Source organism: Planomicrobium sp. CPCC 101079, assembly GCF_007859275.1.
Classification (GTDB): Bacteria; Bacillota; Bacilli; order Bacillales_A; family Planococcaceae; genus Planococcus.
The window spans coordinates 1-57,671 of the sequence record NZ_VOHC01000002.1; the positions used below are offsets into that span (position 1 = coordinate 1).

50 protein-coding genes, 1 rRNA gene and 2 riboswitches (1 of these 53 running past the window's edge) are annotated in these 57,671 nt (G+C 45.2%); of the genes, 6 read left to right on the plus strand and 45 right to left on the minus strand.

Annotated elements, in window-relative coordinates:
• The 9 genes from FQV28_RS00800 to ilvD form a co-directional block, all read right to left on the minus strand.
• Nucleotides 1-90, minus strand: a 16S ribosomal RNA gene (locus tag FQV28_RS00800); the annotation flags it as partial.
• Between the two features lie 731 nt (nucleotides 91-821).
• Entirely contained in the window at nucleotides 822-2,159 is a 1,338-nt protein-coding gene (locus tag FQV28_RS00805; RefSeq protein ID WP_146493701.1) for an NCS2 family permease, read from the minus strand.
• Nucleotides 2,160-2,277: 118 nt separating this feature from the next.
• Nucleotides 2,278-2,379, minus strand: a riboswitch (purine riboswitch).
• Between the two features lie 169 nt (nucleotides 2,380-2,548).
• On the minus strand, nucleotides 2,549-4,087 hold the full coding sequence (gene guaA, locus FQV28_RS00810) for a glutamine-hydrolyzing GMP synthase (protein WP_146493806.1): 1,539 nt from the start codon (nucleotides 4,085-4,087) through the stop codon (nucleotides 2,549-2,551).
• A 125-nt stretch (nucleotides 4,088-4,212) separates the two neighbouring features.
• Nucleotides 4,213-4,314: riboswitch (purine riboswitch) on the minus strand.
• A gap of 32 nt (nucleotides 4,315-4,346) precedes the next feature.
• Complete coding sequence (locus FQV28_RS00815) at nucleotides 4,347-6,533, minus strand: DUF4129 domain-containing transglutaminase family protein (protein WP_146493702.1); 2,187 nt, start codon at nucleotides 6,531-6,533, stop codon at nucleotides 4,347-4,349.
• Nucleotides 6,530-7,744 carry a DUF58 domain-containing protein gene (locus FQV28_RS00820; RefSeq protein ID WP_146493703.1) on the minus strand — a complete coding sequence of 405 codons (1,215 nt, stop codon included), beginning with the start codon at nucleotides 7,742-7,744 and terminating at the stop codon, nucleotides 6,530-6,532. Before FQV28_RS00820 ends, FQV28_RS00815 begins: the two co-directional genes overlap by 4 nt.
• Entirely contained in the window at nucleotides 7,741-8,691 is a 951-nt protein-coding gene (locus tag FQV28_RS00825; protein WP_146493704.1) for an AAA family ATPase, read from the minus strand. Before FQV28_RS00825 ends, FQV28_RS00820 begins: the two co-directional genes overlap by 4 nt.
• 161 nt (nucleotides 8,692-8,852) lie before the next feature.
• Nucleotides 8,853-9,680, minus strand: a complete 828-nt coding sequence (gene nadE / locus FQV28_RS00830; protein ID WP_146493705.1) for an ammonia-dependent NAD(+) synthetase — start codon at nucleotides 9,678-9,680, stop codon at nucleotides 8,853-8,855.
• 14 nt (nucleotides 9,681-9,694) lie between these two features.
• Complete coding sequence (locus tag FQV28_RS00835) at nucleotides 9,695-11,164, minus strand: nicotinate phosphoribosyltransferase (protein ID WP_146493706.1); 1,470 nt, start codon at nucleotides 11,162-11,164, stop codon at nucleotides 9,695-9,697.
• A 465-nt stretch (nucleotides 11,165-11,629) separates the two neighbouring features.
• Nucleotides 11,630-13,312 carry a dihydroxy-acid dehydratase gene (gene ilvD / locus FQV28_RS00840; protein ID WP_146493707.1) on the minus strand — a complete coding sequence of 561 codons (1,683 nt, stop codon included), beginning with the start codon at nucleotides 13,310-13,312 and terminating at the stop codon, nucleotides 11,630-11,632.
• A gap of 259 nt (nucleotides 13,313-13,571) precedes the next feature.
• Between ilvD and FQV28_RS00845 the strand changes: the two genes are divergently transcribed.
• Nucleotides 13,572-14,114 (plus strand): GNAT family N-acetyltransferase, encoded by a 543-nt coding sequence (locus FQV28_RS00845; RefSeq protein ID WP_370455096.1) that lies wholly within the window; start codon nucleotides 13,572-13,574, stop codon nucleotides 14,112-14,114.
• On the opposite strand, the gene FQV28_RS00850 is transcribed toward FQV28_RS00845, so the two are convergent.
• From FQV28_RS00850 to FQV28_RS00940, 20 genes are all read right to left on the minus strand, one after another.
• Nucleotides 14,104-14,796: a GNAT family N-acetyltransferase gene (locus FQV28_RS00850; protein WP_146493708.1), complete on the minus strand. Its 693-nt coding sequence runs from the start codon at nucleotides 14,794-14,796 to the stop codon at nucleotides 14,104-14,106. The two genes, FQV28_RS00845 and FQV28_RS00850, sit on opposite strands and share 11 nt — an antisense overlap.
• A gap of 149 nt (nucleotides 14,797-14,945) precedes the next feature.
• Nucleotides 14,946-15,116 (minus strand): hypothetical protein, encoded by a 171-nt coding sequence (locus FQV28_RS19080; protein WP_186763746.1) that lies wholly within the window; start codon nucleotides 15,114-15,116, stop codon nucleotides 14,946-14,948.
• Nucleotides 15,113-16,351 (minus strand): helix-turn-helix domain-containing protein, encoded by a 1,239-nt coding sequence (locus FQV28_RS00855; protein WP_255472750.1) that lies wholly within the window; start codon nucleotides 16,349-16,351, stop codon nucleotides 15,113-15,115. Before FQV28_RS00855 ends, FQV28_RS19080 begins: the two co-directional genes overlap by 4 nt.
• 83 nt (nucleotides 16,352-16,434) lie before the next feature.
• Nucleotides 16,435-17,706 (minus strand): S8 family peptidase, encoded by a 1,272-nt coding sequence (locus FQV28_RS00860; RefSeq protein ID WP_146493710.1) that lies wholly within the window; start codon nucleotides 17,704-17,706, stop codon nucleotides 16,435-16,437.
• A 268-nt stretch (nucleotides 17,707-17,974) separates the two neighbouring features.
• Complete coding sequence (locus FQV28_RS00865; protein ID WP_146493711.1) at nucleotides 17,975-18,397, minus strand: VOC family protein; 423 nt, start codon at nucleotides 18,395-18,397, stop codon at nucleotides 17,975-17,977.
• Between the two features lie 89 nt (nucleotides 18,398-18,486).
• Nucleotides 18,487-20,217, minus strand: coding sequence for a M28 family peptidase (locus FQV28_RS00870; RefSeq protein ID WP_146493712.1), 1,731 nt, complete (start codon nucleotides 20,215-20,217; stop codon nucleotides 18,487-18,489).
• 53 nt (nucleotides 20,218-20,270) lie between these two features.
• Nucleotides 20,271-21,539 carry a polysaccharide deacetylase family protein gene (locus FQV28_RS00875; protein ID WP_146493713.1) on the minus strand — a complete coding sequence of 423 codons (1,269 nt, stop codon included), beginning with the start codon at nucleotides 21,537-21,539 and terminating at the stop codon, nucleotides 20,271-20,273.
• The gene (locus FQV28_RS00880) at nucleotides 21,517-22,281 is read right to left on the minus strand and encodes a creatininase family protein (RefSeq protein WP_146493714.1); all 765 of its coding nucleotides are present in this window, start codon (nucleotides 22,279-22,281) and stop codon (nucleotides 21,517-21,519) included. The genes FQV28_RS00875 and FQV28_RS00880 overlap by 23 nt, the downstream gene beginning before the upstream one ends.
• A 12-nt stretch (nucleotides 22,282-22,293) precedes the next feature.
• Nucleotides 22,294-23,694, minus strand: a complete 1,401-nt coding sequence (locus FQV28_RS00885) for an amidase (RefSeq protein ID WP_146493715.1) — start codon at nucleotides 23,692-23,694, stop codon at nucleotides 22,294-22,296.
• 4 nt (nucleotides 23,695-23,698) lie between these two features.
• Nucleotides 23,699-24,649 (minus strand): M14 family metallopeptidase, encoded by a 951-nt coding sequence (locus tag FQV28_RS00890; protein WP_186763747.1) that lies wholly within the window; start codon nucleotides 24,647-24,649, stop codon nucleotides 23,699-23,701.
• A gap of 80 nt (nucleotides 24,650-24,729) precedes the next feature.
• Nucleotides 24,730-26,355 carry an ABC transporter substrate-binding protein gene (locus FQV28_RS00895; RefSeq protein WP_146493717.1) on the minus strand — a complete coding sequence of 542 codons (1,626 nt, stop codon included), beginning with the start codon at nucleotides 26,353-26,355 and terminating at the stop codon, nucleotides 24,730-24,732.
• Nucleotides 26,356-26,444: 89 nt separating this feature from the next.
• Nucleotides 26,445-27,263: a nickel transporter permease gene (gene nikC, locus FQV28_RS00900; protein WP_146493718.1), complete on the minus strand. Its 819-nt coding sequence runs from the start codon at nucleotides 27,261-27,263 to the stop codon at nucleotides 26,445-26,447.
• 12 nt (nucleotides 27,264-27,275) lie between these two features.
• Nucleotides 27,276-28,289, minus strand: a complete 1,014-nt coding sequence (locus FQV28_RS00905) for an ABC transporter permease (protein ID WP_146493719.1) — start codon at nucleotides 28,287-28,289, stop codon at nucleotides 27,276-27,278.
• A 27-nt stretch (nucleotides 28,290-28,316) separates the two neighbouring features.
• Nucleotides 28,317-29,273 carry an ABC transporter ATP-binding protein gene (locus FQV28_RS00910; protein ID WP_146493720.1) on the minus strand — a complete coding sequence of 319 codons (957 nt, stop codon included), beginning with the start codon at nucleotides 29,271-29,273 and terminating at the stop codon, nucleotides 28,317-28,319.
• Nucleotides 29,227-30,243 (minus strand): ABC transporter ATP-binding protein, encoded by a 1,017-nt coding sequence (locus FQV28_RS00915; RefSeq protein WP_146493721.1) that lies wholly within the window; start codon nucleotides 30,241-30,243, stop codon nucleotides 29,227-29,229. Before FQV28_RS00915 ends, FQV28_RS00910 begins: the two co-directional genes overlap by 47 nt.
• Before the next feature lie 19 nt (nucleotides 30,244-30,262).
• The gene (locus FQV28_RS00920; RefSeq protein ID WP_146493722.1) at nucleotides 30,263-30,913 is read right to left on the minus strand and encodes a GntR family transcriptional regulator; all 651 of its coding nucleotides are present in this window, start codon (nucleotides 30,911-30,913) and stop codon (nucleotides 30,263-30,265) included.
• Nucleotides 30,914-30,934: 21 nt separating this feature from the next.
• Complete coding sequence (locus FQV28_RS00925) at nucleotides 30,935-31,981, minus strand: ketopantoate reductase family protein (protein WP_146493723.1); 1,047 nt, start codon at nucleotides 31,979-31,981, stop codon at nucleotides 30,935-30,937.
• Nucleotides 31,982-31,992: 11 nt separating this feature from the next.
• Nucleotides 31,993-32,820, minus strand: a complete 828-nt coding sequence (locus tag FQV28_RS00930) for an SDR family NAD(P)-dependent oxidoreductase (protein WP_146493724.1) — start codon at nucleotides 32,818-32,820, stop codon at nucleotides 31,993-31,995.
• Between the two features lie 159 nt (nucleotides 32,821-32,979).
• On the minus strand, nucleotides 32,980-33,858 hold the full coding sequence (locus FQV28_RS00935) for an ROK family protein (RefSeq protein ID WP_146493725.1): 879 nt from the start codon (nucleotides 33,856-33,858) through the stop codon (nucleotides 32,980-32,982).
• Nucleotides 33,859-33,927: 69 nt separating this feature from the next.
• Nucleotides 33,928-34,887 carry an aldo/keto reductase gene (locus tag FQV28_RS00940; RefSeq protein WP_146493726.1) on the minus strand — a complete coding sequence of 320 codons (960 nt, stop codon included), beginning with the start codon at nucleotides 34,885-34,887 and terminating at the stop codon, nucleotides 33,928-33,930.
• A 144-nt stretch (nucleotides 34,888-35,031) separates the two neighbouring features.
• Here FQV28_RS00940 and FQV28_RS00945 point away from each other — a divergent pair, with 144 nt between their 5' ends.
• Nucleotides 35,032-35,748, plus strand: a complete 717-nt coding sequence (locus tag FQV28_RS00945) for an NAD-dependent deacylase (RefSeq protein ID WP_146493727.1) — start codon at nucleotides 35,032-35,034, stop codon at nucleotides 35,746-35,748.
• Nucleotides 35,749-35,962: 214 nt separating this feature from the next.
• On the opposite strand, the gene FQV28_RS00950 is transcribed toward FQV28_RS00945, so the two are convergent.
• The 3 genes from FQV28_RS00950 to FQV28_RS00960 form a co-directional block, all read right to left on the minus strand.
• Nucleotides 35,963-36,790 (minus strand): undecaprenyl-diphosphate phosphatase, encoded by an 828-nt coding sequence (locus FQV28_RS00950; RefSeq protein WP_146493728.1) that lies wholly within the window; start codon nucleotides 36,788-36,790, stop codon nucleotides 35,963-35,965.
• A gap of 233 nt (nucleotides 36,791-37,023) precedes the next feature.
• Nucleotides 37,024-39,033 carry a penicillin-binding transpeptidase domain-containing protein gene (locus tag FQV28_RS00955; protein WP_146493729.1) on the minus strand — a complete coding sequence of 670 codons (2,010 nt, stop codon included), beginning with the start codon at nucleotides 39,031-39,033 and terminating at the stop codon, nucleotides 37,024-37,026.
• A gap of 646 nt (nucleotides 39,034-39,679) precedes the next feature.
• Nucleotides 39,680-42,046: a M14 family zinc carboxypeptidase gene (locus FQV28_RS00960; protein ID WP_146493730.1), complete on the minus strand. Its 2,367-nt coding sequence runs from the start codon at nucleotides 42,044-42,046 to the stop codon at nucleotides 39,680-39,682.
• Between the two features lie 301 nt (nucleotides 42,047-42,347).
• On the opposite strand from FQV28_RS00960, the gene FQV28_RS00965 reads away from it, so the two are divergent.
• Together FQV28_RS00965 and FQV28_RS00970 are read left to right on the plus strand one after the other, a co-directional pair.
• Nucleotides 42,348-42,929, plus strand: a complete 582-nt coding sequence (locus tag FQV28_RS00965) for a biotin transporter BioY (RefSeq protein WP_146493731.1) — start codon at nucleotides 42,348-42,350, stop codon at nucleotides 42,927-42,929.
• A gap of 115 nt (nucleotides 42,930-43,044) precedes the next feature.
• On the plus strand, nucleotides 43,045-43,977 hold the full coding sequence (locus FQV28_RS00970) for a PhzF family phenazine biosynthesis protein (protein WP_146493732.1): 933 nt from the start codon (nucleotides 43,045-43,047) through the stop codon (nucleotides 43,975-43,977).
• A gap of 50 nt (nucleotides 43,978-44,027) precedes the next feature.
• Here FQV28_RS00970 and FQV28_RS00975 read toward each other — a convergent pair whose 3' ends face one another.
• On the minus strand, nucleotides 44,028-44,471 hold the full coding sequence (locus tag FQV28_RS00975) for a HEAT repeat domain-containing protein (protein WP_146493733.1): 444 nt from the start codon (nucleotides 44,469-44,471) through the stop codon (nucleotides 44,028-44,030).
• 320 nt (nucleotides 44,472-44,791) lie between these two features.
• Here FQV28_RS00975 and FQV28_RS00980 point away from each other — a divergent pair, with 320 nt between their 5' ends.
• Nucleotides 44,792-45,217, plus strand: a complete 426-nt coding sequence (locus FQV28_RS00980) for an excalibur calcium-binding domain-containing protein (RefSeq protein ID WP_146493734.1) — start codon at nucleotides 44,792-44,794, stop codon at nucleotides 45,215-45,217.
• Between the two features lie 58 nt (nucleotides 45,218-45,275).
• A complete protein-coding gene (locus FQV28_RS00985) occupies nucleotides 45,276-45,914 on the plus strand; it encodes a class D sortase (RefSeq protein WP_146493735.1) in 639 nt (212 codons plus the stop codon).
• Nucleotides 45,915-45,930: 16 nt separating this feature from the next.
• Here FQV28_RS00985 and FQV28_RS00990 read toward each other — a convergent pair whose 3' ends face one another.
• The 12 genes from FQV28_RS00990 to FQV28_RS01045 all read right to left on the minus strand — a co-directional run.
• Nucleotides 45,931-46,161 (minus strand): hypothetical protein, encoded by a 231-nt coding sequence (locus FQV28_RS00990; protein ID WP_146493736.1) that lies wholly within the window; start codon nucleotides 46,159-46,161, stop codon nucleotides 45,931-45,933.
• A 10-nt stretch (nucleotides 46,162-46,171) separates the two neighbouring features.
• Complete coding sequence (locus FQV28_RS00995) at nucleotides 46,172-47,404, minus strand: cysteine desulfurase-like protein (protein ID WP_146493737.1); 1,233 nt, start codon at nucleotides 47,402-47,404, stop codon at nucleotides 46,172-46,174.
• A 186-nt stretch (nucleotides 47,405-47,590) separates the two neighbouring features.
• Complete coding sequence (locus FQV28_RS01000; RefSeq protein ID WP_146493738.1) at nucleotides 47,591-48,355, minus strand: gamma-glutamyl-gamma-aminobutyrate hydrolase family protein; 765 nt, start codon at nucleotides 48,353-48,355, stop codon at nucleotides 47,591-47,593.
• Nucleotides 48,356-48,452: 97 nt separating this feature from the next.
• A complete protein-coding gene (locus FQV28_RS01005; protein WP_146493739.1) occupies nucleotides 48,453-50,240 on the minus strand; it encodes a S9 family peptidase in 1,788 nt (595 codons plus the stop codon).
• Between the two features lie 51 nt (nucleotides 50,241-50,291).
• The gene (locus tag FQV28_RS01010; RefSeq protein WP_146493740.1) at nucleotides 50,292-50,669 is read right to left on the minus strand and encodes a DUF3899 domain-containing protein; all 378 of its coding nucleotides are present in this window, start codon (nucleotides 50,667-50,669) and stop codon (nucleotides 50,292-50,294) included.
• 116 nt (nucleotides 50,670-50,785) lie between these two features.
• Nucleotides 50,786-52,420, minus strand: coding sequence for a peptide ABC transporter substrate-binding protein (locus tag FQV28_RS01015; RefSeq protein WP_146493741.1), 1,635 nt, complete (start codon nucleotides 52,418-52,420; stop codon nucleotides 50,786-50,788).
• A 22-nt stretch (nucleotides 52,421-52,442) separates the two neighbouring features.
• The gene (locus FQV28_RS01020; protein ID WP_146493742.1) at nucleotides 52,443-53,429 is read right to left on the minus strand and encodes an ABC transporter ATP-binding protein; all 987 of its coding nucleotides are present in this window, start codon (nucleotides 53,427-53,429) and stop codon (nucleotides 52,443-52,445) included.
• Complete coding sequence (locus tag FQV28_RS01025) at nucleotides 53,429-54,469, minus strand: ABC transporter ATP-binding protein (RefSeq protein WP_146493743.1); 1,041 nt, start codon at nucleotides 54,467-54,469, stop codon at nucleotides 53,429-53,431. The genes FQV28_RS01020 and FQV28_RS01025 overlap by 1 nt, the downstream gene beginning before the upstream one ends.
• Nucleotides 54,470-54,481: 12 nt before the next feature.
• Nucleotides 54,482-55,423: an ABC transporter permease gene (locus tag FQV28_RS01030; protein ID WP_146493744.1), complete on the minus strand. Its 942-nt coding sequence runs from the start codon at nucleotides 55,421-55,423 to the stop codon at nucleotides 54,482-54,484.
• A 3-nt stretch (nucleotides 55,424-55,426) separates the two neighbouring features.
• On the minus strand, nucleotides 55,427-56,353 hold the full coding sequence (locus FQV28_RS01035) for an ABC transporter permease (RefSeq protein ID WP_146493745.1): 927 nt from the start codon (nucleotides 56,351-56,353) through the stop codon (nucleotides 55,427-55,429).
• 32 nt (nucleotides 56,354-56,385) lie between these two features.
• Complete coding sequence (locus FQV28_RS01040; RefSeq protein ID WP_146493746.1) at nucleotides 56,386-57,234, minus strand: M55 family metallopeptidase; 849 nt, start codon at nucleotides 57,232-57,234, stop codon at nucleotides 56,386-56,388.
• A gap of 73 nt (nucleotides 57,235-57,307) precedes the next feature.
• Nucleotides 57,308-57,671, minus strand: partial view of an Lrp/AsnC family transcriptional regulator gene (locus FQV28_RS01045; RefSeq protein ID WP_146493747.1) — the 3' portion only. Its footprint extends 86 nt past the window's final position; only the last 364 of its 450 coding nucleotides appear in the window; the start codon falls outside the window, past its right edge; it ends in the stop codon at nucleotides 57,308-57,310.

Below are 57,671 nucleotides of genomic sequence, written 5' to 3' on the forward strand. Positions count from 1 at the left end.
AAAGAGCAAGCTCTTCCGGTTCCGCTCGACTTGCATGTATTAGGCACGCCGCCAGCGTTCGTCCTGAGCCAGGATCAAACTCTCCATTATAGAAGCTTGATTGCTCATGCTGGCGCTCGCCGTCCCGCAGGACGCGCGAATCGCTTGATCTGGTAAACCTGATCAGTAAGTTGTGCTCCGATTGCCCAAAGGCAACCATCGCAGAAATTTTATTGCCGCGTTCGGAACGCGCCAATAAACTATTGTTGACGTTTTGCTGTTCAGTTTTCAAGGTTCATGTTTTCTGCCATCTTTACCGACAGCTATAATAATATATCACTTGCGCTATTCGGTGTCAACTATAATTTAATTTAATAAATTCTTTCGAGTGTTTTTTCATTCCCCGACAGCTTAATTAGTATATCTCACTCATCAAGCAAAGTCAAACTAAATCTCTAAATTAAACCCATATTCTTATGGGGACACTTCCTAATATACCAGCATCACGAGTTTATGTCAATAATTTATTAAAAAATAAATTAAAGAACATAAAATTATTAAATAGATTACGAACTTAATTATAGCAGAAAATTCTGATAAAAAAATAACAAAAGTATTACAAATTTGAAAAGGAGAAACTCCTTTTCATAGAAAATCTTGAGAAATGGAATTGAACCAGATTAAATCAATCGGACTTCAAATATTTTAAGTTGTAATCGAAACTGATTGTATTTAGCATCCCTATAAAGTAAGGATGCTCATTTTGCTTTTCAATTTTCCTTCTATATATATAGATATTTCTTTGCATATAAAAAACCCGCCAAAAATGGCGGGTTGAATAATTACACTAAGAAGATGAAATACAAAATAAAAATAATGAACAAGCCGTACATGATTGGATGGACTTGCTTCCCTTTCCCTGCCGCTATCATTGTAATCGGATAAAAGATAAAACCGATAGCAATCCCAGTTGCAATGCTATAACCAAGCGGCATAGCAATCATTGTTAAGAAAGCTGGAACAGCAATTTCAAATTTCGTCCAATCAATTCTTCCTATAGCGGAAACCATAAGAACACCGACAATGATCAAGGCTGGAGCAGTCACTGCACTAGTGACTACTTCTAATAGCGGATAGAACAAAATAGAAATTAAGAATAGAACGCCAGTAACAACAGCAGCAAAACCTGAACGAGCTCCAGCTGCCACGCCGGCTGTCGACTCAATGTAAGAAGTAGTGGTTGATGTTCCAAAAATTGCTCCGCTTACAGTAGCAACCGCATCTGCCAATAACGCTTTGCCGGCTCTCGGCAATTTATCGTCTTTCATTAAGCGGGCTTGGCTTGCTACTGCCACCAAAGTTCCGGCAGTATCAAAGAAATCCACGAACAAGAACGTCAAGACAATTACAAGAAACTCAATAGTCACTAATGAACTTGGATCATGCAGAATTGGATCCAAGGCCACCCCAAAAGTCGGAGCCATGCTCGGAACATTGAAGTCGATTACCGAACTCGGTAAGTTTACAATACCAAAAATCATTCCGACAATAGCAGCAAGAATCATTCCAAAGAAGATTCCCCCTTTGATTCGGCGGACCATGAAAATAACTGTTACAACTAGCCCGAAAATCGCCAGTAATGTAGAACTGTCTGATAAGTTCCCTAAACCAACCATAGTCGCAGGATCAGCAACGATAATGCCTGCATTCTGAAAACCGATAAACGTAATATATAGCCCGATACCTGCTCCAACAGCTAGTTTTAAATCGGCCGGGATGGCGTTGATGATTGTTTCACGTATTCCTGATAACGAAAGAACAATAAATATAAGTCCGGAAAATAAAACGCCAGTTAATGCTGTTTGCCAAGGAATGCCGTACGTCAAAATAACTGTATACGCAAAAAATGCATTCAATCCCATTCCAGGAGCCAGCGCAATCGGATATTTCGCTAAAATCCCCATAATCAAGCAGCCTATTGCAGCAGCTAAAGCAGTAGCCATAAATACAGCGCCATAATCCATTCTCAATGACGCATCAAGATCGGGTACTGAATCCAGCGTCAATGTCAGTGGGTTGACCACTAAAATATACGCCATTGCCAAGAACGTTGTTAGTCCGCCAATAATTTCGCGACGATAATTTGTTCCCAGTTCATCAAATAAAAAATACTTCTTCATGTTCTTCCTCCGTGTGTTGTCGCACACTTGCCAAAATAAAAAAAGCATACAGCGGTTTGCCGTATGCGTTCGATTTAGCCTCTCATGATTCACACTTTGAAAGGTATCCAGTTCTTTTGAAAGAACGGATGAAAATCGTAGTCGAGTTATTTACGGTAACTCGGTAGAGACTTTCGGGCCATATTCCCGACGTTATACGACAACGTTATTTAATTTCTTTTGTAGAATAACATCTTTCCCACCTTAAAACAATATAAAATCCGAACGATTAAAAAATATTTCGTAGCAAAGTTCGTGAATTTTCAATATTTTACGGCAGAGTTACCTACCTATATAAAAAATTCCCTCCGAGATGCACACACATCTGGAAGGAATTTTGTTGCTTTATTTTATTCCCACTCAATTGTAGCTGGCGGCTTGCTCGTGATGTCGTAAAGAACACGGTTGATGTGTTCAACTTCGTTAACAAGACGGACACTGATTTTTTCTAATACATCCCAAGGGATACGTGCCCAATCTGAAGTCATGCCATCAATAGAAGTTACTGCACGGATGCCGATTGCGTAATCATACGTACGGGCATCTCCCATCACGCCAACGCTGCGGATGTCCGGAAGCACCGTAAAGTACTGCCAGATGTCGCGGTCAAGCCCCGCTTTTTTAATTTCATCACGCAAAATCCAATCCGATTCGCGGACAATGTTCAATTTCTCTTCAGTAATGGCCCCCATGATTCGGATGCCAAGACCAGGTCCCGGGAATGGCTGGCGCCAAACAATTTCATCCGGCATGCCAAGCTCAGTTCCAAGAGCGCGGACTTCGTCTTTGAACAATGTGTTCAAAGGTTCAATAAGCTTAAACTGCATATCTTCCGGCAAGCCTCCCACGTTGTGGTGGGATTTGATTGTCTGTGCAGTTGTTGTGCCGCTTTCAATAATATCGGTATATAGAGTTCCCTGTGCCAGGAAGTCCATGCCTTCAAGTTTAGACGCTTCGTCATCGAATACGTAAATAAATTCGTTGCCGATGATTTTGCGTTTTGTTTCAGGATCGGATACGCCTTCCAGCTTTTTCATGAAGCGTTCGCGAGCGTCAATTTTGATGACGTTCATGTGGAAGCCGTCAGCAAAAGTTTTCATGACGCTTTCCGCTTCACCTTTTCGCAAAAGTCCATGATCGACGAACATGCACGTCAGCTGATCACCAATCGCTTTATGGATCAATACAGCTACCACTGAAGAATCCACACCGCCGCTTAGTGCACAAAGAACTTTTTTGTCGCCGACTTCTTCGCGAATTTTTTCAATTTCAAGTTCAATGTAGTTTTCCATTGACCAATCTGCGCTCATGCCGCAAACGTCGAAAACAAATTGGCGCAGCAATTCGTTGCCGTAAATCGAGTGGCGCACTTCCGGGTGGAATTGAACGCCATAAAACCCACGGCTTTCATTTGCCATTGACGCAATCGGGCAGCCAGCACTCGTACCAATTACATCAAATCCTGGAGGAGCTGCAGTCACTAAGTCTCCATGGCTCATCCATACGATTTGCTCTTCTGGCAAGCCTTTAAAGAGCTTAGTTTCTTTTGTCAGTTTGAGTTCCGCTTTGCCGTACTCACGGTTTTGCGCTTTTTCAACTTTGCCGTCAAGGTGCAGCGCCATCAATTGCATGCCGTAGCAGATCCCTAAAATAGGAAGGCCCATTTCAAAAATCGCGTCATCTACCGAAAAGGCATTTTTGTCGTATACAGAATTCGGACCACCCGAGAAAATAATACCTGTCGCGTTCATTTCTTTGATTTCTTCAGCTGTTACGGTATGCGGATGCAATTCGCTGTAAACACCAATTTCACGAATGCGGCGTGTAATCAACTGGTTGTACTGACTGCCGAAATCCAGCACGACGATTTTCTTTTGCTCTTTCAACATTGGACTAACTGGCACAACTTTCACCTCTTCTATTCAACTAAGTTCCCAAAATAACAAAAGAACGCGAAAATAGTTCTCGCGTTCTTTTGCTCTACATTAAAAAAGTGAATGCGCATACCAAAAAGGCATGCGGCATCCACCTTCATAGTCAAGTCATTTCCGGGGACTTGGTAGAGACATCCGAACCATATTATCGGACATATACGAGGGCACTTGTAATTTATAATTTTCTCAATTGTACAAGCTAGTCCGCTCAAAATCAACCGCTTGTGCGATTGATTAAATTTTCCCAACTTTCCTTCAGTTCGTTCCAATTGACAGAATCGCTATTCCCGCCATAAACCGACTGTTCATAAGCGGCGGTCAATCGAGACATTTCATGTGTTCCAAAAAACGAGTCGATGTATGCTGCATAAGAACGCAAAGTCTGTCCATCGCGCCGCTTAATGCCGTACAGATCGAGCTGTTTTAAAAGTCTCAAATAAGCCTTTTCAAATGTCTGGGCACTTCCGCTGCGTGTGCGATAGTACGGAATCAGCACTTTCGGCAGCCATTTGCTGCGCATTTTAAACAAGATCGCTGCCAGTAAAGCCAAACCAATGAGTCCCCATACAATTTTCGCTTTATTTTCAGTGAAGAACTGGTTCAATCGCTCACGGAATGTCGGCCCCGTAATTCCCGTTCCTGCTGCATCCACTTCCGGTTCTTCAGGCTGAAGCGGATCCGGGCGGTCTGGCATTTCCACATCTTCCAGAGTGGTTTCTCCCGTCTCTAAATCAAAGTCGACATCTGATGAACCTGTAAAACCAATGGTCGGTTCGAAAAGCATCCAGCCGACACCTGGCATATAGGCCTCTACCCATGAATGCGCATTGTTGTTGGTAATTTCGTAAATATCTCGGCCATCAGACGAGTTGATCAGTTCCCCTTCGTTAAAACCTTTTACCCAGCGCGCCGGAATATCGAGCGACCGCAGCAGCACAACCATCGAAGTTGAGAAGTTATCACAATAACCGCGTTTCGTTTCAAATAAAAATTGGTCTACGTAATCCTGCCCTTCTTCAGGAACGGGAATGTCCTGCTGACTGTATTCGAAGTTATTATTGCTAAAGTACCGTTCGATTGCCCGCGTTTTATCATAAACACTATCGGAGCTTTCGGTTATTTCTACCGCTAAATCTCTTACACGTTGAGGCAATTCTTCAGGCAACTGGACAAAACGGTCAAACTCCGCGGGCAGTTCTTCCAAATCTTCAACTGAAGTTTCTTGCAAAGCCGTCAAACTGAACGATGGCTCCGAAAATTCCACTTCATAGAGTTCAGGTTCAAAAACCTCACCTTCAAAAAATGTATCAAACCGCTGGTCAGCAGTATCATACTCATAATCCGGCGTCTCATTCATCAAAAAAGACTTGGTGCCGTATGGATACAAGACAAACGGAAATTCTTGTTCCATTGACAATAAAGCAGTTGTTTCTTGTTCCGGATCTCCCGGCGTAAAATCAGTATCGACTTGCTCTTCATTGCCGTAGACAAATTTATCGCCGGCATTTCTCGTTACGCGCCAGCCTTTAGTTGTATAAAAATCTTTCGACTCTACTTTCCAGTACTGGCCATCCTCCACTTCCGCCCGGAATACAGGGGTATCGTCTCCGATAAATGAGCCACCCAGCTGCGAATCGTCGACGCCATAGCCGATTCTGCCGATTGTTCCTGGACCTGTGCCTGCTTCTCCCGAAAAGGAAGTGATATAAGGGACAGGATCTGGCCATATTGGACCGGCTTTTGGCAAGTACAACGCAACGGCAGTAGACGCAGCCACCATGAACAATAACGGAATAATATATACCGCAATTTTATCAATTCTGACAGGAATGCGATGGGTTTCTATCCATCGCGCCAAGTGCAAAAGACCCGCAAGCATCAAGCCGATGACCATAATACGGATAATGGCAGTGTCTCCCGTATAAGGGCTGAACGTATCCAATACCGCGATAAAAACCACAGTCAGCAAATAAAACAGAAAAATGCTCAGACGGAAACTTACCCAGTAGTGGATCAAATAAACAGCCATCCATAGCAAAGCAAAAAACAGGACGGTTCTAAAAATGTCAGTCGTTTCCGCCCAATTTTGGGAAGTCAACGCTATAAAATTCGCTGTGAAATCGGACCACAGAAAAACAATCGAGCTGTTTGAAAAGAAAGCTTGTCCTGTATAAACATATACAATAAACCATAAAATGTAGACTATTTTAACAGGGCCAGAAATCCACCACGGGACTCTTGCCAATGCCATCACTAGCCCCAATCCTATAAATATAAGAAAAAGTGATTTATGGGCAGTAGCCGTCAAAGACATCACTGGTGTTAGCCATTCGGCCAGCAATAAAAAAACCAGCACATACAAAACTGCCATAAATACTTTGTTTTTTCGAATGCTATTCAATTTCGGCTCACCTCCGTAAACACCGTTGCAAAATTCTCTGGGCCGATTCTTTTGACGATAAATCCTCTGGAGCGAGCAAACTGATGAGCAGCTTCGTCTTCAGAGGAAATTTTTTCACCTTTGTTCGTTACAACCAGGCACATGCACGTATTCAGATGTTTGACATTCCGCTGAATACTGGAAATCATATCCATTGTCAGATGGCTCGTAACATAGAGCAAACTTGAAGCTTTTACTTGAAGCAGATCCTGGGTAGCCACTTCTTCGACCGGTTTTTCCAAATCGGCCTGCACTTTAGTTAAATGGTACATGGCACGCTGCAGATGTTCTTCTGTTTGGATGACAGGAAAATAATCGTGGGTTTTGCCGATCGATAAATAAGCAACATTTGAATGGGAACGGACAATTGTTTGGAGGATCGACGCAACTAATTCGATTTGGGTTTCGAATCGATCAGATGACAAACGGTCATCAAGCAAAAATAAGTCCTGTGACTGCCGGTCTTCGAATTCTTTCGTCCGCATGGTTTGCGTACGGGCAAACGACTTCCAATGAATCCATGATACCCGGTCGCCCGGATGATAATCCCGTATACCGGCGGCTGTAGTCGTATCTTTAACTAATGTAAAAGGAGCTGCCATCGCCCCTTGGTCATACCTGGATTCCATCGGACGATAGGCTAACTCAACAGTATTTGGATAAACAAGGACAACTTGCTTTAATGGCAACAGCTTCGTTTTTTTTACCCAGCCAAAAAAATCCCCAATTTCAATTTGGATGCCTTCTAGAACATGTTCGCCACGGGGCATATTCTCAATTTCATAAGTCCATGAATAAGTTTTTCGGAATCCTGGCACCAACATGTTTTTCCGCTCATCTTCTATGAGTTCTTTCAAAGCGGTTGAGTGTGTCTTTTCATTGAGAACGGTATACAGCAAAGGAAAAGGAAAAGAACGTCGAATGTCAATCGTAGCCGAAAAATTGCCGCCTTTTCGTATTTGGGCGGTGTGGATTTTACGGGTCACTTGAATATCTTGCAGTGGGTAAAACGTCAATAGCAGAGAGTAAAGTGCAAAAGGAAGCGCCATGTAAAAGATGAACCAGCTGACAAAGCCGCCTTGGAACATGGCAAATGAAAAAGTAAGTATAAGGATGACTAGTACAAAGACCAGCCTTCCCCATAAATTAAGAAAGTTTTGGATCTGACTCATTGGCCTACATACCTTTGGACCGGTACACGGGTCTTGGCTAAAATGCGGTCTGTGATTTCTTCTGCAGTCACCCCGTCATACCGGGCTTCAGAGCGCAGCATAATGCGATGGCCAAAAACAAATTTCGCCAAATGCTGTACATCATCCGGCGTCACGTAATCGCGCCCTTTTAACATTGCATAGGCTTGGGATGCTTTCATCAAAGCGATCGAACCGCGCGGGCTGACTCCTAAATATACATAAGGTTCTGTACGAGTATGCCGAGCCAGTTCTACGATGTAACTCCGGATGGTTTCGTCTACTTTCACCAGTTTCACTTCTTCTTGAAGTCTGATCAGCTCTTCAAGCGTAATGACAGACTGCAAATCTTCAATTGGGGCGGAAATTTGCGAGCGGCTCAAAACTTCCATTTCTTCTTTCGAAGAAGGATAGCCCATTTTTATTTTTAACAGAAAACGGTCGAGCTGCGCTTCAGGCAAAGGATAAGTTCCCTCGTATTCAACTGGGTTCTGGGTTGCCATAACGAAAAATGGTTTTGGGATTTGCATCGTTACACCGTCGATTGTCACAGAAGCCTCCTCCATCGCTTCAAGCAACGAAGATTGTGTTTTCGGCGAGGTTCGGTTGATTTCATCCGCTAAGACGATATTTCCCATGATTGGGCCGGGGCGAAAGTGAAATTCCATATCTTTCGGATTATAGATAGAAACACCAATAACATCAGAAGGCAGAAGGTCTGGCGTGAATTGAATGCGCTTAAAATCAGCGCCCACCGACTTCGCCAATGCTCTGACCAGCATTGTTTTCCCGACTCCCGGAACATCTTCAAGCAAGACGTGGCCGTGTGATAACATAGCAACAATGCTCAATTCAGCAATATTCCGCTTGCCGATAATCACCTTTTCTATATTATCAATCACTTGTTCTAATCGTTCTTGTGCCTTCATCCTAGATTCCCCCAATGAGTAACTATAGCTGTTTGAAAATTGTCACATTATTATCATCTAGCATAACGAATTCCGGGACAGAACTCAACTTTCGCAACCCTTAAATCGCTTTTTTCCCAAATAAAAACAGAGCGCTATACAAGCTGCTCTGTTTCAACGGTTCATTTCCAGAAGTCATCAAAAACCGTAATCGGCAAATGGCGTTTATGCTGGGTTTTCAAGTAATAGCCTTCCAGCTTTTCCCGGGCATCTTCTGGTATTTTTTTGCCTTCTAAGTAATCATCGATCATTTCATATGTTAACCCCAAAGCCACTTCATCCGGAATGGCCGGTTTGTCTTCTTCTAAGTCCGCAGTCGGAATCTTCATATACAAATGTTCCGGACCTCCGAGTTCTTTGAGCATGGAGCGCCCTTGCCTCTTGTTGAGCCGGAATAACGGCGTTAAATCTGCTGCTCCGTCGCCAAATTTCGTGTAGAATCCAGTAATCGCTTCTGCAGCATGATCCGTGCCGAGCACGACCGCTCCATGGAAAGATGCGATTGAAAATTGAACCTTCATCCGTTCGCGGGCTTTTTCATTCCCTTTAGCAAAATCACTCAACTCTATACCTGCTGCATTCAAAGCACGGTCACTGGCATCCACTGCCTCTTTGATATTAACCGTATAGACTTTAGTTGGCCGGATAAACTCAATTGCATCCTGTGCGTCGTGTTCATCAAATTGCGTGCCGTACGGAAGGCGAACCGCATAAAAACCGTATTTGTCCTCGCCGGCTTCCTCATTAAGTTCATTGACTGCCAGCTGGGCGAGTTTGCCCATTAGCGTCGAGTCCTGTCCACCAGAAATTCCAAGTACAAAGCCTTTAATGAAAGGATGCTTTTTCGCATAGTCTTTTAAAAACGAAATGGTCCGTTCAATCTCTTCTTTCGGGTTAATAGAAGGTTGTACTTTCAGTTCCTCAATGATTTGCTGCTGCAACGTTGGCATCTGTTTTCCCCTTTCTAATCTCTTGAATATTGATGGATTGCCTCTCTGACTTCTTGTATGTTGCGCATCTTGTTGTCCCAGCATTTCTGGCTCAAATCGACCGGATATTCCTCTGGATTCAAGGAGCGCTTGTACTCATCCCATAGAAGGTTTAAGCTGCTTCGCGCATAGTCCTGCATTTCTTGTAATGGCGGATTTTCATAGATGATTTCCCCATCTTTGACCACATGCTGATGAATATCGACCGCTTCAAAATTCGTTACGAATTTTGAAACATACGTATGAACAGGATGGAACATCTTCAAACGTTCTTCAGAAGCAGGATTTTCTTCTTGCATGGTGATATAATCGCCTTCTGATTTTCCGTTTTCCCTATCTATGATGCGGTAAACTTTTTTCAATCCAGGCGTTGTCACTTTTTCCGCGTTGCCGGAAATTTTGATTGTATCTTCCATAACACCATGGTCATTTTCAATTGACACCAGTTTGTAGACCGCTCCAAGAGCAGGCTGGTCATAAGCAGTTATCAATTTTGTGCCGATGCCCCATGAATCGACGCGTGCACCTTGCGCCTTCAAGTTCAAAATGGTGTATTCATCCAAATCATTCGAAACTACAATCTTAGCGTCCGGGAATCCTGCTTCATCCAGCATTTTGCGCGCTTCTTTTGAAAGGAAAGCGATGTCCCCGCTGTCTAGGCGGATTCCTTCAAAGTTGATTTTATCTCCCAACTCTTTGGCTACTTGAATGGCAATCGGCAAACCGGATTTTAACGTGTCGTATGTGTCTACTAAAAACACGCAGTTTTTATGGCGTTTCGCATACGAATGAAAAGCTTCGTACTCATTTTTATATGCTTGGACTAGTGAGTGGGCGTGCGTTCCGGCAACTGGAATCCCAAATTTTTTCCCTGCCCGGACATTGCTGGTCGCCTCAAGGCCGCCGATAAAAGCGGCTCTGGTTCCCCAAATCGCTGCGTCCATTTCTTGGGCGCGTCTTGTCCCGAATTCCATTACACGTTCTTCTTTGACAATTTGTTTGATGCGGCTGGCTTTTGTTGCAATAAGCGTCTGGTAATTTACGATATTAAGAAGTGCCGTCTCGATCAGTTGGCCTTCTACCAAAGGCGCCTCGATGCGAATGAGCGGCTCATTCTGGAAAACCACTTCCCCTTCGACGACTGAGTAGACATTTCCTGTAAACCGGACCGTCTTTAAAAATTCAATAAAGTCTTCTTTGTATCCAACTTCCTCACGCAAATATTCAAGATCGCTGTCAGTAAACCGGAAATTCCTTAAATACTCAAGCATCCGCTCAAGTCCCGCGAAAATTGCGTAGCCATTTCCAAAAGGCAGTTTCCGGAAAAACAATTCAAACACCGCTTTTCGTTCATGCATGCCATCCGCCCAGTAGGCTTCCGCCATGTTGATTTGGTATAAATCCGTATGTAGAACCAAACTATCGTCCGTATAATGTTTCTGCATAACCCTTCACCTTCCACCATCAGTAATAAAGCCAATTATACACTAGTAGAGAGCGATCAATAAACGAAAGTCCTATTCTTCTCTATAATTAGCTTATAGTTGCTATACCCGATCTTGTACTTTGACATTCCGATTTACGTGTGATATAGTTAATTAGTTAACAACAAGGTAGCAAACAGGTATTTTTGATATACTGGCATTCTACGTAAAGTTTTTGAGAATACTTATTCACACTGGCGCGATTTGAGGATCGCAAGGACGTAAAAGAAGGTAGGGTTTACGTTGCTTAAGTTAGAAAGCCACCAGTGGAACAATGACCGCGGCACTGAAAGATAAATCTTTCTATGGAAATGATCCCCATTAAAATGGGTTGAAAAATTGAATCAAATTTATTTTATGTTACCTTACAAATTAAAGGGCTATCCTCACATCGAGGATAGCCCTTTTCCAATTCTTTTTTTCAAATTAACGGTTTAAATAGTCAGTGACTGCCCCTTTTGATGAACAGGAAACGTTATGCGCATATTTTCCAAGAACGCCTTTTCGGTGAAGCGGCGGAGCCACCCATTGCTTGCGGCGTTCTTCCAGCTCTGCTTCTGAAACATCCACGGAAATCTCCTGCAAATCCGAATCGATCGTCACCATGTCGCCTTCTTTCAACAAAGCGATCGGGCCGCCCGATTGTGCTTCAGGTGCAATATGCCCTACGACCAAACCGTGTGTTCCGCCAGAAAAACGGCCATCCGTCAATAAAGCGACGCTTTCGCCCATGCCTTTGCCTACTAGAATGGCTGAAATCGAAAGCATCTCAGGCATTCCCGGACCGCCTTTCGGACCAACATAGCGAATGATCAATACATCGCCGTCGTTGATTTCATTGGCCATAACGGCTGCTGTTGCATCTGGTTCGTTATCGAAGACGCGTGCTGGGCCTGTGTGGCGTTTGACTTTGACACCGGATACTTTTGCGACCGCGCCGCTTGGAGAAAGATTGCCTTTCAATACGATTAGCGGGCCATCTTTCCGTTTCGGATTATCGAATGGCATGATAACTTGCTGTCCTTCAGCAAGACTCGGTGCTTCCTGCAGATTTTCGGCAACAGTTTTTCCGGTAACTGTCATGCAATCTCCATGGATATATCCACCTTCATACAGCATTTTCATGACCGCCTGAACTCCGCCGACCCGGTGAAGGTCCTGCATAACATATTTGCCGCTCGGTTTTAGATCCGCCAAATGCGGAACTGTTTTTTGGAGGCGGTTGAAATCGTCGATCGTTATATCCACTTCTGCCGCATGCGCAATCGCTAACAAATGCAAAACAGCATTAGTCGATCCGCCTAGGGCCATAACTACTGTGATGGCATTTTCAAACGCCTCTTTTGTCATAATGTCTTTTGGATAAACACCAAGTTCAAGCAGATTATGCACAGCTGCACCTGCTTTTTCACAGTCCGCCAACTTTTCCGGAGATACTGCCGGATTGGACGAACTGCCCGGCAAACTCATGCCCATTGCTTCTGCAGCAGAAGCCATCGTATTCGCTGTATACATGCCGCCGCAAGATCCAGCACCCGGGCAAGCGCCGCACTCAACTTTACGAAGCGTTTCATCGTTTATGTCGCCATTATTGTGCTGGCCCACGCCTTCAAAAACTGACACGATGTCAATATCCTGTCCATTATGGCGTCCAGGCGCAATCGTCCCTCCGTAAACAAAAACAGCTGGCACTTCAGAGTTTGCAATCGCGATCAAACACCCAGGAATATTTTTATCACAGCCGCCGATTGCCACTAACCCATCCAAGCTTTCAGCTCCTACAACCGTTTCGATGGAATCCGCAATAACATCCCGGCTGGAAAGCGAATACTTCATGCCTTCAGTCCCCATGGAAATGCCGTCTGAAACTGTAATGGTATTAAAGATAAGCGGCACTCCTCCAGCTTCTCTTGCCCCTTTTTTCGCACTCGTCGCCAAATCATCAATATGTATGTTGCACGGCGTTACTTCGCTCCATGTACTAGCGACGCCAATCATCGGCTTTTTGAAATCTTCGTCCGTTACGCCTACCGCCCGCAACATCGCCCGGTTCGGTGCTTTCATTGCCCCATCGAATACTTTACTGTTAATCCGCAAATCTTTTTTCATGCTGCATCTATCCTTTCTTTTTTCTTATTATAGAGAAGTTCTTATACAATTCAATGAATTTTAAATTTTTTCTGTCATATAAAAATAATTTGGCTATTAAAAAGGCGGCTATCTTCAAACAGCCATTCAAAATCCGAAGAACCCAAACTATAATAAGTTCTCTACAGAAAAGGCGAAGTTTACAGAGTTCCAGAAATTTTCCTCCTTAAAAATTCAAGAAAAGAAAAGCGCAATCTTGTATAATGAGTTCAAAAAGGAAGTGATCCAACTGTTAATCCGAAAAGCCTATTCTTCTGAATATGAAAAGATCCGAATACAAAGGCTCGCTTCTTATGAACAATACAAAAATCTCATTCCTTCTGGACATTGGGAGATTTTAAAAGGAACGTTATCGAAAGAAAGCGATAAACGCCAAGGCGTTAATTTGTTCGTTGCTGAAATAGATGGCCAGATAGCTGGCAGCGTCGCATTGTTCCCTTCAAAAGCAACAGCATACGAATGGGATACTGAAGTTTTGGAATATCCTGAAATCCGCATGCTCGCCGTGGACGCTAGATTTAGAGGCAGCGGAGCCGGGAAAGCGCTCGTCCGCCATTGCATTGAAGTGTCGAGAGGACTGGGAGAAAAGCGAATCGGGCTCCATACAGGAAATTTCATGGAAAGCGCCATGAAATTATATGAAAACCTCGGATTTGAGCGGTTTCCAGAACTTGATTTTGAACCGCTAGACGATGGCATTATCGTTCTGGCTTATCAGCTCGGCATTCCAGAAAAACAACAAGAGGACCCCATCACCAGTTGATTGGGCCCTCTTCCTTCGATTGCTGAAAAGGATTTCTCCACTCCATTAATAAAGCATAGTTATGGGATTCTTCATCTTCCAAGTAATTCGGCACTAAGCAGACCGGCATCCGGCCGCAGCGCATTAAAAACGTAACAACAGGATCCCTCAATTCACCGTCCAATACTTTTTGAATGTATTGTTTTGGCGACAGCCGATTTGAGTGCCGATGGTAGCCTGGCATCCTTCCTCCCCCGAGCACCCGTTCCAGCTGGTCATGGACTACCCGCTCATATGCCGACTGCATGAGCAGCTTCCCCAAATCCAATTGGCGGAAAGCTGGTTTGACACAAATATCCACGATGTACAAGGTTTTGCCGACAGGGTTATGTGTGTTTATATAACCGTCCGCTGTCACTTCTTCCCACGTATGCTCAGGATGATTTGGGTCAAAATCAATCAACAGCCCCGTCATGGACCCAACAACTTCACCGTTTACTTCTACGCAAAATGCGCCTTCCGGATAATATTCGATATGGCTCGCCAACTGTTCTTTTTTCCACCACAAATCCGATGGAAATGGAGGTGGAAAACTTTCTTGCTGCACCTTGATCAAAGCTTCAAAATCGCTTGCCATATAATTTCTTACAATCGCCAAAACTGGCTTATCCTTTTGAAAAACGAAGCATTCTTTTCGGTACACACTAGCCACTCCCTTATTTCACGAAATTCAATTCTTTCTTCAAACTATACAGTTCTGTTTTCTTGTTTGCATTCCATAGGTATACATAAATAAAAAACCCTTTCGTTGGAAAGGGTTTTATCAGAAATTTATAGGCAGTGCCTAAACTGTTAAAATGGCGGCAAAACATGCGGTCCTTTGTCCAATGGCGCCGCTTCTTGCAAATTGACTGCTGCAACTAAATTTACAGTTTGAACGGAATTAATCGTAGAAGAAACCGACAAACCTCCGATAAAGCCGGTACAAAGCACAGCAATCCAGATTGTTTTTTTCAGCTTCATGTGAATTCACCACCATTCTGGTCTTGATAAACACTGTAGAAGTGCGCTTTCTCCCACTCCTTCTTTTTCTGATAATGAAGCGCGAGTTGGGAAGAAACTTTTCTTGCTTCCTTTATATAACCATTTTTTCTGAAAAATGGAAACATTTTTTCTTCATAATAGGCCAAAAGATCTGGTTGGGAAAAACTTCGCTTTTCGAAGTAATCAATGTACATTTGAAAGAATTCATCTTTTTGTTCAGTATTCGCTTCTTTCAATTCGCGAATAAACCCTTTAATGTCTTGACCTGTTTCAGTTGCGGCTTCTAATATGCTCACTAATATCGCCTTGAAAAAGTAGGAGTCTGACGGAATTTGGTTTTTGATTTCTTGAAGCTCTTCTAACGCTTGGCTGTTGTCTCCTTTTTCTTTGAGGAGTTCTGCGTAATTGTAAATTGTCTGGTAATACAGTTCAGTTTGGCCAGTTATTTGGGAATTGCGTTTTAGGACTGTATAAAGTTCAACAGCTTGAACGAGCAAGTTTCTTCTAGTGTAATTAATCGCTAGCAGCAACTGGGCGTGCAGAAGGCGAATATAGTTATAGTGAAACTGGTAATTCCGGACAGCCAGCTCCGCGTAATAAGCAGAACGCTCGTAACGGTCCTGGAGGATTAACAGCCTTGCTTTCTGGTAATAATACTCTCCCTCAAATTTTTGCGGGATGCTTTGGATCCCTTCTTCCAGTCCATTCAATAATTTTAGCGACTGTTCGGTCTGTCCCTTCATGGTATGGTAAATAGCAAGGAAAAACTGATAGAGCCATTTTTCAGGAGCGCTAAAAGATCCTTTGAGGCGCTCCAGAAAATTTTTTTGGCTTTCTGCCCGATTATGGTCATTATCAAATGTATAAAAACGGAATTTGTAAAGCTCGTATTGATTCACAAGTTCCGTAGACTGGATATAATCATTTTCTCGTTCCAGTTCCTCGTACTGTTTACGCATAGCTACAAGATCAAAATGAATGGAACAATCAATGAACCCACCTAATTCTCGCTCTAGCCGCCTGTGCTTATCGATTTCAGTTTTCCACTGTACCCCCATTTTCGCCAATAGCGCTTGAGTCGTAGTTTCATGAGGAATATAAGCATTCGATTCAATCTTGCTTAAATGCGAAATTGAACAAATGCCATCTGCCAATTGCTGCTGTGTAAGCCCGTTCTTTGATCGGTAGTATTTGATGACAGAACCGACGTTCATAGCCTCACCCTTTTTGTCTGAATGCTGAAATAATACCATAAAAAAACAGTTCCAGCATATTGCGGGAACTGTTTAACTTATACTTACTGGACACGAGCAAAACCGAAACCTGATGCATAATCGTCACCAGTTGCAGCTCCATAGCCTGATCGGATGTCAAAAAGTTTCGCGCGTCTTTGCAATTCGCTGCGGATCGCTGTGTTGGACGCGGTTGGATTTGATGCCCATACTTTCGCAGCCAGTCCAGCCGCGTGCGGTGAAGCCATAGACGTTCCGCTGATTGTCGCATAACCGCCATCATACCAAGTTGAGTACACAGCAGCTCCAGGCGCTGAAATTTCAACGTCGCCTTTTTGGATAACATAATCACCGTCTGTTCTGCTATAGCCACGAGATGAAAAGTCAGCAACCCGGTACGTACTGTTTTGAATCACATTTTCAAGTGCGGCTACTGCCACAGCATTCTGTAAAGCGCCAGGATAACCGATTGATCCTTGGTAAGGACCAGAGTTTCCTGCTGCCGCGATAATCAGCACGCCTTTTGAATAAGCATAATTCACTGCATTTGTTATCAAGCTGCTTTCTGCAGAAGAACCGAGTGACATATTGATGACTACTTTTGTGTTCAAAGCAGTCGCTTGGTCAGCGACGTGGCGGATGGCGGTTGCGATATCGTCAGAATAACCGGATCCATCATCGCCAAGCACTTTATAAGCCCATAAATCCGCAGACGGCGCTACTCCATAGACGCCAGTCCCGCTTGCTCCGCCATCGGCTAACGCTGTTCCAGCCACATGTGTTCCATGGCCTTGGCGATCGACGCAAGAACCATTTACGATGCTAGAAGCCGTTGTAAAGTCTTTGCATTGCTCAACATTATTCTCTAAATCCGGATGATCGGCATTGACTCCAGTATCAAGCACTGCAACGTTGATACCAGCGCCTCCAGATGTTTGGGTCAATGTGCTGTTGTTATAAATTGCCTTAATTCCCCATGGTGTTGATTGAGAGGCAGCCATTGTTCCATAAGCCGCTTCCGGCTTTGAAGAAGTTTCTTCTATCGTATATTCAGGCACTTTTTCTATAGTCAAGTTTTTGTTTTTCTGCAAGGCATTAAACTGGCTTTCGTTCATTTCAGTTGTAAAACCTTCAGCTGCAAAATCCCATTTGACTCCGTAGCGCTCTTTTAATGATTTATTTTCTTTTTGGTTGGTGGAATCGATCAATACGCGGAATTTTTCATTGTTATTTGTTTGCGAAGCAGTCTCTTCTCCGTTCGCGCTGGCAGCCATCCCTGGTACCAGCAGTGATGCAGTCAAAATGGCAGTTGTTAAAAATTTTCCCGATTTTCTCATCGTTCAATCTCCTTTTCCATTTCTGTTATTGGCAAAAAAGCAAAATACGGCGTCCCGTGATTGCTTTCCCAGCTTCTTTTTTGAAGGGGCCACAACTAAAAGGTATCAGAAAAAGAAGTATTGCGTAATTGGGAAAATTTTATTGTTATAGCAATGCAATTGGATGATTTAGGAAATAGAACTTATGCCTAATTTACTACTGCCTTTTTTTCACCTTGAACGAAAAGCCACTCTTCCTATTGAAAGAGTGGCCGGAGGCTTAGTTTGATCAGCTGATTGCAGTTGTAATTTGCCACTTTACTCCGAACTTGTCTGTTACTTGGCCATAAGACGGGCTCCAAAACGTTTCTTGCAGCGGCATTCCAACTTCGCCGCCTTCTTGCAATTTGCTAAAAACCTCTTTTGATTTGTCGACCGAGCTTACTGTCAAAGCCAGAGTCACTTGTGAACCAAGTTGGTACGGTTGGCCAGGGAACGTATCCGATAACATTAAATCAGAAGTGCCTATTTTCAAATGCGCATTCATAATCCGGTCTTTCATGTCGTCGGCAGCCGGTTCTTGCGAATTTTTCTGCATATCTCCAAAAGTTTGGACATTCACTACCTTAGCATCCAGAACATCTTCGTAAAATTCCACCGCTTCTTTTCCGTTGCCATTGGTTACAAGATAAGGATGAATTGAGACGATCATTTTTTCCACCTCTTTTTTTGTTCTATCTGTACGCTATTTTTATTCGAGAAAAGTTCCTTAATCCCCTTTTAATTTAAATACCTCCTCCTTCAATACCGCGCCAATTCTTCAGCGGACCGGATGGCTAACAGCAGCTGGTATTCCACTTTATTCAGACGCCGTTTCAAAACGGTTTGCCATTCTTTTTCTTCGCTGCTTTCCGGAACTGCAGCCGCAAGCGCTGCTATGTCTTTTAAGAGTGGAAGAGGCGGCTGGTTCATCGCCAAATCATGCTCATGAACATCTCCATTCACATAGTTCAGCGGAATCAGCTTATGGGACAAAGCGAGCAAATAGCCATTGATTTCTTTCGCTTCATATTCCGTCCAGTCCCGCAGCTCCATCGTTTCATTGAACTTTTCCATCAGATCTTTTAACTGATCGATGCGTTGAAGCGCCACGGTTAAATCCAATCGGTCTCCGGCAAGTTCTGCATACTCTGTTAACGCATGTTTAAGTTCCTTGACTCCAGCAGCCTGATCCAGCGGCAAAATTTTTCTTGTGCAGGCATCGTAAAGCACAGCAGCGTAAACTTGGCAATCCCGCTTTAAATGGTCTTTATCAAGTTTGTCCAGTGTATCTTCTGTCGTATGCCACCACCAGCCAAAACCTCCGGATTTGATGCCGCCAAATAATTTCACTAAGGTTTGTGATGCCAAGTCGTCGCTTATCGGCTGTTCGGATAATCCCATGAAAAGTGCTGGAACACCTGGCCCCCAAAACGATTGATCGCCTCCCCGGCCAAATCTTTTGCCGGTAAATTCTTCACCCGTCAACGCTTCAACAAACAATCCGCCAAAATCTTTCGTTTCCGCCATGCAATTGCTTTCGCCGAGAATGGTCGCCCCTTTTCCGCCTACTGAATCGGCGTAAACATGCAGCACGCAATTTTCATGCATATCTTCCCAATTCTCGTCGCAATAATACGTAGACCCTGCATAGCGTCCATGAGAATGGCCTGACCAAAAAGCGATGCGCAAGCTTCTTTTTAAAGAAAGTTGCTGTTCTTGGATAACCCGCGCTACTTCAAGCATGGTGGCATTCGCCCCGCCATTGTCCATTGCCCCGTAATGCCAGGAGTCGATGTGGCCACTGAATAAGACAAACTTCTCCGGTTCTTGCACGCCTTTGATTTCGGCGGCCAGCGTAGGGATTTTCCGCCAGCCGGTATCGACTATTGTCTTCAGCCAGACAGGACAGGCATTACTTTGTTCTAGCTTAGCTTTGATCCGCTCCCCCTCTTCCTGCACAATCGATAAAACCGGGATGAAGGGAAACTGTTTTTTCGTCTCCGGTGTCGGATTCCCCCAAACACGTGATACCGTCATTTCATGCGTCAAAGCTCCGTTAATGAAGATTGCACCGGCTGCTCCCCCGTTTTCCAATAACTGCACAGCCCCTGGTGTCGCGATGCCCTCCGTTAAGACAATTTTTCCAGCCACAGTCAATGTTCTGTCCAGCTCTTTTATGTAAACCAATTCCCCGTCCAGCCCCGCCTCTCCAGTAGACACTGACATGGAATGTGTAATGCACGGTATGCTTTCATCAGCTATTCGCAAATCGGCTTCTATCGGCAAACTGATAAAGCCGTCATGAAAGCTTAATGTCGTCTCCAAACCCAGATTATCTAATACTTCCTTTGCATATTCAAATGCCCGCAGCTCTTCTAAGGACCCGGACAACCGAATTTCTTTTGAAAGTTGCGCAGTGAATTCCATCAACCGCTCTCCCGAGACGGCGTCAATCAATTGGCGATGTTCCTGGCTCAATTCAACTTTCATCTTAAACACTCCTTTCGATAAAAAAGCGGCCTTCGGTAAGGCCGCTCGAGTTATCACAACACAAAATCTTCTTTCGCTTTTTTCTCTTGGTCGAACGGCCGGAAATCGGTTCCCGTCATTTTACTGATTGCATCGATAAAGGTATGGGTAGTATGAGGCGTATCGTAAAGCTGCTCAAAAAAAGCGGGACGGTTTTCCTTCGCTATTGCGTCATATCCTTTGCCGACCATCCAACGTCCATAGTAATAAGATGGATAGTACATTTTTTGGATGGGATCCGAGAAAAAGCGGAAGCAATTGTCCGCTTCGACTTCGCCCAAATTGCCTTCTTTTTTCATATACTCAATCGCTTCCGCCTTGTCGATATCGCCATCATTGAACAAGAAGCAGGCATTCGTTTGCGCCATTCTCTGCATATCGATATAATCCCGGGCAAGCTTGTATTGCCGCTTCTTTTCAAGCGGAATCCCTTCCGTTTCTTCTTCATCACGGTCCCAGCCCAGAAAACGCAAAGCGGTTTCCGGCCCCCCTTCAAACAGTGCGTTTGTTGGGCTGTTGATCAAGTAATAAGACGCTTCTATCGGCAATTTCCCTTGTTGGAACAAGTAATCCCAGCGGCAATAAAATGCCTGATGCCCCGGATATCCTTCATGGGCCATAATTTGGGCAAGCACCGGCTCTGTCCAGGGCCGGTCAATGTTAAAGGTCAAATTGCCGCGGTAATCTCCTGTATACTTCGAATATCCGCTCCAAAAAACGCCCGTAATTGGCTTGATCCAATCAATGCCATCTTCTTCAGGCAAAGAAATAACCCGCTTTAATGTGCCTTCCTTGCTTTTTTCTCTCATAGACTCCGCAACCGTTACAACTTGGTCCGGCGCAATCAGCGTTTCTTTATGCCACTGATCCGCTTTTTCTTTCAGGCTTCCTTTATACCCGAGATTGCTCAATCCTTCTTCGACCAACTGCTTTTGCTTTCGCATCGTCTCTTCTGTGATCACTGCCGATGGCAATTCCTGAATGTTGAGGATGTATTCCGAGTACGGCAACTTGTCTCCTTGCAGACTTCGCCCAAAATAACGGTAAGCATTTACCATCGAACGCAAGTAGCGGACGGGATGCCCATCGAGATGTTGAATTTCCCGTTCCACTTCGTCGATTTTCCGCACAATCTCATCCAGACTTGAAAGTGACGGTTTAACGTGGCTATAGCTTGCTGTAGCCACTTCTTGTTTATGCAGCTTTTGCGCTTGTTCATTCAAGCTTAATACGATATCGACAATTGCATCTCCGACCGGTTCAGAAGTCCAACGCAACACCATCTGTTTGCCCCCTTTGTTTTCGTTCAAGCCTCCAAAGCTTTTGGATATCTTCCACAATCAGCTTCACCATCATGCCGTATAATTGCTCGCCTTTTTCCACAGTTGCCGCTTCCGCATTGCCGGAAAACGCTTCCGGGTACAGGGTTTTCCCCCCGTCTTTGAAACGGAACCGTTTCGGAAGCGGGATGGCATGGCTGCCGACGCCTTCTGTATAAGCATAAGTTTCATTGATCGCCAGCACTAATGCTGTTTCGTCTTCGCCAGCATGTCCGGGATCAGGTGTGATTTGTTTAATATCTTCACGGTAATCCAAATACCAGTTGATAGTCAGTGTCCGGACGTTCAAATCTGCCAATTTTTCCGTGACGATATCCAAACTCGAAATATTCCCTCCGTGCCCATTAAACAAAATAATATTGGTAAAACCATTTTTCTGAAATCCTTTGCAAATGTCAAAAACATAATTGGAAAAAGCTTCTGCGGACACGTCGATGGTTCCGGCAAAGGCAGCAAGGCCCCAGGAATGGCCATATGTGATTTCCGGCGCCATTAGAATTTTATCCCCCAGCACCTCTTCCAGCCGCCGGACAAATTCCCGGGGAATCAGCACATCGGTTCCAAGCGCACAATGCGGACCGTGGGCTTCGATCATGCCGATCGGCAGCAGTACGGTATTTGAAGTTTTTTGGAATTCCTTAAACTGGTTCAAGTTCATCGTCATCATATCCATGATTATTCGCATTCTCCTCTTCTATTACTCGTTCTGCCCCTGCAACCCGGAGAGAATGGACGGCAGCACTTTCTCTTGGGTCTGTTCCAACTGGTGGGCGATTTGCAATAATTCCATATCCCCAAAGTGCGGACCTATCAATTGCATGCCGACTGGCAAACCATCGTGTGTAAAACCCATGTTCAATGATACAGCCGGATGTCCGGAAATATTAAACGGTCCGGTAAACTGCATTTCATCCATTTCTTCACTGCCGATTTCAGGGTCTTCCGCTGGAGCCGGAAAAGCGACGGTCGGTGTCAAAACCACATCGACCTTTTTAAACAAAGTGGAGACAGCATCGGTGTATCGGCGCAAATCCCTTAATCCGTTCAAATAATCAATCGCTTTTTGCTTCATGCCGGCTTCAATTTGCCGGTAGGTCATTTCTGCATAGTCTTCTTTTCGATGGATCCATTTTTGATGAATGTGGGCAGCTTCAGGCAACAAGACGTTCAGCACAATTTCCTCCGTCCTGTCCCAATCTTGAACTTCGAATTCGACAAGGTCCCATCCGAGCGACCGCACTGTATTCAAGGTTGTTTCGTAAACTTTTTGAACATCCGGTTCCAGCGTTTTCAACTTATGATCCGGCAACACACCTACAATTTTGGGGGCAACTGAATCCCCGAAACTGCCCATGTCAAAAGCGCTTATGCTGCCGGCTTTGGAATGCGGATCTTTCGGATCAAAACCAGCTATTGTGCTAAGAACAGCAGCCGCGTCTTTAACAGTCCGAGTAATCGGGCCAGCATGGTCAAGCGACCAAGATAATGGAAAAACACCATAGGTGCTGACCAACCCGCGCGTCGGTTTTAAACCAACTGCCCCACAGTAAGAAGCGGGAATCCGAATTGAACCACCCGTGTCACTGCCTAAGGAAAAATAGCCGACGCCGCTGGCAACTGCTGCCACCGATCCGCTGGAAGAACCACCGGATGTTTTGGAAACGTCCCATGGATTGTTCGTTTGGCCATAATCCGGGTGAACAACGCCATAAGCGAATTCCAGCATATTGTTCTTCCCGATCAAGATGGCGCCGCTATGGTAAAGCTTACTCAGTATGGTCGACGTGTAGCCCGGCATAAAATCTTTTAAAATCCGTGATGCGCATGTCGTCAAAGAATCTTTTTTATAGAACAAATCTTTGGCTGCGTACGGTATACCCTCCAGCAGATGAAGCGGTTCATTTTGCATAAAGCGTTTTTCCGATTGCCGTGCCCGTGTTAATGCAGTTTCTTCCATAGTCGTAATAAACGCGTTAAGCTGCGGCTCTAGAGTACGGAGCCGCTCAAAAGTTTTTGTCGCTACTTCCACTGGAGAAATATCTTTTTTTCTATATAAAGCTGCAACTTCTAGAAGTGATAAATCAAGCAAAGAGACCATTGACTCACGCCCCTACTGCAAGTAACGGATCGTTATCGTTTATGGCAAGTGAACTGACCAAGAAAAGAACCACACCTTCTGTATTGGAGACGATTTCTTTTACCGTTTCACCAAATTCATTTGTCAGTTTCCCCAATACTTGGCCTTTTTTCACCGTATCGCCGATCAATACTGCAGGATACCAAAGCCCTTTAAAATCGGAACGATACCAATCAAATACAGAAATATAAGTTGAATCGCTTTTCTTTACTTCCCCCTCTAATACGCCGAGTGACATGAGAATATTTTTTACGCCGTCTTGAAGAAGCACAGAATGCTCTCCACTTAATATCCCTTGCTGGCCAGCTTCAGCAATAATGGCCGGAATGCCCTGCTCTGCTGCACACCCATATGTAGAACCAGGCACTTGTCCGCTGCTGCCGATGACATATTCGATATCAAATAACGAAGCCATCTCTTTTGAAGTTTCTAAGATTTTTTCATCTTTCGTGACATGGTAAATCGAAAACGGCACCAATGCTTCAATCATGTCGCCGCCATGCAAATCGATGATATAATCCACTTGCTTGAATACAAGTTCATTGAGCCAATAAGCAAGCCGTTCTGCATCTGTCCCGTTCGGATCACCTGGAAACATCCGATTCAAGTTTTTTTGGTCCCGTGGATGAACATAAATGCTGCGCGCATAAAAAGACGCCGGGTTGGCAATCGGAAGAACAATGACCTTTCCTTTCACTTGCGTAGGATCGAGTGTTGCGCCAAGCTTTTGGGCCGCATCGATTGATGTATATTCACAGCCATGGATTCCGCCTAATACAAGAACTTTCGGACCTTCTTCAGAACCATTGATTAAAAAAGCCGGCAATTTTTCTTCGATTGTTGGAAGTGTTAGATAGTCTTTTGTTTTTTCTTCAGGAGCGGCAGATAAAGATCCGATTTCCCAGTTAGCACCCATCCTTATCATCCCTTCATTTCTTTAGATTATCGTTTTTCTAAAAAAAGGGGGTGCGGCTGTAAAAATAGCCGCTCCCGCTTTTATTGTTCTTTTGTGATTTTGTGGAACGGCACATACCAAACGTTCATCGGGTTCAGTTCATAGCCTTTCACCCAAGATCTTGAAGCTGCCTGTAAATTCGGCTGGGCAACGAAAATATACGGCACTTCTTCTGCCATGATATTCTGGATTTCCATGTAATTGTTTTCACGCAAGCTTTCGTCCGTGCTCGTTCTTGCTTCTTCCAGCAACTGGTCCACTTCGCTGTTTTCATAGAATGCCAAGTTGAATCCTGGGCCTTTGCTGGATGAATGGGCGAAATACCATAAGTTGTAGTCAGGATCCGGATAATCCGGAGTCCAAGAAACCAAACCGAAGTCATGTTTCCCGCTAGTTACCAAATCCAAGAAAGTTGGCCATGCGTAAGTTTTGATATCCAATGTCACACCAACTTTTTCAAGGTCTGATTGCAGCAGCAATGCCGTATTGCTTCGGACTTCGTCATTTTCAGAAATGGCGATTTCCAATGTAAGGCCTTCAGCGTGCCCGGCTTCTTCGAGCAGCGCTTTCGCTTTGTCCAAGTCATATTCGTAAAGCTTGGCATCCGGATTAAAGCCGAACATCCCTTTTGGAACCGCGCCGACAATGCGTTCCGCCTGCCCTAAATACACACTTTCAAGAAGCGCGTCGTAGTTGATGCTGTGGGCGATCGCTTGGCGGACCCTTACATCAGACAATGGGCCGCTTTCAATGTTCATCGGCATGTAATCAATTTGATAACCAGTTGCTTTAACAATTTCCACTCCATCCGTCCCTTCCATCTGGCTGAGAACTTCCGGAGAAACCATGGAATTGTCGATCAAGTCAATTTCCCCTTTTTCAAGCATAAGGCGTGCTGTGGAAGCTTCGGAAACAAAGTTGATATTTACTGTTTCCATCGTAGGCGCACCGCCCCAGTAATCCGGGTTTGCTTTCATGACTAATTTTTCTCCGCGGTCCCAGCTTTCAAGCGTATAAGGGCCGGAACCTACTTCTGCTTCAGCAAGGTAGCTTTCACCTAGATCGTCGCCGTGGTTTTCTTCCAAATTCGGGTTGAGAATGTTGGCGTAAACAGTTCCCAGCGTACTGATGAATGGAGCAAATGGCTGCTTTAACGTGATTTTAATTGTATGGTCGTCAATAATCTCAAAACTGTCTTTATCAATGACTTTGCTGAAAATCCCGGCTGCCGATTTTCCGACATCCATAGCACGGGTAAATGAATACTGGACAGCTTCAGCAGTTACAGGCGAACCATCATGGAAAGTAGCATTTTCCACCAAATGGAAAGTGTATTCTTTGCCGTCTTCAGAGACCTCCCAGCTTTCCGCAAGCATCGGCTGCGGTTCTGTTGATGCCCCCTCATATGTCACCAGCCGGTCATATAGCATATAAGTTACACGGAAAGCGGTATTCGCTGCTGATCCATGCGGATCTAGCTGCGGAATATCTTCGTTCGTCGCAAAATTGAACACTTTATCATCGAAATTCTCGTTTGCCGCCGGTGCTTGAGTATCTGAAGACTGAGTACCTTCCGCTTCTTCGCTGTAATTTTGGCATCCTGCAAGTACAAAAGCCGCCATGATTAAAAAAGTCATCAACCTGAACCATCGATCTTTGATTTTCATTCTACTTCCCCCTTAGTTTTGAATGAATAACTGGCAAATTTAAAGTGAGCCGCTGCTCCAATCCTCCTTTCATTGGGCTCATTGGAATATCAGCGTTGTTTCGGATCAAGCACATCGTTCAATCCATCCCCAAGCAAATTGAACCCTAATACAGTGAGAAGAATGGCCATTCCTGGGAAAGTGGCTGCCCACCAGGCTTCCCTTAATATTTCACGGCTATTGGATAACATCGCTCCCCATTCCGGAGAAGGCGGCTGCGCCCCAAGGCCGATAAAACTGAGTCCTGCTGCCGATAAGATAACAAAGCCTAAATCGAGTGAAGCCTGGATAGTGGCTGGCGCCATTGCGTTCGGCACAATTTCTTTAAAGAGAATACGGAATGGATTGGCACCAAGCGCGCGGTTTGCTTCAATATACTCTGAGTGTTTGATCGATAAAACAGACGACCGGACAATCCGTGTATACCAAGGCCACCATGTTGCTGCGAGCGCCAGCATAACGTTTTCAATTGACGGTCCAAGAGCCGCCGCGATTGACATCGCCAAGATGATTCCTGGAAATGATAAGAAAATATCAGTGATTCGCATGATGATTTGATCGACACGTCCGCCTATATAGCCTGCAATCGCTCCCAGAATTGTTCCGATCGGGAAAGAAATCGCAACTACAAGCAAACCGATGCGCAGCGATATTCTTGTGCCGTAGACAATCCGGCTAAAAATATCCCGGCCAACTTCATCCGTTCCAAAATAATGCTCGGCGCTCGGCGCTTCCAATTTGCTGAGCAAATCCACTTCAGTGGGGCTGTGGGTGGCAATGACCGGCGCAAACGCTGCGGTTACTAAAATAATCAGCACAATGATGAGCCCAAGCAAAGTTAATGGGCTGCTTGTTATTCTCCGGACCAATTCAACCACCCCTTAATCGTGTTTTAAGCGCGGATCAATAAAGAAATAAAGCGTATCAACAATCAAATTGACTAAAATGAAAATTACTGCAATAAGAAGCGTTACCCCCATAACTGCCGGAAAGTCCAAATACGTAATCGCATTGACCGCATATTGCCCGAGGCCAGGCCAAGAGAAGACAGATTCCACCAAGACGCTGCCGCCGAGCGCGTGGCCAAATGCCATGCCGAGCAATGTGATGACCGGCATGACGCCGTTCCGCAAAGCATGGCCATATAACACACGGTTTTCCGGCGCCCCTTTTGCATAAGCAGTCCGGATATAGTCGCTTTTTAATACCGATAACATACTCGAACGGGTCATTCGTGTAATCATGCCAATGGTTACCGCTGCAAGTGTGATGCCCGGCAAAATCAAGTGCATGACCGCCGCATAAAACACCGGCCAGTTCCCGGTCAACAAAGCGTCTACCGTATACATGCCGGTAATATAATCTGGCGGCGCCATACCGCCATCCAAACGGCCTGATCCCGGCAAGACACCTAACTTTAAATAGAAGAACAACAGCAACAGCAGCCCCAACCAGAAAGCAGGCATCGCTACTCCCAGCAGGGCGAACACCCTGGTAAATTGATCCGCAAGCTTATCTTTCCTGCTCGCGCTTATAACGCCGAACGGAATACCGATCAACAATGTGACAACCATTGCAAACATTGTCAATTCAAAAGTGGCTGGGGTATACCTCAATAAATCATTTAGTACCGGTCGCTGGGAATAGGTGCTTTCGCCAAGGTCCCCTTGGACAATCCCTCCCATATAGCGGCCGTACTGAACGTAAAGGGGATCGTTGAGCCCCATTTCTTCACGCAGCTCTTCCAGTCCTTCAGGCGTCGCTTTCGGCCCCAAAATCAACCGGGCAGGATCGCCGGGAATGGTATTGGAAATCGCAAATGTAAGAATACTAATGCCAATCAAAATCGGAATCATCAACAACAATCGTTTAGCGACAAATTGTATGGCATGCATCCAAGCCCACTTCCTTCCTGAACAAGTTTAAGTATGAATACAAGCAGCAAAATGGCCGGGTGTTTTTTCTTCCAGCGGCGGTACGATTTCCGCACACTCTTTTGTTGCCATAGGGCAACGTGTATGGAATGGACAGCCGGATGGCGGATTCGACGGGCTTGGCAGGTCTCCCTGCAAAATAATCCGTTCTTTTTTCTGCAATGGATCCGGTACTGGCAACGCCGATAATAGAGCACGTGTATAAGGGTGTTTAGGGTCCGAATAAACTTTTTCAACATCGGAAATTTCAACTACTTTTCCTAGATACATGACGGCTACTTTGTCTGAAATATGCTGAACAACTGACAAATCATGCGAAATGAACATATAACTCAAATTCATTTCCTGCTGCAGTTCCAGCATCAAATTTAAAACTTGGGACTGCACTGAAACGTCCAAAGCGGAGACCGGTTCATCTGCAATGATCAAACGGGGCTCCAGCATCAAAGCCCGGGCAATGCCGATCCGCTGCCGTTGCCCACCTGAAAATTCGTGGGGAAAGTTATTCAGCTGATCCCTGCGCAAGCCGATTTTCTCTACAAGCAGTTCCACCTTTTCTCTTCGCTCTTTACGAGTGCCGATATTATGGATAATCAAAGGGGCTTCCAAAATTGTTCTTACGGTATTTCTCGGATTTAATGAAGCATATGGATCTTGAAAGACAATCTGCATTTCTTTGCGCAGTTCCTTCATCTGTTTCGCAGTCATGCCGGTTACTTCTTCGCCTTTGAATTTAATGCTGCCTTCCGTCGGTTCTGCAAGGCGCAAAATGGAGCGGCCGAGGCTGGATTTCCCGCATCCGGATTCGCCCACAATGCCTAAAGTCTGCCCTTCCTCGATTACGATGCTGACGCCGTCTACGGCTTTCACAATGGTTTTCTCACCCATAAATCCTTTTTTAATGGTGAAGTGCTGTTTCAAGTTCGTCACTTCTAACAACGCCATCCTGGTCCCCCCCCTTCTCGTCAAACAGCCAACAAGCCGATTGATGGCCGGTCTTTATATCGAACATGGGTGGAACTGTTGTACGGCAAATAGCCATTGTATGGCGGCATCTTTCTGCAAACCGGCACCCTGCCGGCATATTGCCCGGAGCTGGCACTGTCCCCGGAATCGATCCCAATTTTTGTTTACGCTGGCCGAGTTTCGGTATAGAATCGAGCAAGCCGATAGTATAAGGGTGCGTCGGGTTTTGGAACAATTCCAGGACCGGCCCTTCTTCGACAATTTTTCCGGCATACATGACAATGACGCGGTCGCAAACTTCTGCTACAACCCCCATATCGTGGGTGATCATGATAATGCCCATCTGCGTCTGCCGTTTGATTTCGCCCATCAATTCCAGAATCTGCGCTTGGATTGTAACGTCGAGCGCCGTTGTCGGTTCATCGCAAATCAGGAGCTGCGGCTCACAAGCCATCGCAATTGCAATCATAACCCGCTGCCTCATTCCACCGGATAACTGGTGCGGATATTCATTGACCAGTTCTTCAGCTCGTGGAAGACCGACATCTTTCAATAGCTTCACCACTCTTGTCCGCCGTTCTTCTTTTGTCATATTGCGGTGCAAAATCAGCGATTCTTCGATTTGCGTTCCAACAGTCTGCAGTGGATTAAGCGACGTCAAAGGATCCTGGAAAATCATCGACACTTGATTGCCTCTGATTTTTTCCAATTTGCGTTTTGAATAATTGGCAATGTTTTCATCTAAAAGATTGATTTCACCGTTTAACCGGGCTTTTTCAGGCAGCAAACGCATCAGCGACAATGCGGTCATGCTTTTTCCGCATCCCGATTCGCCAACGATTCCGACCGTTTCCCCTTTTTCTACCTGGAAAGAGACATGATCTAATATCGTCGCGTACTTCCCATTTTTCTTTAGGGATAAGGACAGGTCTTTTACATTTAATAGCATTATCAAAACCCCCTTCGATTTATGATTGAGCTACTTTCGCTAAGTCTTTTAGTGCTGCAGTGTAATGATCAGAAAAAGTTTTTTGGATCGTTTGGCAATCTTTCGTACGCAGCGCATCCAGCAGAACTTGGTGGTTATGGACCACTTGTTCCACCCGCAGCGGCACCTGATTGGCAATTGTCAGAAACATCGCCCCCACTTGGGTATCCATATGCTTATGGATGCTGATCAATCGATTATGCTTTGATGCACTGACGATTGTCCCATGGAACAGAATGTCGCATTGCGCTTGTTTTTCCAAATCCTGCTCTACCATCGCCTGGTGGAATTTCTCCAACAAGCGCTCTAACTTGGTAAAATCTTTTTCGGTTAAATGTTCAACTGCCAATTGTGCCGCTTCGCCTTCCAGCAATGCACGGAGCGTATATATTTCAAAGGCATCTTGCTGGGAAAGTGTAGCAACAAAAGTCCCTTTGTTCGTTTCGTGTTTGATCAACCCTTCGTTTTGGAGAAGCTTTAAAGCTTCCCGCACCGGCCCTCTGGAAATTTGGAGTTTTTCTGCTAAACGTGCTTGATTGATGCGCTCTCCCGCAACCAGTTCCCCATTTAAAATCAGTTTTCTTATTATTTTCGCAACATCATCTGACAATGTCCGTTGATCGAGAATCATCGCACCCTTCCTCCTCCAATTTCAGCTTGCTTTTTCCGGCAAAGATTCATAGATTTTCTTTAGTTCATATAAGTTAGCCCAACTCATTTGCCGTTTCTCTGTTTCGATTTCCTTAATGGCTTTCACTAAAGCACTCAGCAACGGCGTTTCAACTCCTTGGCTTTCGGCAATTTCCAGGATTGGCACCAACTGGGCGTCAACTTCCGTTTGCCGTTTCCGGACAGCTAAATCTCGCCATATACCGCTTTTCGTTTTCTTATTGGAAGCCATTCGTTCGGCTAGCTTGTTAAGCTGGCCGTTGAGTTTTTCTTTATCGCGCAGTTCCCTTGGATAAACGAGAGATGGATCCCAGTCGTCAAAACCAAGCGGCGAAACCCTTTCTTTGTCTGCCACCTCTAAAATTTCCGAGCACAATTCCATTAGCGTATCCCGCAGCTCTTCTTTTCTAACGACAGCAGCCATTGTTTCATCGACTAAAGCGGTTGCGTAAAGAAGGCCAGCGTAAGACAATTTCCCCCATAAATAACCCCATATATTATCCGTGACTTTGGCCGGTCCCCAACTTTGTAAGATTGCTTTTAGGCGAAGGATGCGGGCCGAAATCGTCCCGTCCAGTTCTCCCAGGTATAAAGAAGCGACACCGCCGTAAAGGATTCGCCCAGGTTCCAAATAATCCGCTGAAAAGTTAACAAAACAACCGATGGTTCGTTCAGCGCCGACCAGTTTTGAAATTTGGCGTTCGCACAAACCGTTTTGCAGCGAGACCACTTGAGTACCACTGGTCATCAAAGAAAAAAACGGTTTTAAAGCCGCTTCAGTGTGATGGGCTTTGACACAAAGGAAGATGACGCCAAGTGGTTCATTTTTTTCCACTAATTGTTGGGGCGTATAAGCTTTTCCATGAACTGTAAACGTTTCTTCCGGCCCTTCGATCGTCAAGCCCTCTTTGTTTATTTTTTCAACATGGTCCGTGGCAATGTCGCAAAAAGCCACTTCTTTGCCTGCACGGAGCAAGTAAGCTCCCAAAACGCCGCCAATGGCGCCAGAGCCGATAATTGTAATTGCCATATTGACGCCTCCTAAAAAAGTTGTAGCCCGCCATCTGCGGAAATCACTTGACCGCTCACATACTGAGCAAAATCAGATGCAAAAAACAACACCGGGTAGGCAATATCTTCTGGCGTACCTAGGCGTTTAATGGAGATGGCATCTACCAAATTGGCTTGCGCCTCTTCCGTCATGGCGTCCCACTGTTTTTGGGTGGAAGGATTGGATAATACAAATCCAGGTGCGACATTATTGACGGTGATGCCGAACGGCCCAAGTTCGCGGGCCATTTGCCTGGTAAAACCGATTTGGCCAGCCTTGGCGCTCGTATAGGCCTGAATGCCGGTCAAGCTGCTGCTTCTTCCCGCGCCGCTGGAAATATTGACGATTCTTCCATAGCGGTTCTTTTTCATATACGGAGCAACTGCACGCACCATATAAAAAGTAGAAGTTAAATTGACGTCGACAACCTTTGCCCAATCTTCGTCCGTCACCTTCTCTATCGGCCGATGTACTTGTCCGGCTACGCCGCCAGCGACGTTAATTAAAATATCGATTTGCCCAAAGTCTCCTGCCACTTGTTCAAGCAATCGGCCAACTTCTTTCGAGTCGGTTGCATCACAGCAATAAGCTCGAATGCTTCCGCTTGTCCCAGCAGCTTCTGCAGCAGCTTCGGCAGCAGCTTCTGCTTCTGTTCTTGATTGTTCGAGCGGCTCGCTCAATATATCGATTGCCGCCACTTGCGCCCCACGGCTTGCAAACTCTTTGCAAATCGCCCTCCCAATGCCGTGTGCAGCTCCAGTGACAATCACTGTTTTATTTTCAAAAGTTAACTGTAAACTGTTAACACTTTGTCTCAAAGTAACTGCCTCTTTTCGTAATTTTTCCTTATTATATGCGCGCTTTTTTTTAAAAGCAATGTATTTTTTAAATATTTAATAAATTCAGTTTATTATCCGATAGTTATGCAATAAAAAAGCAGCAAGCCACTAAAAGGGCTTGCTGCTTTTAAATATTTTCTATTTTATATCCTCTAGCACTAATAAAGCGGCTCCAAGGATTCCTGCTTCGTTTTCAAATTGAGCGACTTTGATTTCCAGGGGATTTAGTAAAAGAGGTTCCAAATGCTGAATGAGTTGGCCCCACCAAAGTTCTGCCGATTCCGACACCCCACCGCCAATGACCACGATATCCATATCAAACGCAGCCTGCAAGGAACTAATGATAAGCGCTAAGTCTTTAGTAAAACCATCTACTACGTTTTGTGCAGCCGGATCGGTTTGCGCTTGAACAAAAAGTTCTTGCGGAGTAACAGGCAAGCCAGCTTCCTTGATTCGGCGCACGAGCGCAGTTCCAGATACATATTGCTCATAACAGCCTTCACGCCCGCATGAACAAAGTACGCCATTCGGATACAAAATCATGTGGCCGACTTCTGCCGCTCCGCCGTGTTTGCCGCCGCTAAGCAGTTTGCCGTCCCAAATAATACCGCCGCCAAGTCCTGTGCCGAGCGTCAAACATACCGTCCGGCCGTAGCCTTTCGCGGCTCCGAACTTCGCTTCCGCGAGTGCTGCGGCATTGGCATCGTTTTCAACTTCGACTCGCTTGCCAGTCGCACTTTCCAACTGTTCTTTAACAAGTGTGCCAGTCCAGCCGGGCAATGTGTCGGTTGCGTAAATTACTTTTCCTTGTTCAGGATCGACAAAACCATGCGTACCGATGCCGATCGCTTCAATTTCTGGATCCAGCGCAAGAAAACGCAAGACTTGTTCTTCCAAATACGGGTAAAGCGGAAACTGCGTAGGCAATTTTTCATCAAACGAAATATTCCCTGCTTCATCCACCACACTCATCCGCACTTTTGTTCCACCAATGTCCACCCCTAATACTTTAACCATGAGTACCCTCTTTTCACTGTTTGCGTTTTGATAGATTAACCATTAATTCGGTCCTATTAACAATATACCTTATATGGATGCCACTTGCTTTTGTAATTCTTGCGTCCATGCCCAATCACTGATTTGCACCGCGTCTGTTACATGATGCAGCTTGCTTGCGCCGACTATAGCGGACGTTACCGCCGGCTGATTGAGAATCCAGGAAAGCGAGAATTGCGACAAATTCACATCGTGTTCTTCTGCCAGTTTTTTGTACTGTTCGACCCGCTCAAAGTTCTCATCTGTGAAATAATTTTGGATCAGCTGCTCGCCTCTTGCCGCCCGGCTGTCTTCTGGCAACTCATGACGGGACTTGTACTTTCCTGATAACATACCGCGCGCCATCGGGCTGTACACCAAAAGCCCCATCGACTCCGACAAGCAAAACGGCACCACTTCATTTTCCAGTTCACGCGACAATAAATTGTATTGGGACTGGGATGAAACAAAAGATTCCAAACCAAGTAAATTGCTGATGCCACCCGCTTTCGCCATCTGCCAAGCCGCATAATTCGAACAGCCGATATAGCGGACCTTCCCTTGCTTGACCAAATCGCTCAAAGCTGACAACGTTTCTTCCAGCGGCGTTTCATTGTCGAACCTGTGGACTTGGTACAAATCGATGTAATCGGTTTGCAGACGCTTTAATGAACCTTCCACTTCCCTCATAATATGGAATCGGGACAAACCGAAATCATTAATGTCTTGCCCCATCGGCAAACCAACTTTTGTCGCTAAAACTACCTTGTCCCTCCGTCCTTTCAAATTGCGGCCGATAATTTCTTCTGATTCGCCAGTTCCATATTTAAATGACTCGTCCTGGCCTTTGCCGTAAAAATTAGCCGTATCGATTACATTAATGCCTGCATCAAGTGCTGCATCCAGTATTTCTATAGATGCCTTCTCATCGATCCAACGGCCGAATGCCATTGTTCCAAGACTTAAATTTGAAACACCGAGACCGGTTTTTCCTAGACTTGTATATTTCATCCCTTTGCCTCCTCTGAAGAAAGTTTTTTGCAATAGCCTTTAAATTAATTCGCTGTTTTGGATGGAACTCCTTCATTCTCCTTAGTTATTAAAGTTCTGCTAACAGGGTATAGGGTATTCAATAAAGTTTGAGGAGGATGGCGCATGATAGAAGAATGGCTGAAAGATTCATCTTATACCGTGGTATTTACGGGTGCCGGCATGTCGACGGAAAGCGGTTTGCCCGATTTTCGCTCAACGAACCAAGGATTGTGGGAACAGAAAAACTTAGCAAAAATAGCAAGCATAGGATCGCTATATCAAAACCCCGAAGAATTCACTGAATTTTACCGGAGCCGAATGGCAGGCTTGCGGGAATATGGTCCGCATAAAGGCCATTACTTGTTAGCGGAATGGGAAAAACGCGGCCCTGTAAAATCCATCATCACACAGAATGTCGATGGCTTTCATCAATTGGCAGGCAGCAGCCAAGTCGCGGAACTTCATGGAACGCTGCAGACCGTCTATTGCCAGGAATGCGGCAGGACCTACAGCAGCGACGAGTATTTGGAAGGCACTAATCATTGTGTCGTTTGCGGCGGCGTCTTGCGCCCTTCCATCGTGCTGTTTGGCGAAATGCTGCCGGAGAAACCGTTTGAGTTGGCGCTGCAAGAAGCAAGCCGGGCAGATTTGTTCATCGTCCTCGGCTCGTCTCTTAGTGTTTCGCCGGCTAATCAATTTCCGCTGATCGCAAAAGAAAACGGTGCGCGAGTCATCATCGTAAACCGGGAACCGACACAGCTCGACGGATATGCCGATGAAGTGGTGCATGACCGCAACATCGGGGATGTACTGGAAGAATGGGACAGTTATTTGAGATAGCGGAGTAGAAATTGCAAAAGCCCACGTAAGTGTGCGGGCATTTCATGAAGAACATTCTGTATGTCATGTTAGGGCCGAAAAAGTTCATGTAGAAATCTAAAAACTTCATGCAGAAAATATTAGAAATCACTATTCCCCATTTTCTTGAAAATAAAAAAGGATGCCCCAAAAGCTGCAACTCTGCAGACTGATGGAACATCCTTTTGTTATTTCATTACATAAAGACAATAACAGCGAGAACTGCTGCTAATGCGATACGGTAAATCGCGAACGGCATAAGTTTGATCCGCGAAATCAATGTCAGGAAGAAGCGGATTGAAATCAAAGCAAAGACAAATGCGCTGACAAATCCGACAACGTAAAACGATAAATAGTCCATTGACATTTGGTCCATGTTTTTCAGAACCGATACTAGACTCGCCCCGAACATGATCGGAACTGCCATGATGAATGTGAAGTCTGCAGCAGTACGGTGATTCAATCCGAACAAAACGCCCCCTGAAATGGTTGCGCCGGAGCGAGAAAATCCTGGCCATAGTGATAAGCACTGGACTAGGCCGACCGTAAACGCTTGGCGGTATGAGATTTCGTCCAATGAATTTACAGTTGGATTTTTCGGACCGAATTTATCAGCAATAATCATAAGTACTGCCCCGACCACAAGTGCGTAAATGACCGTTTCGATGCCAAATAAATGATCATCGATAAAGTCTTTGAAAGCAAAACCAAGAACTACTGCCGGCAGCATGCCAACGATTACGTGCAGCAAATTGAAGCGGCCGCTCTGCTTCTGTCCGTCTATTTTATATAAGCCGACGAGACTGAAAAGACGTTTCCAAAACACAACGACAACCGCTAAAATCGAGCCTAACTGGATGACGATCTTAAACGTATTTGCCGGATATTTCCCCAGAAACTCCTGTGATTTCAGCCACATGTCATCGACAATGATTAAATGTCCGGTCGAAGATACAGGCGCAAATTCGGTCATGCCTTCTACAAGCCCCAAAATCAATGCTTTTAATAAATCGAATAATTCCATATACCTTTTTTCCCTCTTTCTGCGATAGCGGATTTTGCGTTGCCGCTACTCCTCATTATTACATAAACACGAGCCATTTATAAGACCGTCGACATTTTTTAGTGAAAATCTTTGGTTGCTTGTGTCCATTTCTTATGTACTTTCAAAAAGACGTTAGAGCTGCTATTTAGGATGCACCATTTTTCAGATTCCCATAAAAAAACGTCTCCGGTAAAGGAAACGGTTTTTATGCTTTATTCTTCAAATACTTTTGCAGCAAATCCTGCCACATAATTGCTGCCGCCATTGTCTTCAACGCCTTCGATCATCATTGCCATGATGAAGTCAGGGTTTTTGGAATCATAAGCGACAAAAAAGCCGTTTTGCGCGCCTTCTTCATCTTTACTGGCTTTCAGTTCTGCTGTACCGGTTTTGCCGGCCAGCGGAACAGATTCGAGATTGGCTGATTGAGCATAGCCATCAACAACCACATTGCGCATGCCTTGGCGGAGAATCTCAGCATTTTCTGCGCTAACTAAGCCTTCTTTCCAAACTTGTTTGTCTTCTTCATCTAAAAACAAAGTCGGCTTGTACATCGTGCCATCTGTTATAAACGGTTCGTACATTGAAGCAAGATGCAAAATATTCGTCAGCATCTGGCCTTGGCCAAATGACGTATCCGCCAATTGCCCTTCTGAGCCGATTGTGCCTTCGTTCGAGATCTGAGGCTTTTTCATGCCATAAGAATAGTCCATCTCCTCGCCAAATCCGAAATTCTTCAAGCCGTCAGTGAATGCATCCCTGCCCATGTCGAGCGCTTGGCGGGCAAAGTAAATATTGTCCGAATAGACGAGCGCTTTGTTCAAATCAATCGGATTCGGCGCTTCCGGGTGAAGCCGGGTAACACGGTAATCACCCCACGACTTTTCTTTTTGCCAAGTTTCGCCGTTAATTTCCAAGCCTTCAGAAGCATTCAGCGTACCGGCTTCCATGCCAATTGCTGCAGTGATCGGTTTGATCGTCGAACCTGGTGCATATCCTGCTGTAAAACGGTTGAACATTGGGTTTCGCGGATCTTCTTCAAGTTCTTTGTAGCGGTCTCCACTGATGCCAAGCATAAATTCATTTGGATCAAACCCTGGGGAGCTGACGAGCGCAAGCGTTTCACCGGTACTTGGATCTACAGCGGCGCTCGCACCCGGCTCTCCTTCCATTGCCGCATAGGTTGCTTTTTGCAGCTCGGCATCGATGGTCAATTTCACCGTTTCGCCGTCAACTGCAGGTTTTTCAGCTACTGTGATCGGTTCTGTACCTTCGGTTGCCTTTTCTATATAGATTTTCACGCCATCTGTTCCGCGCAAGCGATCTTCTAGTAATGCTTCCAGGCCTTGGCGGCCAATAAAATCATTAGCGGTGTAGCCATCAGCTTTCCGCTCTTCCAGCTGTTCTGCCGTAATAGCGCCAATATAGCCGGACAAATGCGACAAAGCTTCTCCGTACGGATATTCCCGCATGTCGGTCCCTTGATGCGTGACTCCAGGGATTTCATCGGTTTTTTCCAATAACTCTTCTTCCGTTTTTGCAGCTTTGGCAATCGGCACAAAGTAATTCGGCTGCACCCAGCTTTGCCCTAACTGTTTGTCGATGAAATCAGTAGTAATGCCAAGCAGATCAGCAAGCTCTTCTTTTTTCGACTCATCTGTAAAGGATTCCGGCACGATGCCGATATCAAAACCGCTGCCGTTTGCTGCAATCTTGTTGTCATTACGGTCTACAATCTCCCCGCGAGCTGCGTCAGTGCGGGAAATACGAATATTGTCGCCTGCCTCCAGTTGAGGGAAGATGAATGACGGATCCCATTCAACGAACCAGTTCTCCTCTTCTTCCTGCGTCTCGTGGAGCAACGTCAACGTCTTCTCAAATTCTACAGGTCCGGCCAGCGTCTCCATTTTCACTTGAATCGGGAAGTCCGCCGGTTGTTCCGGATCCCATTCCGCGTCTTCAGCTGGCTGAGTATAGGTGACTTCAACATTTTCTATGCCGAGATCTTCCTGCAGTTTCTCTTGCCGCTCCACAAACTCTTCCGTGCTATATGCATCTTTCGTTCCTTGGTTCAAATAAGCGCTATACATCTCAGCGAAATTCCCCTCATTCCACTGGCCTATGTATTCCTTCAGCCGGTCCTCGGGTGTCGCTTGCTGCTGGCAAGCGGCGAGAAGAAAAAAACATAACAGGGAAAAGACCCCGAGCAATCGTTTGTTCATTTAATTACCTCCGTTTCCTTCCTTTATTTTACCAGCTTGCGCCTCTATGCAACACCGATATGTTCAACTTTACTGTGGCAATTAAAGAGGACGTAAAAAAGAGAGGGCGGTTTCCGGCCTTTCTTTTTCAACTTGTTGAGGAACACTATTATTTGTTGGATAAAACTGAAAATAGTTCCCGCTATTCCGCCAGCCAGCTCGGCAAAACCGGGTGCTCCTGTCTCTGCTTCTGCTTCTGCATCGCTACGCTAGCTTCGAGACATGAAATAGCGTTGCATTGCTGCACTGCTTCGTCGCAAAGGGATTTATCCGAACTCCCTTCAGTCAACCCTTTTTCTCGGGCTCGTGCCGAAGGAACAGCAGACCCCGACACACTGAGTGAACTTGCCTAGTAGAATGGAGCGGAAGCCGGTGAAGGGCAAAGATATGCTCCTGTATCGCTGCGCTGCTTCGTCGCAAACGATTCGCTCAAGCGCAAATCGCTTCCTGTGGGAGAGCGAAGGGCCGAGATCCTGCAGGAGCGCAGCGACGAAGCGGCTCGGCGCAAGCCCGTGGAAAGCGCCCGGTTGAAGCGCAATGAAAAAAGCTGCCGAGATTTTCTCGACAGCCTGTAAAAAGAGAGGCCGAGGCCTCTCTTTTTGTTAACTTAATTTGTGTAAAGCGCATTTGAGATCAAGCGGAACAGGTAATCGGTGTGGTCACGGAAAGCCGGCTCCATGCCGATCAACGTTACGTCTGCATCATTTTCATGGATGATGACAGGCTGACCTGCAGCTTTTTCATTGTCTTTCCAGTGTCCCGCAAGGAAGAAATCACTGTCGTCGTAAGTCGCCAGTATTTCGCTTTCTTCTGCTCCGCTATACCAAGCCGGGCGGTAAACAAAACCGATGTCATCTTGGCCGTAGCCAGCTGTGATGCCAGTGCCATCGTAATCAACGTTGACGATTCCGTTGCTGTTTGACCCGCCGGTCTGAACCGTCGCGTCAGTCAAGCCGAGTGTCTGAGCTGCTTTTGAAGCTCCTGCTCCCGCCGCGATGAATTTGCCGCCTTCTTCAACAAAGCTTGTGACGTTTTCTTTGAACGCCGTAAACTGATCGGCATTCTGGAAACCGAATTCAAGGTTTGCTGCAGTTAAATTTGTGGAAATCAAGTTTTCCGTTCCGTTGTAGATAAATGCGTCATAACCTACCAAGCCCGCTTCCGCCACTTCTACTGGCGACAGTTCAGTAACGTCAAACCCTAAACGCTCAAGAGCCAAGTTCATGCCGGAATGTGTTTGCTGTTTGTTCATGCCGCCGTCTTCGAGAAGCGAGACTTTCAGTTTCGTCAATTTCTTGGCATCTACCGGCGTTACGCCACTTTCAATGTGCAGGCCAGACGCTTTGACAGTTGAACGGATTGTATTTGACGGCCCACTGACATAGAAGTCGCCTTTGCCATCGCGTCGCACAGTCGTACCTTGCTGGATCAACGTGTTAACCAGCTCGATCGCTTCTACCGAAGAATTCGGAATAACGTATGGGCCTTTTCCTGAAAGTGTCCCGTGCCCATCAACACTATGGACTTTTGCAGTCGGAACATCGAATTGCGCCTTGACCGGAATTGCTTCAAAGCCCCACAATTCAGGCAAGCTCCAAGCTGAAATATCATACATCGACGGTGTGTCGTCGGTGATGTCTTCGCCGTCCCAAAGCATCGTATTGGCAAGTCCCGCTTTTGCTTGGCTCATGTCGACAATATACGAACCTTTCTCGTATTCTACGCCATCTACGATAAAGCTCTTCGCTGCGCGAACGACGTCAATATCATTGTTGATCAAATGGTTGACCGCTTTTTCGGTAACTGTCGGATCTTTTTCATCTACCGGCAAAATATACGCTTCCGGGAAAAAGCCTTCTTCGTGGTACGGATGGTCAAAGTTGATTCCGCGTTTGAAAATTTCAATTTGGTCATTCAGCATTTCCTGCTTGTTATCTGTCGCGTATTGAAGTGCGCCCATGATGGCATCGTACATCCATTTGACGCCATCTTCGTCATTTGTCGGCGCTTCTAATGTGTGGCCATATGCCCCGTGGTACATGGCGTACATCGGCGTGAAGATCGGCGGGTAATCGTCCCAGCCAGCTGCGTCGTCGCGCTGCGGCACGTAAGCCCCTGTCATGTTCTTATACAAATCACCTTCATATTCGCCTTTGTTCTCCATGATGGAACTTTCCATCGCTTCGGCTTGTCCGTATGCCCACTTGTTGTATAAATCGTACTCGTAGTTCGGATTATGCGGCGGCGTACATGGTTCGATCAAACCTTGTTTGTTCGGCGCATAATTTTTCACGTACCCGTGAGTATCCAAGAACACCATCGGATTCCATTCTGTGATCAAGTCCACGGTATGGCGTGTTTCCGGCTGAGACTGGGTGATAAAATCACGGTTCAAATCGACGCCTTCGCTGTTGAAGCGGGTAGCGTCTACACGGCCATCCGGATTTGCTACCACGTTAAAAACCAGGATGTTGTTATCAAGTATCGTTTCTGTTTCTTCATCAGTGTCTTTAGCAAAACGCTCGATCAATTGAAGAACCGCATCGCTTCCGACAAATTCCGTTCCGTGAATCGATCCATTGATCATAATCGGCACTTTGAAGTCGTTATTTTTCTGGATCCATTCTTGCGCTTTTTCTGGGTTTTTAATCATTTGTTCGCGTAGTGCTTTATTTTCGTTTTCTTTGCTTTGCGACTTGGAATCTGAAATCGTTACGACGTATAAAGGAAAACCGTCAGCCGATTCGCCTTTTACTTCCACTTTCACGCGGTCGGAAGACTTTGCAATTTCCTGAAGCTGTTTGCCGATTTCAGAGAACTTCGTAAAATCGTAATTCTCACTATTGAATTTGCTGCCATCTTTTTCTTCGATCGGAGTGACATATGTATAGTTTGAAGACTGGGCTAAAGCAGAAGACCAAGGGGCTGAGGCAAGCAAACTCACTGCCAATAAACCACTGACTGTTTTTTTCATTTGGCGTTCCTCCAATATTTTTATTTTTGTATAAATATTTACCATTAATAATATTAATTTAAAAATCTACTAAAAGCTATAATCCCTTTCGGCTATTATCCATCAGTCTTTTGTAGGCGAAAAGAGTTGATTTTCCCTTTTAAAGATATGTTATGTTTATACAACTAGTAAAATATTCACAACAATTAGATTAAAAGCACTTCTACTCCTTTCACTTTGTGTTAACTTATATATAAAATAGGTTGACTCAAAATATCCACTTGTTTATACTTTTCTTATATTGATACTTGGAGGAAATCATGTGACCACTTCAGCGACTAGATCAGCAAATCATTCACGTACCCTGCAGCTTGTGCAAATCGCCATGTTTGCAGCATTGATGGCAATTGGAGCCAACATTTCAGCGTTTCTTGTAATTGGCGGGGTACCAATCACGCTTCAAACATTTTTCGCGATACTGGCCGGGATTCTGCTTGGCAGCCGCCTTGGAGCTATGGCGATGATCGTATACGCGTTTATCGGCTTAGCGGGGTTGCCGGTTTTTGCGGAATTCTCGGGCGGCATGGATACCATTGTCTCTCCGACGTTTGGATTTATTGTATCGTTTGTATTTGTCGCTCTAATTACCGGCTCCATCGTTCAGCGCTTCCCTTCCCGCACAGGTTTTATCGTTGCAGCGTTAGCCGGTACCGCAGTCAATTACTTTATCGGAACAAACTGGATGTATGCCGCATACAAACTATGGTTCTCTGCCCCGGCAGGTTTTGATTACAAGATGGCTTGGGCATGGATGGCAGTCCCTCTTCCAAAAGATTTGATTCTTGCGGTTCTAGCCGGGATTTTCGGATACCGCTTGAAACCGCTTATCCTGAAATACAAATAAGCCAAAAAACCCTTCTGTAGTTGTTGCAGAAGGGTTTTTTGGCTTATTCAGTGATGGACTTTTTCCCTTCTTCCTGCTAAAACAAAGAAGAAGGCAAAGTTAAAGGAGGAACACGATGAAGGTCTTAAATTATTCGTTGCTTGATGTATTTACAACCGTGCCATTTGGCGGCAATCAGTTAGCTGTTTTTCACGAAGGCGAATCACTGACGACAGGGATGATGCAAAAAATCGCAAAGGAGCTCAACCTATCGGAAACGGTGTTCCTCTCCCCACCGAATGATCGAGATAATCAAAAGAAATTGCGCATCTTCACTCCGCAGATGGAATTGCCAATGGCTGGCCACCCAACCATTGGCGCCGCTTTTTTATTGGCAGACCAAGATCTGATCCAAACTGAAGAAGGCGTGAATGAATGGGTACTAGAAGAAGCAGTCGGCGATATTTCCGTGACTGTCTATAAAGAAGGTGGACTTGTCAAGAAAGTGGAAATGACGCAGCCACTGCCTTCTTTCGGTGAGCAGTTTTTCGATGTTGAACAGATTGCCGAATTGCTGACGCTAACACCAGCAGACCTCCATGCAAGTTTTCCAATCCAAACCGTATCGACCGGTGTACCGTTTTTATTTGTTCCTGTTCGCTCCCTTGCTGCAATTAATACTATCAACTTCCGTTCAGACGTCTGGGAACAGCATTTCAGCCGAAACGAAGCAACCCGGCATCTCTTTGTCTTTACTACAGAAACCGAACATCCTGCATCCACTGTCCACAGCCGGATGTTTGCTCCCGCCATGGGAATTCCCGAAGACCCGGCCACTGGTGCTGCAAGCGGCCCGCTTGGTGCTTATTTGGTCGAGCATGCCGTGATTCCTCCTGTTGATAACGGAATTTATACAATTCGGAGTGAACAAGGGCTTGAAATGGGACGGCCGAGCTTCATTGACATTACAATCGTTAAAACCGATCAGGGTTTCCAGCAAGTAAAAATTGGCGGTACATCCGTCACTGTCGGAAAAGGGCAATTGTATCTTGAAGATGCCACACGTTGAATGAAGTAAAAGCCGTTGCCTGCCCTAAATCGGGTGGCAACGGCTTTTATTTATTTGCTCGGCATGGACTTCCACTGACCTTCTAACCATTGGTCAAAATCAGCGCCTTTATCGCCTTTATAGGTATCGTAAATATCAACGCGCGTTTTTTGCAGCTTCGTTTTGAACTCTTCATACGAGTGGTCAGCCGGTAAGCTTTTTTTAATGCGCAACAAAACTTTCGAAGTATCTTTTATCAATTCACGTGTTTTCCGCTCAGGCATATGCACGTTTTCCCCAAAGTTTTTCAATGCATCATAAGCAGCTTCTTGCACTTGGTACACAGGATCATGTTCCATTCGGTGCGTCAAAAGATCAATCGTCTGCTCGCTTTTCCACTTTCCAAGTTCGTTGACTGCAGCCAAGCGCTCTTTCCAATTAGCTGTTCGGTTGGCAGCTTTTTTCAATTCTTCGTAATTCGGCGGTAAATTGTTTTTCTTGTTTTGGTAATCCAAAATTTCATTCTCCTTTTGTCATTTCCCTGTTGGAAAATGAACCATTCTATTCCGCTTACGGAATTCGCTCTTTGTATTGTACCATCATCCGGCTGAAAAAGGGCTTAAGCAGAATTATAAAACTGCTAAGCCGGGCTTATTGGATAATTTTCAAAGGAGGAATGCTCTTCCAAAAAGAAAAACAGAAATATTGCCAAAACCTCAACCTTAAAAATTAAATTAAAAATTGTTAAAATTCTATAAATTGTATTGTAATTCCAAAAGAATAGTTATATTATGGAATTGCACTTCAAATAAAAGGAAAAAGAAAGGAGATTATCATGAAAAAAGGCATGTTAAGTATGGTTACTTTCTCGTTTTTATTTGTAGGTTCTTCTTTAAGTGTCGGTGCAGTGGATAACGACAAGGATTGTGGGGACTTCGGAAGCCACGACGAAGTATTGGAATTCTGGTTTGCAAATGGCTATAGTGCAGAAAATGATCCTCATGATTTGGATCGCGACAATGACGGCTTGGCTTGTGAAGTCAGCCAAAGTGAATATCATACTTACGCGGCAAACTTTGAGAGCGATGATTCTTCCGAAGATGCAGCTGATGCCACAACCGACGAAGAAACTGAAAGTGCAGAAGAAGGCGGCGAACTGCCGGATACCGCTTCTAACGGTCCATTAATGATGTTATTTGGTGCAGGTCTCGCGGGAGCAGGTTCTCTTCTCTTTTTCCGCCGGAAAAGCCAGAACGCTTAAAGTATAAATTGAAATGGCGGGATTTCTTCCTGCCGTTTTTTCTGTGGGGTGAAACTTCATGAGACGCTGGATTGGCTTGCTCCTTCTCTTGTCTGGGCTATTGATTGGGCTTTACAGTTTTTTTGACTGGCATACCGGTAGAACTGCAGCTGAAGATTTGACCCGTGAAGAAATAGCGGATTTTGAAAAAATCCAAAAAGAGGCTGCAACAGAGGTAAAGGTAACACCGGCTCAACCAAAAGCGTCCCCTTCCCCTCTTCTTACTTCTGATATTGAACGCAATCTAGGCGAGAAGACTGCCACCCTGCTGATTCCTAAAATCGGACAGAAGTATACGGTTTATTGGGGGGCGGATGATGCTACATTGAAAAAAGGGGTCGGGATGTACGTCAGCGATTTGACCACTGTTCCTGGCGGCTATGGCCATACCGTATTAAGCGGACACCGGGATACCGTCTTTACAAGGCTTGCCGAACTAGAAGAAAAGGATAACTTGATGGTCGAATATGAAGGCAGAATATATATCTATGAAATTTTTAAAATGTGGGTTACCGATGAAGACGACCGTTCGGTCATTGTCGAAAAAGACGAGTCGATTTTGACCCTAACGACCTGCTATCCTTTCGACTTTATCGGCTCAGCTCCGGACCGTTATATCGTCCAGGCCAAGTTGGCCTCAACGCAGCAGGCCGAATAAACTAAAAGGGCAAAAGCTATCGAATCAGCTTTTGCCCTTTTTTGATTCTTCTATTGATCCGGTCGATCCTTTGGTTCCTCATCCAACCATAAACGGCTAGAATTGCGAAAAGGACTCCAAGAACGCCGAATGTAATCCCATATCCCCCGTTAGTGGCATTCAAATTTTCGTACGCACGTACACACATGGAAATGGCGCTTATTCCAATAGCCAAAAGAATCAACGGGTGTATTTTGATTTTATCCATAGCAGCCTTCCTACAAAGAGGCAACCGCTTGGATGAGCCGGTCCACTTCTTCTTCCGTGTTGTAAGGCGCTAATCCTGCACGGATCCAGCCGCCGCTTTTGTTGATATCAAGGCGCTCCGCCAATGTTGAGGCGTAAAAATGGCCAGAGGCAATGAAAATGCTGTGTTCTTCAGCCATAATTTTGCAGACTTCTTCCGGCTTTCTGCTTTCCACTTGAAAAGCGATGGTCGGCGTTTTCGGAATGTCATGCGCCGCTTCAAATAATTTAACGCCATCAATTGCCTTTAAGCCTTCCCGAAGCCGGGTCGCCAAGCTATTTTCATGCGCTTCGATCCGTTCAATGCCCGACTGGATACGCTCTCTTCTTGTTGCACCTTCCCCAAAGCTTGCAAAAAATTCAATCGCTGGTGTGATTCCCGCAATCCCTTCATGGTTTTGCGTGCCAGTCTCCAAATTGTCTGGATATTGGCTTGGTGCCGGCACCAATTTGTAAGGCTCCAGCTCTTTGAAAAGCGCTTCTTGAATCGCCGCGATGCCGATATGCGGCCCGAAGAATTTATAAGCGGAACACAATAAGATGTCAATTCCTTGCCGATCGCGGTCAATTGGGATATGTGGAGCCGCATGGACAGCATCAGCCGCTACTAAAGCTCCGACTTCTTTTGCCCGCTTCACAATCGGTTCAAAGTCCACAATAGTACCCACGGCATTCGATGCCATGCCAATCGCCACAAGACGCGTATTTTGATTGATAACTTCGTTCAAATCCGATAAATCAAGCGTCAAGGTTTCAGTGTCCACTTTAACCCACCTTACCTTCAGCCCGCGGTCTTCGGCCATCAATAGCCATGGATCGACATTGGCGCGGTGATCCATTTCCGTCACCACAATTTCATCGCCCGCTCCCCATTTTTTCCCGAGCGCCCGGGAAATCGCCAACGTCAAGGTGGTCATATTTGCACCAAATGCCACCTCATTTACTTGGACACCCAGGAAATCAGCAACCGCCTGTTTCGCTTCTTTGATAATCTCTTCTGTTTCCCAGCTAGATGGGAAGCAGCCATGCAGATTCGCTCCGCCGTTCTCCATGTATTGCGCAATGGCCCGAATAGCTGACTTTACAACTTGCGAACCACCAGGTCCATCAAAGTACGCAGCTTGTTTACCTTTGTAGGTTCGCTGCAAAGCAGGAAATTGTTCTCTCACTTCACTGATTGGAAACGTCGTTTCTTCTGTTTTCATCAAGTCGGCTCCTTTTGTCTGTGGAATAGAAAAATCCAATAAGGGAACTAAAGCTTTACCCTTGTCATTATAGATAGAAGACAGAATTTTTTCAATAATCAAGGCATTGGAGCACCTTTACTGCCACTAGAAGAAAGAGGCCGGCCAACTTCGTTTTTCAACGGCAGCAGAGCCAACCTCTTTTCATCAGTTACTTATATGCGCTTTTGCGCATTCTTTGACGAACGCAGTGAACAGCGGCATGACTTCTGGCACCTTATCCACCATCATTTCAGGATGCCATTGTACGGCACAGACAAAACGGCTGCCTTTCCATTCCATGCCTTCGACCAAACCGTCCGGCGAAAAAGCAGTCGCCACAAAATCAATTCCAAGGTCTTTTACTGCCTGATGATGGAAACTGTTGACCGCCAGCGTCTCAGAATGGTAAATTTCATGAAGCTTTGAATCGGGGTCTACCGTGACATCATGGACGGGATGATGCATTGGCGCTCCTACGACCGAGTGATTAAAGCAATCCGGCTGTTGCCGCTTCAAGTCCTGAAAAAGCGAGCCTTCCGCAGCTACATTCAATAGCTGCATGCCCCGGCATATTCCTAAGACCGGTATATCACTTTGAAACAACGCTTTTTTGGCTAATGACACTTCATGCAAATCGCGCTTTGGTTCGATTGGCCCTAGCTCATAGCTTGGATATTCCCCGTACAATTGTGAATCGATGTCAGAGCCGCCTGTAAACAAAATGCCATCCAATTTGCCAAGCATCATTTCCGCCGTCTCCACATTTTCTGTCACCGGCAAAATAATCGGAATGCCGCCTGCCCTTTCAATAGAATAAACATAGTCAGCCGACAACAACTGCCATTCCTGCCCCATTGCGCCTAACCCCGTCACTACTCCTGGAGCACTGTCAGCCGAATAATTTGCGCATATTCCGATTAAAGGTTTCATCGTTCCCCGCTCCTGTTCTTGATGGATTTTTGCATTTCTTGGTATATGGCCTTCTTTACCTTAAAGTATAATGGAATTTATTCGTGTGGCCATGTGTTTATAAAAACTTTTGCATGAACTCGACAATTAGTGTATTCATATGAATGTGATTTTCGATTTTTTCAGTCTGATGGCCTTCGTCTTCGAAAATGACCAGCTCGACTTGCTTCCCTTGCCGCTTCAAGTCTGCCGTCAACTGCTCCGCTTCACTCACCGGCACACGGGTATCGTTTCGGCCATGGAAGACCAGCAGCGGAGCCGTAATATTGGCTGTATGGTTCAGCGGCGCAATTTCTTCGAAAAAGTCCACATCCTCCTTTAATGAACCGTATTCGAATTCGCGAAGCGCACGGCGCCACGAACCCGTATTTTCCAAAAAGGATTTAAAGTGGGAGATGCCGACAATATCGACTCCAGCTGCCCAGACATCCGGATAATGCGTCAACGCAGCCAACACCATGAACCCGCCGTAACTGCGGCCCATTATTCCAATTCTTTCCGGGTCCATACCATGGTTTTCCACTAAATCAGCCGCAAGCTCTTTCAAATCTGCCACTGAATCCATCCGTTTCCGTACGTCGTCCAATTTCACATAGGTGCGCCCATACCCCATACTGCCGCGGACATTTGGCGCCGCTACCGCAAAACCGTTTGCCGCTAAAAACTGGATGACTGGATTGAATTCAGCTCTGATCTGATGTTCAGGTCCGCCGTGGACATAAATGACGACCGGCTGGTCATGCTCTTTTTTGCCATACAAAAAGTAAGGAACTTGCAGACCATCAAATGAAGAAAAATGGCATAGTTCCGGCTGCATCCACAAATGCTCCACTTCTTTTGCTTCACCGACAAATGTCAGCCGTTCTGCTTTTTGGCTATCTACCGAAACCTTCCAAATATCTCCCGGGTGGACCGCACTTTTAACGCCTACCATCAATTCTTTTTCGTTCATCCAGGAAAGCGAATCAAAAACACCGTTGGGCATTCCTTCTATTGTAATGTCCATATCTTCTCTTAGCGCATAAATGCCAAGCCTTGATATGCCGCCTTCATTGACTGTGTATGCGAGCTTGGAATTGTCCGGTGAAAGCTTGATTTCTTCAATATCCCAACTTTCGATTGCCAGCAGTTCACTCAATTCGGCTGGATGATTGAATGCAAACTGGTGTATGGCCAAGGTTTCCCGTCCAGTGTCCGTAACCAGGAAACCGCCTTCCCCATCATTGCTTAATTGAATCGAATGATATCGGGCCACTATGTTTTCTTCCCAAAGCTTCGTTAGTTTTTTCGAAGTTAAATTGAACACGTAATAAGACTGGTCAATATTTGTATCTGGCATACTTAAAATGAGCTGTTTTCCGTCTTTCGTCCAACACACCGGTGTGCAATTTCCATCCACTTGAAAAATTGCTTGTTCTTCTTTTTCTTCTACATCCAATATGTATACATCAAAAAAACCGGGATGGCGGCGATTGCTTGAAAAGGCGATCTTTTTTTCATCTGGCGACCAGCCGCCGAATTGGTGGAAGTGTTCAGATGAAACAACAAGTTCTTCAATAATTCCGTTATTTTCATTCAGTATATACAATTGCTGTTTTTCATTTCCCTTATGGTCCATTCCGACAATGGTTTTGTTGCCGGCAGGAGAATGGTGGACCTCTAATACTCGATCAGGCAAATCAGTCACTTGCTCAATTCTGCCTTCGCCCTGCCATTTCCAAACTTGTGGAAGACCAGTCTTTTTCGATAAAAACGTGAATGCTTGTTTTCCGGGAATTGCCCTTGGCTCGGAAGCCCCAGTAACGTTTAAATAAGTCTGGAGATGATGTCCAGCGGAAGTTTTCATGTTTCGATCCCCTTTCAAATTTCATGCTTTCTTTTGAAAAGACTACTCATTTCAATAGAAAACGAGTAGCCCGATAAGTGATATTAAAATGGAGGAAGTTGACAAACTCGACGTAAACAGCAAAAGCCAAGTAGCAATAGATTGCTTGAATTGCTGCAGGCCCTCATCTTCAGCAAGCTGCTGGTTTGTGCGCTCGAGCGACCTGGATTTTGCCATGGGCATGAAAAATGGACCCATTTGGCGGAAACCGCTCGTGAACAAATCCAGAAACTTCGTCTGCCAAATTTTAATACATGCAGCAATGATGGCAGCAACCAAACCGAACAGAAAGGCGTAATTGATCCATTCAACAAGCGACCAGCCCCAAATTAATTTACAGGCAATCCACAGTACCATAAGACAGCTATTCAATACGATAAATCGTTTCATCTTCTCACCTCATAAAAAATACGGCAGCACCCGATCTTCTCAGCAATCCATTAAACTGGATTGCTGGAGACGGGACACTGCCGATTCAACTCCAATTCCCATCAGGAATTTCTAGCTTATTTTGTTTTCTCCGCCCATTTCAAGTAAGGGTAGCGGTTCACGTAGTAAGCGATATTCTCATAATCTTGAGAAACCATATACGTGTTTTTATAGAAGTAAACCGGCATAAACGGCATGTCCGTCATTAAGATTTCTTCTGCTTGGTGAAGCATTTCAAAACGTTTGTTTTCGTCTTGTTCCACTTTAGCATCTGCCATCAAAGAATCGAATTCTTCATTTACCCAACCTGTGCGGTTGTTCGGGCTATCGCCAAGGTAGTAGTCCAAGTTTACAACAGGATCAACAAAGATTCCGATCCAGCCCATACGCGCCATTTGGAAGTTTCCTTGTTTGGTTGTCTCCAGATAAGTTCCCCATTCTTGGTTGGCCAGTTTAACGTTGACATCCAAGTTAGCAGATAACATTTCCTGTACGGCTTCCGCCATTTTCTTGTTGCTTTCCAAAGTATTGTACATCAATGTTACTTCCGGCAATGTATCCCAGCCTTCTTCAGCCATACCTTCTTCAAGAAGTTTTTTCGCTTCTTCTGCATTTTCCTCAAAGTAGTTGCCGCCAGCTTCACGGAAATCGCCTTCAGCTGTTTCAGCTCCAGTTGGAACCATTGCAAATGCTGGAGTTTCTCCAGCTTGCGTCACGTTCTCCACCAACGCTTGGCGATCTACAGCCATGGCAAATGCTTTGCGGACTTTTGCATTTGTGAACGGTTCTTTTTCAACATTGAACATGTACATGTAAGTGCCGTAGTAAGGAACTTCCATGTATTCCGGATTTTCTTTTTCCGTTGCAATAACATCAGTTGGCAATGTCATAACCAAATCCAATTCGCCCGTTTTGAACATCTGATAGTATGTCGAAGCTTCATTCACCAATTCGAACGTTACTTTTTCCAATTTCACTTCATCTGTAGCATAGTAATCGTCATTTTTCTCGATGACCACATTGCTGTCATGTTGCCATTCAGTCATTTCAAACGGTCCGTTGCTGACATAAGTATCCGCTTCTGCTGCCCAGTTTTTGTTTTCTTCAACAGCTTTTTGTTGAACTGGATAGAATGTCCATAATGTCAAAAGACTATCAAAATATCCTAGTGGAGCGTTCAATTCAACTTCAAATGTCGTATCGTCAACAGCTTTGATTCCTACATCTTCCACGTTTCCTTCGCCTTTATTATAAGCTTCGGCACCTTTAATATAGTAAAGATAAAAAGCGAATGCGCTTCCTGTCTCTGGGTTCAATACACGTTCCCACGCATATTCAAAATCTCCAGCCGTTACAGGAGAACCGTCTGACCATTTTGCGTCTTCACGCAATTTGAATGTATACGTTTTGCCGTCTTCAGATACTGTAACATCGGATGCTGCCCCTAAAACCGGATTCCCTTCCTTATCGCGTGTGTATAACCCTTCAAAAATATGATCCAGAACCCAGCCGGATGTCGTATCTGTAGCAAGTGCCGGATCGATTGCAGGCGGTTCAGACATAGCATTGACGACCATTTCTTGTTTGATGTCCGTGCTTGTCCCTCCCTCGCTTGATGAAGAAGTTTCCCCTTCTCCTCCGCCGCCGTAGCAGCCAGCTAATGCTGTTGAAGTTGCAAGCAGCATACTCATCGGTAATAACCATTTTTTCATCTTGTTCTCCCCTTTTAATTTATTAGTATAAATGACAAGCAACCCAATGCTCGTCTTCTACTTCTTTCCATTGTGGTTCTTGTAATGCGCAAATTTCCATAGCATGCGGGCATCGGGTCCGGAATCGGCAGCCGCTTGGAGGCGCTGTCGGACTCGGCGGATCGCCTTGAAGAACAATGCGTTCTTTTTTGACGGCACGCGGGTTCGCTTTTGGAATGGCCGATAACAAGGCCTGTGTGTATGGATGCAGCGGATTTCTGAACATATCATCGCTATTGCTCAGTTCCATCATTTTCCCGAGGTACATGACGCCGATCCGGTCACTGATGTGCTTGACCATCCCTAGGTCATGGGCGATAAACAGATATGTCAAGCCTTCGGATTCTTTCAATTCTTCCATCAAGTTGATGACTTGCGCTTGAATGGATACATCGAGCGCGGAGATCGGTTCATCGGCAACGATGAACTTCGGCTCTACTGCCAGTGCCCGAGCAATTCCAATCCGCTGCCGCTGCCCGCCTGAGAATTCATGCGGAAAGCGTTTGGCATGTTCGGGGCGCAAGCCGACTTGTGCCAACAATTCGTAAATCCGGTTGGTCCGGTCTTTTCCTTTAAAAAGTTTATAGGCATCAATTCCTTCTGCAACGATGTCTCCAACGCGCATTCTCGGGTTAAGAGATGCATGCGGATCTTGAAAAATCATTTGCATTTCTTTATTGACGTTACGTTGAGTTTCTTTATCAAGCTGCAAAACGTTTTGTCCATTATAAATAATTTCTCCGGAAGTCGGCGATTGCAGCCCCACCACGGTCTTGCCGAGCGTGGACTTGCCGCTGCCGCTTTCTCCAACCAAACCAAATGTCTCGCCTTTTCGGATCGAGATAGTGATATCGTCAACCGATTTGACTGTAACGTCTTTTTTGATATTGAAGTATTTCTTCAAAGAATGGATTTCGACAAGATTTTCCGCCGTTTTGGCCTTTCCTGTTTCTTCGATTTTTTCAACCATTACTTTTCACTCCCTACTGCAATGGCTTTTTCTTCTTCACTTGCGAAAACTTGCTCCACTTTTGGCGCACGCTCATCATTTAGCCAACATTTAGCCAAATGGCCTTCTCCGATTTCAAAATTCCCAGGCATTTCTTCTACGCATATATCCATGGCGAACTTGCAGCGCGGGGCAAACGGGCAGCCTTTCGGCGGGGCAAAAAGATCCGGCGGCGACCCTTCGATCGGAATCAATTTCTTTTTTTCCGGTCCATCCACGTCAGGAATTGAATTTAACAGCCCCCATGTGTATGGGTGCCTTGGATTTTCAAACAACTCATATACCGTGCCGCTCTCTACCATCATTCCGCCGTACATGACGATCACCCGCTGTGCCGTTTCAGCTACAACACCCAGATCGTGGGTAATCAAAATAATCGCGGTATCCGTTTTCTTTTGGATATCTTTCATCAATTCCAGCACTTGCGCCTGGATAGTTACATCAAGCGCTGTAGTCGGCTCATCCGCAATCAGCAATTCCGGATTGCACGCAAGCGCGATGGCAATCATTGCCCGTTGCCGCATCCCGCCGCTAAATTCATGGGGATACTGGTTATAGCGTTCTTCAGCATTCGGTATCCCGACCAATTTGAGCATTTCAATCGCTTTTATCTTTGCCTCTTTTTTCGATAATTTCTGGTGGGCAATGATGCCTTCGGCAATTTGTTTGCCGACAATCATCGTTGGATTTAACGATGTCATCGGATCCTGGAAAATCATCCCGATTTTTGAACCTTTTACTTTTCGGAGCTCCCTTTTCGACACACCCAATATTTCTTTTCCTTGAAACTTTATGCTGCCCCCTTTAATGATTCCTGGAGGCATAGGGATTAGGCCCATAATGGTTTGGACGGTAACACTTTTGCCGCTTCCGCTTTCACCGACGATGGCGACCACTTCCCCTTTATCCACATGGAAGGAGACATCGCGAACAGCTTTTACTTCGCCGCCGTACGTTTTAAAATTCACTTTTAAATTATTTACATCCAATAAACGACTCATCGTTTTTACCTCCTACTTACGGGCTCGTGGATCTAGTGCATCCTGTATCCCATCACCAAATGCGTTGAAAGCAAACATTGTCATTGCAATCATGAATGCTGGGAAAAATAATCTCCACCACTGTCCGCTTAAAATGACACCAAGCGCATCATTCGTCATCGTGCCCCAGCTTGCAAAAGGAGCTTGAACGCCAAGGCCTAAGAAGCTTAAGAAAGCTTCTGCAAAAATGGCGGTTGGAATGGTGAACGTTAGATTAATGATGATAATTCCCAGTGTATTGGGCAATAAATGGCGTGTAATGATTTTTGTATGCGATGTCCCAAGCTTTTCTGCAGCCAGAACATATTCTTGCGATTTCAATTGCAGAATCTGTCCGCGGATAATTCTTGCCATCCCTACCCAGCCAGTGATAGACAATGCAACAATGATAGTCGTAATTCCTGGCTCCATAACGACCATCAAAAGAATGACTACTAATAGATAAGGGATGCCGTATAGAATTTCAACGATACGCATCAGAACATTGTCAACGCGATCTCCTACTTTCCCTCGACCGGCCATATAGCCAGAGACGCCTCCGACGATTACACCAAGGATCAAATCGACAAATGCGGCGACAAAACCGATTGTCAAGGAAACACGAGCTCCTTGCCAAGTCCGGCTCCACATATCCCGGCCTAAATCATCTGTGCCAAACCAATGTTCGGAAGAAGGCGGCTGGTTCGTATTGGTCAAGCTTTGCTCAGAGGCACTATACGGAACCATTGCAGGGCCGAATAATGCCAGAAAGATAATCGACAGCAAGAGCGCCAGCCCTAAAACTGCGAGTTTATTTTTTACAACACTTAAGAATGTTTCTTTCCATATACCTAGACTTGGACGCTCAATGACATCTGATTGCTGCTTGGCCGGATCTAAGGGCCGAAATAATGAATCGTTAGCTGCTTTTACCACCCGTTAATCCCCCTTGCTCGTCAGTTTGATTCTAGGATCAATAAACCGATAAGAAATATCGATCAAAAACAATGTAACAACCAAAATTGTGCTAAAAAACACTGTTGTTCCCATAATGACCGGGTAATCCCGATTGAATATACTGTCCACGAAATACTTTCCAATTCCTGGAATTGCAAATATTTTTTCGATAACGAACGTACCTGTGATCAATGCGACAAACAATGGGCCGATAAAGGATACAACCGGCAATATTGCATTGCGGATACCGTGGCTTACTACAATCTTGAAAGAAGACAGCCCTTTTGCATCAGCGGTTTTGATGTAATTTTGATTCATGACTTCAAGCATGCTCGATCTCATGAACCTGGCCACAACGGCAAGCGGCGTAACCGCAAGCGCCAATGTCGGCAAAACGGAATGCTGGAACGATCCCCATGAAGCAACCGGAAGAATGCCCCATTTTACTGCGAAAAAGTTAATCAGCAGCGGTGCAAGAATGAAGCTCGGCACCGAGATGCCGACAATTGCAAAAATCATTGATGCGTAATCGAGAAACTTATTGTGGTTCAATGCTGCAATAATTCCAAGCAGCAGCCCAAAAATCAGCGCTACGACAATTGCCTGGATACCGAGTGTTGCGGAAGCAGGAAATCCATCTGCCAACAAATCGTTAACCGTTCTCGTCTCCGATTGGATGGAAGGCCCTAAATCCAGCATCACCAAGTTCTTCAAATACAGAACATATTGGACAGGTATCGGTTCATCCAAATTGTATTTTGCCCGCATATTTTCTACGACTTCTTCTGGAAGAACATCTGCATCCGAGGCAAACGGATCGCCCGGAATCAGTTTCATAATCAAAAACGTCAACGACGCAATTACCCAGATGGTGACAAGCATCGTAATAAAGCGTTTTACAATATACATACTTCAACACCTCAATTCAAATTGATTTACAATCAAGCATTCACACTGCCAAGCACGCCGTTCGTTGCGGTAATCGCAATGATTACACATCCCCACATGTGTTTATAGGCGGTAATCATGTCATCGCATGTAAAACGGATTGATTTTGGCCCAATTAATTCGACGCTTGGAATGGTCGTCGTCATCTTCGCTTGCTGCGATCCTTTGAACTGAATTTCAAACGTAATAGGACCTTCTAACACCACAGGTTTTTGGTTTGCCGCATTTTTTACGGCAGTTTCCGCTTTTTCCCGAATAATTTCTTGGGCAACTTCCGGATGAAGCAGTTCTGCAGCAAAACGGTCTACTGCACGTTTTGTTACGGCCGCTTCCACCTGTGGCAAAGTTTCCTGCACTTCCCGGACATAGGCATCATCCCCGCTTATAAAAACGGGCGGAACGCCGAAAGAACCCGCTACATATGTGTTCATCTCAGTTTCGCCAACAACATGTCCATTGATCTTTAGCTCATTGACGCAAATTCCAGCCAGTGAGTGGCTGATCACTGCAACGTCCGAACCGCCTTCCCGCCCATGGTGGCCGACAAATAATATTCCGTCGAACGTTTCATCCAACCCTTCAAGCTGGCACATAACCCGGTTGTTCCCCGAAACGAGGCGCGCGCGTTTGTCTAATTCTTCAATGATAATATTGGACATATTGCCATGGCCGTCCGCCACTACAATTTCAGTGGCTCCTCCGTTAAATGCTCCTTCAATTGCAGCATTAACATCTGCAGTCATTAATTTACGAAAACGCTGATACTCAGATGGTGTTTTTAATTGCTGATTGGTGGCTACACCAGAAATCCCTTCCATGTCAGCTGAAATAAAAAATTTCATCGTCTCTACATCCTTCGTTTGTATTTTTCACCCAGTACAATTAATTTAAATATTCAGACTATTTAACTTGTGTTTAACGGATGTATTCAAACGTATTTTTGTGTACATCCAACTGAATAATTGTGTTCACTTCTGTAACTGCGTCAATTGCATTAATAGCGTATAAAACTTCTGTGATTTTTTCCTGATCCCTTACTGTAATTTGGACCAAAAGAGGAAATTCCCCGGAAGTCACGGTAATGTAGCGGATCGGCGGTATCTTTTTCAACTCTTCAATTACGAGCTGCAAAGCTTGGGATTTCGTCTTGATTTGAATAATTGCACCCGCTTTGAGTCCTAAAGCAATTGGATTGACTATTCCAACCACGTTGAGAATTTCTTTGTCGATCAAGTTTTTGTAACGCAAGCGGATGGTTTTTTCTGTGACATGCAGGCAC

Bases quoted from the DNA above. Each gene is read 5' to 3' on its own strand.
- FQV28_RS00885 (WP_146493715.1), bottom strand. From the start codon at position 23,694: ATGGTCTCTTTGCTTGATTTATCACTTCTAGAAGTTGCAGCTTTATAT.
- FQV28_RS00910 (WP_146493720.1), bottom strand. From the start codon at position 29,273: ATGGCGTTGTTAGAAGTGACGAACTTGAAACAGCACTTCACCATTAAA.
- FQV28_RS00925 (WP_146493723.1), bottom strand. From the start codon at position 31,981: ATGGCAATTACAATTATCGGCTCTGGCGCCATTGGCGGCGTTTTGGGA.
- FQV28_RS00805 (WP_146493701.1), bottom strand. From the start codon at position 2,159: ATGAAGAAGTATTTTTTATTTGATGAACTGGGAACAAATTATCGTCGC.
- FQV28_RS00865 (WP_146493711.1), bottom strand. From the start codon at position 18,397: ATGATCGTCTCAATTCATCCTTATCTTGTAACCAATGGCAACGGAAAA.
- FQV28_RS00945 (WP_146493727.1), top strand. From the start codon at position 35,032: ATGATAGAAGAATGGCTGAAAGATTCATCTTATACCGTGGTATTTACG.
- FQV28_RS00820 (WP_146493703.1), bottom strand. From the start codon at position 7,744: ATGAGTCAGATCCAAAACTTTCTTAATTTATGGGGAAGGCTGGTCTTT.
- ilvD (WP_146493707.1), bottom strand. From the start codon at position 13,312: ATGAAAAAAGATTTGCGGATTAACAGTAAAGTATTCGATGGGGCAATG.
- FQV28_RS00915 (WP_146493721.1), bottom strand. From the start codon at position 30,243: ATGCTATTAAATGTAAAAGACCTGTCCTTATCCCTAAAGAAAAATGGG.
- FQV28_RS01020 (WP_146493742.1), bottom strand. From the start codon at position 53,429: ATGGTTGAAAAAATCGAAGAAACAGGAAAGGCCAAAACGGCGGAAAAT.
- FQV28_RS00895 (WP_146493717.1), bottom strand. From the start codon at position 26,355: ATGAAAATCAAAGATCGATGGTTCAGGTTGATGACTTTTTTAATCATG.
- FQV28_RS00890 (WP_186763747.1), bottom strand. From the start codon at position 24,649: ATGGGTGCTAACTGGGAAATCGGATCTTTATCTGCCGCTCCTGAAGAA.
- FQV28_RS00995 (WP_146493737.1), bottom strand. From the start codon at position 47,404: ATGAAAACAGAAGAAACGACGTTTCCAATCAGTGAAGTGAGAGAACAA.
- FQV28_RS00855 (WP_255472750.1), bottom strand. From the start codon at position 16,351: ATGAACGTCGGTTCTGTCATCAAATACTACCGATCAAAGAACGGGCTT.
- FQV28_RS01025 (WP_146493743.1), bottom strand. From the start codon at position 54,469: ATGAGTCGTTTATTGGATGTAAATAATTTAAAAGTGAATTTTAAAACG.
- FQV28_RS01015 (WP_146493741.1), bottom strand. From the start codon at position 52,420: ATGAAAAAATGGTTATTACCGATGAGTATGCTGCTTGCAACTTCAACA.
- FQV28_RS19080 (WP_186763746.1), bottom strand. From the start codon at position 15,116: ATGAAGCTGAAAAAAACAATCTGGATTGCTGTGCTTTGTACCGGCTTT.
- FQV28_RS00985 (WP_146493735.1), top strand. From the start codon at position 45,276: ATGAGACGCTGGATTGGCTTGCTCCTTCTCTTGTCTGGGCTATTGATT.
- FQV28_RS00870 (WP_146493712.1), bottom strand. From the start codon at position 20,217: ATGAAAGTTGAATTGAGCCAGGAACATCGCCAATTGATTGACGCCGTC.
- FQV28_RS00860 (WP_146493710.1), bottom strand. From the start codon at position 17,706: ATGAGAAAATCGGGAAAATTTTTAACAACTGCCATTTTGACTGCATCA.
- guaA (WP_146493806.1), bottom strand. From the start codon at position 4,087: ATGTTGAAAGAGCAAAAGAAAATCGTCGTGCTGGATTTCGGCAGTCAG.
- FQV28_RS00960 (WP_146493730.1), bottom strand. From the start codon at position 42,046: ATGAAAAAAACAGTCAGTGGTTTATTGGCAGTGAGTTTGCTTGCCTCA.
- FQV28_RS01040 (WP_146493746.1), bottom strand. From the start codon at position 57,234: ATGAAATTTTTTATTTCAGCTGACATGGAAGGGATTTCTGGTGTAGCC.
- FQV28_RS00875 (WP_146493713.1), bottom strand. From the start codon at position 21,539: ATGGTGTTGCGTTGGACTTCTGAACCGGTCGGAGATGCAATTGTCGAT.
- FQV28_RS01035 (WP_146493745.1), bottom strand. From the start codon at position 56,353: ATGTATATTGTAAAACGCTTTATTACGATGCTTGTCACCATCTGGGTA.
- FQV28_RS00905 (WP_146493719.1), bottom strand. From the start codon at position 28,289: ATGCATGCCATACAATTTGTCGCTAAACGATTGTTGTTGATGATTCCG.
- FQV28_RS00940 (WP_146493726.1), bottom strand. From the start codon at position 34,887: ATGAAATATACAAGTCTAGGAAAAACCGGTCTCGGTGTTTCAAATTTA.
- FQV28_RS00990 (WP_146493736.1), bottom strand. From the start codon at position 46,161: ATGGATAAAATCAAAATACACCCGTTGATTCTTTTGGCTATTGGAATA.
- FQV28_RS00825 (WP_146493704.1), bottom strand. From the start codon at position 8,691: ATGAAGGCACAAGAACGATTAGAACAAGTGATTGATAATATAGAAAAG.
- FQV28_RS01000 (WP_146493738.1), bottom strand. From the start codon at position 48,355: ATGAAACCTTTAATCGGAATATGCGCAAATTATTCGGCTGACAGTGCT.
- FQV28_RS00935 (WP_146493725.1), bottom strand. From the start codon at position 33,858: ATGGTTAAAGTATTAGGGGTGGACATTGGTGGAACAAAAGTGCGGATG.
- FQV28_RS00920 (WP_146493722.1), bottom strand. From the start codon at position 30,913: ATGATTCTCGATCAACGGACATTGTCAGATGATGTTGCGAAAATAATA.
- FQV28_RS01010 (WP_146493740.1), bottom strand. From the start codon at position 50,669: ATGAAACGATTTATCGTATTGAATAGCTGTCTTATGGTACTGTGGATT.
- FQV28_RS00880 (WP_146493714.1), bottom strand. From the start codon at position 22,281: ATGCGAATAATCATGGATATGATGACGATGAACTTGAACCAGTTTAAG.
- FQV28_RS00835 (WP_146493706.1), bottom strand. From the start codon at position 11,164: ATGCAGAAACATTATACGGACGATAGTTTGGTTCTACATACGGATTTA.
- FQV28_RS00980 (WP_146493734.1), top strand. From the start codon at position 44,792: ATGAAAAAAGGCATGTTAAGTATGGTTACTTTCTCGTTTTTATTTGTA.
- nadE (WP_146493705.1), bottom strand. From the start codon at position 9,680: ATGCCAACGTTGCAGCAGCAAATCATTGAGGAACTGAAAGTACAACCT.
- FQV28_RS01005 (WP_146493739.1), bottom strand. From the start codon at position 50,240: ATGAAAACTTCCGCTGGACATCATCTCCAGACTTATTTAAACGTTACT.
- FQV28_RS00955 (WP_146493729.1), bottom strand. From the start codon at position 39,033: ATGAACAAACGATTGCTCGGGGTCTTTTCCCTGTTATGTTTTTTTCTT.
- FQV28_RS00950 (WP_146493728.1), bottom strand. From the start codon at position 36,790: ATGGAATTATTCGATTTATTAAAAGCATTGATTTTGGGGCTTGTAGAA.
- FQV28_RS00970 (WP_146493732.1), top strand. From the start codon at position 43,045: ATGAAGGTCTTAAATTATTCGTTGCTTGATGTATTTACAACCGTGCCA.